Below are 57,671 nucleotides of genomic sequence, written 5' to 3' on the forward strand. Positions count from 1 at the left end.
CGGCGTCCTCGCGCGACACCCGGCTCTTCTGCACGGCTTCGTTCAGCAACGGCACGTAGCGGTCGTACGCGCCGCGGAACGCCGCGAAGCGTTGCCGGTCGTCGTCGCGGAACGTCGTGTTCTGGTAGTCGATCGACAGCGACTCGATCTCCTTCAGCGCGTCGGAAATCTTCGCGAGATCGCGCTGCACGGTTTCGGGCCCGGTGTCGACGAAGGTCGCCTGCTGCAGCAGCATGAACGATTCGTTGACCGAACCGCGCAGCGACGACGCGAGGTAGACGCCGGGCAGCGAGTCTCGCTCGATGCTGATGGCTTCGCTGTTGATCGCGCGCAGTCGCTCGTAGGACACGCCGGCTGTCACCAGCATCAGCACGAACAACACGCCGAAGCTGAGCAGGATGCGATTGCCGAGCGTCAGCCGGGCAGCGCCGATCGTCGGATGCAGGCTTTCATTGGTCGCGCGGGGCGTCACGGTGGCCATGTTCGTTATGGGCTTTCTAAAATCAGCGTTGAAAAATCCGCGCCCGCCTGCGCGCCGGACGGCGCGCCGCGAGCGCATCGGGGTCTGCGGGCAGCGCGGCGCCGGCAGGCCGCGCCGCGACATCACCGCTCCGCTTGCGCCGGCAGCCGAAGCGCGACCATGAAGCCGCGCGCCGTATTGCGCATCAGGATCTGGCCGCGATGCCGCGCCGCCGTCGCGCGGACGAACGCGAGCCCGAGGCCGAAGCCGCCACGCGCCGCGCCATGCGCGGATTCGAGCTGCACGAACGACTCGGTCGCGGCCGTGCGCTGCTCCGGCGCGATCCCGGCGCCGGTATCCTCGACGCCGATCAGCCATGCACCGTCCTCGCTGCTCAGCGTGCAGTGCACGTCCGTGCCGGCCGGGCCGTATTTCAGCCCGTTGTCGATCAGGTTCGCGACCGCGCGCGTCAGCATCAGGCGGTCGCCCATCGTCACGCACTCGGTATCGGGCACGTGCGCGGCGACCCGGCTGCCGAACCCGGCCGCCTTCTCCCACAACTGGTCGACGGCGTCGAGCACGATCTCGTTGAGACTCACGACCTCGTGCGCGCGGCGCTCGGACTGCGCGCGGGTCAGGTGGATGAAGCCGTCGGCAAGCGCGAGCGCGCGCCGCGCATGGCCGGCAATGCGCTCCATGATCGCCGGCATCTCGCCGTGCTCGGCCCGGTAGACCTCGAGCAGTGCGAGGATCGACGTCTGCGGCGATCGCATGTCGTGCGACAGGAAATCGAGCGCTTCGTCGCGTTGCCGCGACATCAGGTACGAATTCGAGTGATAGCGGATACGGGCGGCCAGCTCCATCGCGTCGGGGAGCTTCACCAGATAGTCGTTCGCGCCGGCGATGAACGCCTCGCGCTTGACGATCGGCTCCTCCTTCGCGGAAAGCACGATGATCGGCACGCGCGCCGTGGCGGCGTCTGCGCGCCACGCGCGGACGAGATCGAGGCCGTCGATCTCCGGCATTACGAGATCCTGCAGGATGACCGTCGGCTTCACGTCGCGCGCGACCGCCATCGCCCGGTGCGCGTCAGTGCACACGTGCAGGTCGATGTCGTGTTCGCTGCGCAGCGCGCGGCGGATCACCTCACCGACGAACGGTTGATCGTCGACGAGAAGAACCGATAACCCCGATTCAAGGCAATCCGAGGCATTATCACTGCTCGATTCTTTCATAAATACAGTTTCAAACGCCGATTCTCCAATCGATTCTTTCATAGGAGTTGTTTATCAGATTTGGACGCTATCTCATTTCGGCGGTTGAAAACCCCGCCCAATTCGCCGATTTGGCCTATCGGCACTGCCTCGCAGGGCTCCGGACGCCGATTTCTCCCCGTTGACGGCCGCATTACCTCCGCATCCTTTCTCTCAATAAACATAACCGGCTGATTCTAAATGAAATTAGAACACAGCATCTATCTCCTTCCGGTTTAGTTTTGCCAAATATGCAGAAAGAGACGGAAACAGTTAAATCAGATCATTTCCGGATTCGAAACACGATAACGTTTGCGAGACCGGTGCCATAAGGTTTGCATGCGCTGCAAGGCCGGCTGCCCGCCGCATTTGGGGCCGGATAAAAATCCGCCGAATCGGCAGGCGAACGGAAGAAAAAAGAGCGCGCCGGGCAAGGATCGGCCCGCACGCGCTTCGGGCCGGCTGGCACCGGCCGCTCGATGGCGGTGTGAGAAGGTGTGCGGCCTTACCCGCGCGCGTGCTGCGCGGACACTTCCTGCAGGTCGAGGTCGCGCTCGAGCGCGTGCAGCATCTCGTCGTGGATGCGGCCCGAACGGTGCAGGCGCAACAATTCCGTGCGCCCGGCCTTGATCGCAGCCAGCACGACGTCGTAGTGCGCGGCCCGCACTTCTGCCGGATACGCAGGCTCGTTCTTCGCCCGCTCGGTCAGTTCCGCGCGATACGTGTACTGCTCGAGCAGGCGCGGATGGATCACGGTGCCGTTCTCGTCGCGCACGAGCGGCTGGATCGCCGCGAGCTGCGCAGCCTCGACATACGCCCACGTCTGCGGCTCTGTCAGGTGATGCGCCGCGCGTTCTTCGCGCTGCGGCAGGCGCAGCAGCCGGATCAGCGGCCCGATCGTCGTGCCCTGCAGCAGCACGGTGACGAGGATCACCGCGAACGACGCGACCAGGATCACGTCGCGGCCGGGCATCGCCTCGGGCAGCGACAGCGCGATCGCCAGCGTGACGACGCCGCGCATCCCGGCCCAGCTCATGATCGTCGCGGCCTTCCAGTCGGGCGCCTCGCCGCGCCGCGCGATCCCGCGCACCGGCCACTTCAGCACTTCGACCGCGTAGATCCACACGAAGCGCGACACGATCACGGCCGCCAGCACCGCGAGCACGGGCGGCACCATCGTGGCGAGCACCTGCTCGAAGCCGCCGAGCCGATGCATCGCGCCGCGCAGCGACAACCCGATCAGCACGAACACCATCGCCTCGAGCAGGAACACGATGACCTGCCAGAACGCGGTGCCGCGCGTGCGCACGGCCGCCGAGAACACCTCGTGCTGGTGCCAGCCGACGATCATGCCGGCCGTGACAGTCGCGATCACGCCCGACACCTCGACCATTTCGCCTGCGATGTATGCGATCCAGCCGGCGATCACCGCGACGGTGATCACGAGATAGTCGTCGTCGAGCAGCTTCAGGAACCACACGACGAGCTTGCCGACCGCGAAGCCGATCGCCACGCCGCCGAGCCCGAGCTCCGCGAATCGCACGACCGCATGCTCGAGGCTGAACGCGCCAGTGAGCGCAGCCGCGACCGCGAAACGGAACAGCACGAGGCCGGCCGCGTCGTTCAGCAGGCTCTCGCCTTCGAGCAGCACCATCAGCCGGCGCGGCAGGGCGACGCGTTCGAGCACGGCCTTCGCGGCAACGGCGTCGGGCGGCGACACGATCGCGCCGAGTGCGAAGCACGCGGCCCACGGCAGCGACGGCGCCACCCAGTGCACGGCGAAGCCGACCGCGAACGTCGTGAACACGACCGCGCCGATCGCGAGCAGCAGGATGCCGCCGACGTTACGCTTGAACTCCTCCCACACCGAGAAATACGCACCGTCCATCAGCAGCGGCGGCAGGAACACCAGCAGCACCAGTTCGGGATCGAGATTGATCGGCGGCAGGCCGGGGATGAACGCGATGCCGATGCCGCCGATCAGCAGCGCGGCCGCGGGTGGCAGCCGCAGCCGCTTGGCGATGCATTCGAGCGCGACGATCGCGAGAAATGACAACAAGACCAGCTTGAATGCCGAGACGGGAGACATGAATCGACCTCGTGAAGAATGAATTCGCGCTTTCCGGCGTCGTACCCCGGTCGGCAGTTTCGCGCGATTACATCACGAGGCGAGGCCCGCAGTCGAGCGGGTTCGGCAGCCCGCCGCGCGACGCCCGCATGGCACCCTGCCCGGTACCGGCCCGCTGCGCGCGCCGCCATGAAAAACGGCACGCGGGCCGGCCCGGTCGCCCGCCCGCGTGCCGTCGCGGCACCACGCGCCCGCGCGTTACCGGCGCCGCACGACCATCAGTCGCGGCTCGGTCATGTCCTCGATCGCGTAGCGGATCCCTTCTCGGCCCAGGCCCGAATCCTTCACGCCGCCGTACGGCATGTTGTCGACGCGGAACGACGGCACGTCGTTGATCACGACGCCGCCGACTTCCAGCTCGTCCCACGCACGCTGCGCATGCGTGAGCGAATCGGTGAACACGCCGGCCTGCAGCCCGAAGTCGCTGTCGTTCACGCGCGCAAGCGCATCGTCGAACCGGTCGAACTTCTCGAGGATCGCAACGGGGCCGAATGCCTCCTTCCGGTACAGGTCCTGCTCGTGCCCGACGTTTTCCAGCAGCGTCGCCTCGAACATCGCGCCATCGACCTTGCCGCCCGCAACGATCTTCGCGCCTGCCGCGACGGCTGCGTCCATCCAGCCCGACAGCCGGCGCGATTCGGATTCGGAGATCATCGGGCCGACGAACGTCGACGGATCCTTCGGATCGCCCATCTTCAGCGAACGCGTCTTCGCGATCAGCTTCTCGCGCAGCGCGTCGTACAGATCGGCATGCACGAGGATCCGCTGCACACCGATGCAGCTCTGGCCCGACTGGTAGTACGCGCCGAACGCGAGACGCTCGACCACGTAGTCGAGCCGGTCGCGCTGGTCCGCATCGACGATCGCGGCCGCGTTACCGCCGAGCTCCAGCACGACTTTCTTCTTGCCGGCCTTCTCCTTCAGCGCCCAGCCGACGGCCGGCGACCCCGTGAACGACAGCAGCTTGAACCGCTCGTCGGTCGTGAACAGGTCGGCGCCGTCGCGATGCGCGGGCAGCACCGAGAACGCGCCCTTCGGCAGGTCGGTTTCCGCGAGCACCTCGCCGATGATCAGCGCGCCGATCGGCGTGCGGCTCGCGGGCTTCAGCACGAACGGACAGCCGGCCGCGAGCGCGGGCGCGACCTTGTGCGCGGCGAGGTTCAGCGGAAAGTTGAACGGCGAGATGAACGAACACGGGCCGACCGGCACGCGCTTCGTGTAGCCCGTATAGCCCTGCGCCCGCGCGGAGATCTCGAGGTTGATGATCTCGCCGTCGATGCGCACCGATTCCTCGGACGCCACGCGGAACGTGTCGATCAGCCGCGTCACCTCGCCCTTCGAATCGTTGATCGGCTTGCCGGCCTCGATGCACAGCGCCTCGGCCAGCTCGTCGAAACGCTCGCGAAAACGCGCGACGCAATGGTCGAGCACGGCCTGCCGCTTGTAGGCCGGCAGCTCGCGCATCGGCTTCGCGGCGTCGACTGCCGCGCCGATCGCCGCGTCGATGGCCTTCGCGTCGGCCAGCGCGACGCGCGTCGCGACCTTGCCGCTGAACTTGTCCGTCACGTCCAGATCGGTGTTCGCGTAGACGGCTTCGTTGGCGAGGTAGTACGGATAGGTTTCCTTCAGCATGGAACGCCTCCTTCCTGTGAACGGGACATTCAGAGTTGCGCCGACAGGCGCTTGATCTCGCGGTTCAGCACGCGCTCGTTGTCCGAGTAGTCGATCGGCACGTCGATCACGTGCACGCCCGGCGACGAGAAGCACTCGCGCAGCAGCGGCTCGAGATCGTCGGCCGATTCGACGCGATGCCCGTGCGCGCCGTAGCTTTGCGCATACGCGACGAAATCGGGGTTCTGCAGCGTCATCGCGAAATCGGGGAAGTTCATGTTCTCCTGCTTCCAGCGGATCATCCCGAAGGCGTCGTCGCGCAGGATCATCACGACGAGGTCGAGCTTCAGCCGCACGGCGGTTTCGAGCTCCTGCGAATTCATCATGAAGCCGCCGTCGCCGCACACGGCGATCACCTTGCGCTGCGGATGCACGATCCTGGTCGCGATCGCGGACGGCAGCCCCGCGCCCATCGACGCCAGCGCGTTGTCGAGCAGCAGCGAGTTCGGCTCGTGCGCACGCCAGTAGCGCGCGAACCAGATCTTGTACATCCCGTTGTCGAGACAGACGATGCCGTCGGCCGGCAGCGCGTTGTACAGATCGTTGACGATGCGCACCGGGTACATCGGGAAGCGCGGATCGTGCTGGCCCTTCTCCAGATGGGCATCGAAATGCTCCTTGATCATCGCGAAGCGCGCGAAATCCCAGTGCGGCTGCGGCGCGAGCGCCTCCTTCATCTGCCACACCGCGTTCGCGATGTCGCCGACCACCTCGATCTGCGGGAAGTAGACCGGGTCGACCTGCGCGCCGAGGAAGTTCACGTGGATCACGGTCTTGTCGTCGGTACGCATGAAGAACGGCGGCTTCTCGATCACGTCGTGGCCGACGTTGATGATGCAGTCGGCATGCTCGATCGCGCGGTGCACGAAATCGCCATCGGACAGCGTCGCGTTGCCGAGCCACAGCGGGTGCGTCTCGTCGATCACGCCCTTGCCCATCTGCGTCGTGAAGAACGGGATGCCCGTCTTGTCGACGAATTCGAGCAGCATCTTGCAGGTGGTCTTGCGGTTGCCGCCCGCGCCGATCATCAGCAGCGGATGGCGCGCGGCCTGGATCGCGTCGACCGCATGCGCAACCGCCTTCTCCTCGGCCACCGGCCGCCGGCTGTAGCTGCGCGGGATCGGCTTGCCGTCGCCCTCTTCGTGCGCGATGTCTTCCGGCAGTTCGAGGTGCGCGGCGCCCGGGCGCTCCTCCTCCGCGCGGCGAAACGCCTCGCGCACGGCCGACGGGATGTTGCCGATCGACACGATCTGCCGCGTGAACTTCGTGAGCGGCTGCATCATGTCGACCACGTCGACGATCTGGAAGTGGCCCTGCTTGCTGGACTTGATCGGCTTCTGCCCGGTGATCATCAGCATCGGCATGCCGCCGAGCTGCGCGTACGCGGCGGCCGTCACGAAGTTGGTCGCACCCGGCCCGAGCGTCGCGAGACATACGCCGGTGCGGCCCGTCAGGCGGCCGTAGGTGGCGGCCATGAAGCCGGCCGCCTGCTCGTGCCGGGTCAGCACGAGCTTGATCTTCGATCGCCGCAGCGATTCGAGCAGATCGAGGTTTTCCTCGCCGGGAATGCCGAACACGTACTCGACGCCTTCGGCTTCCAGCGCCTTCACGAACAGATCCGATGCTTTCATGGGGGACTCTCGGTTGATGCCGCCTGCCCGGCTTACGGGCGCGCGACGTTCAGAACGCGCGCCGGCCTACGGCACGCGGACGCTTTACCTACTGGACACAAACCACGACACGGCACGCGCGCGGCAAGCACGCGCGGTCGACAAGGACGTTTTTGATTGTAGACGGATTCGCGCAATCCCGACTTCGACCGAATGGCCAGGGTCGGCCTGACGGCCAATTCGACGTCAAACGGCGCGCGCGGCCCTACTGTAGGGGCAACCGAATTCCATTCATCGAATCTGTGAACCATGGTTGACATACTGCGATCCATGCCATACAGTGCACCTACATTCAGTATCCGGACCACTGACGTCTTCGACGCGTGGTTTGCCGGCCTGCAGGATCGCGTCGCCCGGCGACGCATCCAGGCGCGCATCGACCGTCTGTCGATGGGCAATCCGGGCGACGGGAAATCCGCCGGCTCCCCCGTCGTCGAAATGCGCATCGATCACGGGCCCGGCTATCGCGTCTCCTACGTCAGGCGCGGAACGATATGGGTGATCCTGCTCTGCGGCGGCGACAAGTCAACGCAACAGGCGGACATCCGCGCCGCGCACGCGATGCTCGCGCGGCTCGACCTGGAGTGATCGATGGACAAGATCAAGACCCAGCCGTGGGATTCGGCCGAACACCTGAAAACCGACGACGACATGGCCGACTACTTCGAGGCCTGTCTGCAGGAAGGCGGCGACGACCCGGCCTTCATCGCGCATGCGCTCGGCGTGATCGCCCGTGCGCGCGGCATGTCGCAGGTCGCGCGCGACGCGGGCCTGTCGCGCGAAGGGCTGTACAAGGCGCTGTCGCACGACGGCAATCCGAGCTTCGGCACGATCCTGAAAGTGATCAGGGCGCTCGGCCTGCAACTGCACGGCGCGAAGGCGCAAGCGTGATTCGCCGGCGCGCGCAGGCGCGCCAGGTGCGCGATGGCCGCAATGGCCACGTCAATGCAGCCATCCGCCGGCCCAATGCGGCACCAGCGACACCAGGTACAACCCGAGCCCGATCAGCCCGCCGACCAGCGTGCCGTTGATGCGGATGTACTGCAGGTCCTTGCCGATGTTCAGCTCGATCTGCCGCGACATTTCACGCGCATCCCAGTTGCGCACCGTGTCGCGGATGTGGCGCATCAGGAAATCCGCGAAATCCGGCGCCATTTCGTGCACCGCCTTTTCGACATGCTCGTTCAGCGATGCGCGCAATGCCGGGCTCTCCGCCAGCCGCGCACCGAGCCAGCCGCCGAGCATCGCGGCCTGCCGGTGCAGCGCCGAATCGGGGCGCGCGAGATCGGCCTTCAGCCACACGCGCAACTGGTCCCACAAGTCGCGCACGTACTCATTGAACGCAGCGCCGTCGCGAATATAGCGCTTGATCTCCTCGCCCTTTTCGATGAACGCGGGATCGTGCTTCAACCGCTCGGTCAGCCGCACGACCGTCCGGTCGAAGCGCTGCCGCAGCTCGTGCTCGGGATCGGCCGCCACGCCTTCCAGCACGCGACTCACCGCGCTCGCGAGCATCCGCGCGCCGTTCTCGCCGAACCACTGCGTCGGCATGATCTTCTCGACCTTCGGGTACTGCGTCTTCAGCCATTCGACGATGAAGCCCGCGATCACCTCGCGGTTTTCCTCCTTGTCGAGCACGTCCACCACCTGTTCGATCGCATCGTCGAGCAGCGCCTGGTGGCGGCCGTCCTTCGTCAGCGTATCGAGGATCGCGCCGGCCGATTGCGACAGGTCGACCCGGTCGATCACCGCGCGAAACGCATCGTGGACGAACGACTGGATCCGCGCGTCGTCGGTCATGTCGAGCGCGAAACTCATCAGCTTCGTCACATAGCCGCCGAGCGCATCGGTATTCGCCGGCTCGCCGAGCCACGCGCCGAGTTTCTGCGCGGGATCGTGCTGGCGAATCTGTGCGGCGAGCGCGTCGGGGCCGAGGAACTTCTCGCGCACGAACACCGCGAGGTTGTCGGCGATCTTGTCCTTGTTCTTCGGGATGATCTCGGTATGGCGCGACACGAACGGGATCGGCACGCGGCGGAACAGCGCGACGACCGCGAACCAGTCGGCGAGTGCGCCGACCATCGCGGCTTCGGCCACGGCCTTGAAGCCGTCGACCCACGGGCCGCGCGGCAGCAGGATCGTCGCGACGAACACCGCGACGGCGGCCAGCAGCAGCCACAGCGCGCGGCGCTTGCTGCGTTTCAGTTCGAGGGCTTTGTCTGGCGTCATGGGCAACCGGTCGGGCGAACGATGCCGCTAATATGCACCGGTTGCGGTGCTGCCGACAAACATTGCGGCGCCCATCGCGCGAGCCGCACCCCGCCGGATCCGACCGGCGGATCGCGCACGGCGCCAGCCGGCATCGTCACCGCATGCCGGGCCGGACGACCGTGCCCCAGCTACATCAACGTCTTCAGGTTCACCGCCGGATCGGCGAGCCTCACCGGATCGGGCACCGCCCCCGCCGCGATCAGCCGGCGCGATGCGCCGATGTCGCGCCCCAGGTTCGCCGCGGCCACTGCCGCGATCCTGCCGTCGTCACCCAGCCCGAACACCGTGAACGGCCCGTTCGCCGGATCGCCGCGCACGACGATCGTGCGCTCGCTGCCGAACAGCCCGAGCATCTGCAGGTTGCAGTCGTACTGATCGGACCACAGCCACGGCAGCTCCGCATAAGCCTCGTCGGCGCCGAGCACGTTCGCGGCCGCGACGGCCGGCTGGTTCTCGGCCACCTGCCACGACTCGATCCGCACGTGGCGCCCGAGCAGCGGATTGAAGTGCATCGTCACCTCGCCCGCCGCGAAGATCGCGGGATCGATCGTGCGGCAGCCCGCGTCGGCGCGTATCCCGTTGTCGACCTCGAGCCCCGCCGCCTGCGCGAGTTCGACGTTGGGCACGACGCCGATGCCGACCACGATAATGTCGGCCGGCACGTCGCCACCGTCGGTCTCGACGATCGCGCCGCCACCCGGTGCGCGGCGGATCGCGCGCGGCAGCGTCGCCATCTGAAAAACCACGCCGCGTGCATCGTGCAACCGGCGCGCGTACGTGCCGACCACTTCCGGCAACGCACGCTGCAGCAGGCACGGGGCGGGATCGATCACCGTCACGTCGCAACCGAGCTGGCGCGCGGCGGCCGCGACTTCAAGCCCGATGAAACCGCCGCCGAGCACCGCCACGCGGCGGCCCGGCGAAAGCTGCGCGCGCAACGCACGCGCATCGGCGACCGTGCGGACGTAATGCGGCATGACGCCTTCGTCGATCGTGCCGCCGAACGTGCGCACCCGCGAGCCCGTCGCGAGCACGAGCCGCGCATAAGGCAGCGTCGTGCCGTCGTCGAGCCGCACGCGCTGCGCATCGCGCTCGATCGCGTCGACACGCGTGCCGAGCCGCAGCTCGATGCGCTGCGCGTCATACCACGCGGCATCGCGCACGAACGCACGCTGCTCGCCGCCGTCGCTCAGCAGCGCATCCTTGGACAGCGCGGGCCGGTCGTACGGCAGCTCGCGTTCCGCGCCGATCATCACGATGCGCGCCGCGGCGTCGCGCTCGCGCAGCGCTTCGGCCGTGCGTCGCGCCGCGTGGCCTGCGCCGACGATCACGAACGGATCAGCCGACATTGACTTCCACCTGCCCGTCGACGATCCGGATCGGATAGGTCCGCACCGGCTCCGTGATCGGCGCGCATTTCGGCGCGCCGGTGCGAATGTCGATCAGCCCCTGGTGCAGCGGGCATTCGACGCAGCCGTCTTCCACATAGCCTTCGGACAGCCGCGCGTGGCCGTGCGTGCAGAGGTCGTGCATCGCGAACAGTTCGTCGCCGATCCGGAACACGGCGATCGGCTTCTGGCCGGCGACGCGCGCCGCCGGTTCGTCTTCGGAGAATTCGTCGAAAGCGCCGAGCGGATGCCACTCGGCGAGCGTTGCTTCGGTCATGTCTGTTCCTTGCTTCCGTATCAGATCGGGGTGGCGAGCAGCGTCTGCACGCGCGACGTGTCGTAGATCACCCGCTTGGTCTTGTAGCGCAGCCCGTCCGGCGTGCGCACGACCGTGTCGTAGTACTTGCCGGCCTGGTACACGTTCGACTCGCCGTTGCTGCGCGTCTGCACGACGACGTAGTTGCTCTCGGTGTCGATCTCGCCGTCGCGTTCGGCGACGATCGTCAGGCCCGACGTCATGTGCCGGTACGTGTGTTCTTCGTAGATGTTCGCGTGCCGCAGCGACACCACGCGGTCGCGCAGCATCCGCTGGTTCGTGCAGTGGACGATCCCGACCGGCAGCCCGAGGTCGGCATTTTCCTTCGGCACGATTTCGTACGTGCAGTCCTCGGTAAACATCGTCGGCCATGCTTCGAGCCGGTTGTTGTCGAGGTGCCCGATATAGCGGTTCTGGAGCATGTAAATCTCGAACCACGTCTTCATGTCTTCCGTCAGGTTTTCCATCGTTCCGTGCTCCCGCTTCAATAGCCCATCAGCTTCTGATAACCGACCCAGAACTTGCGGATCAGGCTTTCGGTGATCACCGTGTCCTGCTGGTTCGGATTGCCGCGCGACATCTCGATCACCGACGTCGCGTCGCCGTCGCGCACCGTGCCGCGCTGCACGAGCTCGGTCGCCTCCGTGTCCTCCATCGAGATATAGCCGGCGGGCCCGACGAGGTTCGCCTGCTTGATGCGCAGCGCGCGCAGTTCGGGCGTATCGTCCGCGTAGCCGAAGAAGTGGAAGATCAGTTCGAAGTTATCCGGGCCTTTCGGCAGGATCTGGCGCGCGACCAGCGTGTTGTGGATCTGCTGGATCACGAGCTGCGGGAAGATCGGCTGGATATGGTTCGTGCAATCCTCGTCGTATTCCGACACGAGATCGAGAATCGATTCGTCTTCCAGATGGAAGCCTTCGTCGAACGAACGGATGTTCTGCTGCTTGTATGCGGCCGACGTATCGTCACCCGTCTTCGTCACCGTGATGATGCTGTGCAGCCCGTGATTCGCATCCGGAATCGAGCGCGCCTTCATCCCGACGCGGAAGATATTGAAGGTCGTATGGAACAGGTGCAGCATGCTCGCGTGATACGGGTCCTTCACGTTCTCCATGTACAGCTTCCAGTTCGACTTCGAATACTGGCGCGTGCAGCCGAGATACTCGATCGGCTTGTGGAAGATCCGGTCGATCCACGGGCGCATCTGCTCGCCGAGATAGTCGGGCAGCGGCGCAACCTCGTCGCTGAACGTCGCGAACACGAGCCCGCGATAGCTGTCGACGCGCAGCTTGCGCAGCCCGTGCTGCTTCGGGTCGAAGTCGGCCGGCATCCCGGTCATCCCCTTCTGGCCGCGCCGGAACGGCACGCCGAGCAGGTTGCCCGCGTTGTCGAAGCTCCACTGGTGATAGACGCACGTGTGCGAACTTGCGTTGCCGCGCGACTTGCGGCACACCTGCGCGCCGCGGTGCGCGCAGCGGTTCACCCACGCGGAAAGCGCGCCGTCCTCGGTGCGCGTGACGACCACCGGCGTATCGCCGACGAACGTGCTCTTGAAATCGCCGGCGTTCGGGATCTCCGCTTCCAGTGCGACGAAGTTCCACGTCGGGCCGCGGAAGATGCGCTCCTGCTCGCGATCGTAGACCGCGCGCGAGCTGAACACCTTGTACGGCACGCGCGAGCCGTCTTCGTGCGGAAAGGTCACGTCGGATGCGTCGTCGCGCGCGGCGAAAACGACGGGCGATTCTGTCTGCTCCATGTCGGACTCCTTGTCGATTCGTTTCGTTGAATGCATGGAGCCGATTTTTGAAAAGCTAATATTCCCCGTCTATCCGGAAAGTGCGATTGCGGCGGCGCAATATCCACTTTCGGCGGATTTCTGCGCTAGCATGGCAGCACACACGACCCGGCGCACGATCGCGACCCATTGATCGGATCGAAGCGCAGGCCGTCTACACCAAGGCTGATGCCCATGTCCCCAACGTCGTTCGAGCCGCTCGCGCTGCGCGCGCACCGGCTGTTCGAATCCCGCGATCTCGACGAGACGCGCGAGCGGATCTCGCGCGTGATGCAGCCGCATGCGCTGCTGCCGAACGGCCGCACGCATGGCGCGTCGCACATGGATTTCGTCAGGCTCGGCGGGCTCGGGATCGGCACGATCGCATTCGGCGATGCGATGCGCGTGCAGGTCGACGCGGTCGATGGCTACTACCTGCTGATGTTTTGCCTGTCGGGCCAGGCCGAGGTGCGCGCAATGGGGCGGCAACTCGGCGTCGACGGCCAGACCGGCGTGCTGTGCGCGCCCGGGGAGCCCTTCGACGCGATGCTGTCCGCCGATTGCGAGCAGTTCGTGCTGCGCATCGACGCGGCGACCGTCGGCTCACTGACGGGCGACCCGCGCGCCACGCTCGATCCGGTACTGCACGTCAGCGACGCTGCGCTCGCCGCGTGGCGCCAGCAACTGATGCTCGTCGCACGCTCGCCCGAACTGCTCGAACGCGCAAACGCGAACCCGCGCGTCGCGTCGCAGCTCGAGCACCTGCTGATCGACCTGCTGATCGATGGCCACCCGCCGTCCGTGCTGCAGGCATCGCACCGCGACCCGGCGCCGGGCTTCGTGCGGCGCGCGCAGGAGTTCGTGAACGCGCACTATGCGCTGCCGCTGCAGCTCGCCGATATCGTCCAGGCCGCCAACGTGCCGGAACGGACGCTGCGCGACGCGTTCCTGCAGTTCCGCGGGACGAGCCCGATGCAATACCTGCGCGCGACGCGGCTCGACCATGCGCGTGAGCTGCTGCGCGGTGCGACGTCCGCCCGCCGGATCGCCGATGTGGCACTCGATTGCGGGTTTACGCACCTCGGCCGGTTCGCGATCGCGTACCGGGAAAAGTTCGGCGAATCGCCGTCGGAGACGCTCGACGGGAAGCGCTAACGCAGCGTACGCTTGCGCGCCCGGCGGCTTGCACGGCCGGCCTCCGGTTTGCCCGGAACGCCCTGAGACCGCGATGCCCTCCCCGCATTTGCCTGCATGGGTCGAAACAGACCGTTAGTTGCGATTTGAAGCGGTAATGACGATCGTCACGCCGCCGGCACGATCATCTCCCGCGCAATTGCGCAAAACGCAGCCGTGGCGGCGCTTTCGCCGTGCAGCCGGCGGCTCATGATGATCGGCGACGTCGCGGCCGGCTCCGGCAACCGCCGGTAGACCACCCCCTTCACCCGCACGCCCTCCACGCTTTCCGGCACCAGCGACACCCCCACCTGCGCGGCCACGAGCCCGAGTGCCGTCTGCAGCTCGCGCACCTCGTGGACGGCCGCCGGCACCAGCGCGCCGTCGCGCAGCGCGGACAGCTGCTGATCGGCGAAGCTCGGCCGCGGCGTGCTCGGATAGACGATCAGCGTCTCGTTCGCGATATCCGCGAGCGTCAGCGGCCGGGCCGGATCGGCGAGCGGATGCCCGACCGGCAGCGCCGCGATCAGCTTTTCCTCGATCAGCGCCTCGCGCACCAGTTGGTCATCGTCGAAACGCAGCCGGCCGAAGCCCACGTCGATCCGCCCGCCCTTCAGCGCGCCGAGTTGTTCGAGCGTAAACATTTCGATCAGCGACAGCTCGACGTCCGGCTGCGCCTCGCGAAACGCGCGGATCACGTCCGGCAGCGCACCGTACAGCGTCGACGGCACGAAGCCGATCACGATCCGCTCCGACAGCTGCGCAAGCCGGCGCGTCAGCGGGCCGAGCTCGTCGGCCTGGTCGACGAGGCGCTTCGCCTGCGCATAGAACACGCGCCCCGCATCCGTCAGTTTCAGCGGCCGCGCGCCGCGCTCGAACAGCGGCAGCCCGATCTCGTCCTCGATCGCCTGGAGCTGGCGGCTGAGCGGCGGCTGCGTCATGTGCAACCGCTCGGCCGCCCGCGTGATGTTCATTTCCTCGGCGACGGCGATGAAGTAACGGAGCTGACGCAATTCCATTTCATGCCTCAAAGGTATGGAAGTAGTCGGAAAGAGTGTTGGACGACGCGGGGCGGGAATTCCTACCATGTGCACCAACAGGAGGAATCGCATGATAGCAACTGCCGCCACCATCGAACGCATCGAGACGCTCCTCGTCGACGTGCCGACGATCCGGCCCCACAAATTATCGGTCGCGACGATGAATTGCCAGACCCTCGTGCTAGTTCGTGTTCGATGCACGGACGGTATCGAAGGCGTCGGCGAAGCGACCACCATCGGCGGCCTCGCATACGGCGAGGAGAGCCCCGAAAGTATCAAGGTCAACATCGACACCTACTTCGCGCCGCTGCTTCAGGGCATGGACGCGACACGTCCGGGCGCCGCGATGGCGCGCGCCCGCAAGCTGTTCCAGGGCAACCGTTTCGCGAAATGCGCGGTCGAGACCGCGCTGTTCGACGCGCAGGCACGCCGCCTCGGCGTACCGCTGTCCGAGCTGTTTGGCGGCCGCCGAACCGATGCGGTGGACGTCGCATGGACGCTCGCGAGCGGCGACACGCAGCGCGACATCGCTGAAGCAGAAGCGATGCTCGACGCACGCCGCCATCGTGCGTTCAAGCTGAAGATCGGCTCGAACGCGGTGGCCGACGACGTCGCGCACGTGATCGCGATCAAGCGCGCGCTCGGCGAGCGCGGCGACGTGCGTGTCGACGTGAACCAGGCCTGGAGCGAAACCGACGCGATCTGGGCCGGCGCACGCCTTGCGGAAGCCGGCGTAAGCCTCGTCGAGCAGCCGATCGCCGCGACCAACCGCGCGGGGCTGAAGCGCCTCACGCAACTCGCGCAGGTGCCGATCATGGCCGACGAGGCGCTGCACGGCCCCGTCGATGCGTTCGCGCTCGCGCAGGACCGCGCGGCCGACGTGTTCGCGGTGAAGATCGCGCAATCGGGCGGCCTGCAGGGCGCGGCGAGCGTTGCGTCGATCGCGGCGGCGGCCGGTATCGAACTGTACGGCGGCACGATGCTGGAGGGTGCGGCCGGCACGATGGCGTCCGCGCAACTGTTCAGCACGTTCGACTCGCTGAAATGGGGCACCGAGCTGTTCGGCCCGCTGCTGCTCACCGAGGAAATCCTCGTCGAGCCGCTGCGCTACGAGGATTTCAAGCTGCACCTGCCGGCTGCGCCCGGCCTCGGCATCACCTTCGACTGGGCCCGCATCGAACGGATGCGACGCGACGCCCGCTGATCCCCACACGACTACCGAAACCGGAGACACAGATGAACAAGCAAGCCATCGACGCACTGCTGAAGACCTTCGACGACGCCGCCGAGAAGCCGGGCAACCCGCGCGTGCGCGCGATCGTCAACCGGATCGTGAAGGACATCTGCTACACGATCGAGGACTTCGACGTGCAGCCGAGCGAATTCTGGACGGCGCTCAACTACCTGAACGAAGCCGGCAAGGAACTCGGCCTGATCGCCGCCGGTCTCGGCCTCGAGCACTTCCTCGACGTGCGGATGGACGAAGCCGAAGCGAAGGCCGGCATCCAGGGCGGCACGCCGCGCACGATCGAAGGGCCGCTGTATGTGGCGGGCGCACCGGAATCGCTGGGGCATGCACGACTCGACGATGGCACCGACCCGGGCCAGACGCTCGTCATGCGCGGCCAGGTGCTCGGCCACGACGGTGCGCCGGTCGCGAACGCACTGGTCGAGGTATGGCACGCGAATCATCTCGGCAACTACTCGTACTTCGATCCGTCGCAGCCCGCGTTCAATCTGCGCCGTTCGATCCGCACCGACGCCGAAGGCCGCTACAGCTTCCGCAGCGTGCTGCCGGTCGGCTACAGCGTGCCGCCGGGCGGCAAGACCGAACAACTGCTCGACCAGCTCGGCCGCCACGGCCATCGTCCGGCACACATTCACTTCTTCGTTTCGGCGGACGGTTATCGTAAGCTGACGACGCAGATCAACATCGATGGCGATCCGCATCTGTGGGACGACTTCGCATTCGCGACGCGCGAAGGGCTGATCCCGGCAGTGAAGCAGGCCGAAGGCGCGGAAGGCAAGCCATATGGCGTCGACGGGCAGTTCGCGCTGATCGACTTCGATTTCTCGCTGCTCAAGGAAAAGCAGGACGTGCCGGGAAGCGAAGTCGAGCGAGCCCGCGCGCAGGCGTGAGCGGCCTTCCGATTCGACGAACCGATAACGCAAGGAGTGCAGGATGCTGTTTCATGTGGAAATGACCGTCCGTCTGCCGACCGACATGGATCCGGTCAAGGCGGCCACGCTGAAGGCGGAAGAAAAGGCGATGTGCCAGCGGCTGATGAACGAAGGAACCTGGCGGCATCTGTGGCGGATTGCCGGGCAGTATGCGAACGTCAGTATTTTCGATGTCGAAAGCGTGCAGCAGTTGCATGACCTGCTGAGCCAGCTGCCGTTGTTTCCGTATATGGAGATGGAAGTGCGGGCGCTGTGCCGGCATCCTTCTTCGATCCGCGAAGACGATCGCTAAGCAAGCGGTCAAGCGCTGACAAGACGGGCGGCCTGCGATTGCCTCGCGGGCCGCCCGTTTCATTTTGTCATCCGCCGCAGTGGATCGGGGTGCCGCGCGGCCTACTTCTGCTTCGGCGCATCCATCTTGTCGGCGACTTCGTCGCCATATACCTTCGCGACGCGTCGCGCGACGATCGCCTGCATCAGCGTCTTGTCGAAATCGTCGGCGGTTTTCCAGCCGCTGCCATCCTTGACGAACGTGAAATCGCCCTTCAACTGCAACATCGACGGCGCGCCGATCGCGCCGAGCAGCCGGTCGCGATAATCGATCAGCAACGGACACGACACATGATCGCCGTCGATCTGCTTGCAGTCGGCGGCAGGCATGACGCCGAGCACGCTGCTCGTCAGCGTCGCCGGCTCGTCGTCGCCGTGCATCGGCTTGCCGTAGCTCGGCGAGCGCGCCGACACATCCTTGTCGAGCTGCGCGATGCCCGCCATGAAAGCCGAGCTGATGACTTCGCGGCCGAGCGGTGCGCCGAGCTTCGGATCGAGGCCCTGCGCACTGTAGCGAACCATCACGTATTCGGGCGGAAACATCTGCACGACAAAGGCGCTCTTGTCCTTGTCGTCGTGCCGGACCACATAGCCGATCGTCGCGTGCTCGTCGGCGATACTCACGTCCACCAGGCAGCCGCGCGCGCGATTGGCCTCGTCGTAGCCGACTTCGCGGGGGTTGCTGACGTGCGGAAACGACTTGCTGCCCTGCTCGAGCATCTGCATCGGGTTCTTGCGCATCATGTCCCTGCGCGCGTCGAACAACAGCGAATTCAACGCCTTGACGGTGCTCGAAGCGCCGCACGCGGGCGCCGATGCGGGCCACAACAGGTAGGCGCCCACCGCGAGCGCGGCAGCCAGGCCGCCGAAGCCGATCAGCATCTGCCTCTTCTTTTGCTCGCGCTGCATCGATGCGACCGTTTCGTTCCGACGCTGTTCGAACCGGGGCGGATCGATCTCCTCCAGCACCGTCATCAGAACGATTTTCGCGTTGCCGCTCGCGTAGCGGCCGTCCAGCAGGTCATGCGTGGCTTTCGCCTCGGCTTCCGCTGTCGTGTAGCCCTCGGCGATCAGCCAGTCGAGCATTTTGCGCGCGGAATCGGTATCGGGAAGCTCGGCCGGTGCGTCCCTCAGACGCTGGGTGACGCGCGCCGCCTGCTCCTCCGTCAGATAGCCGCCGGCTTCGAGTTCGATCAGCAGGACGGCGCGGTTGTCATCGATCGGTTCTGCCTGGCCCGGTTGTTCGGAAGTCATCGTTGTTGTTCTCCGTCGAGACCGATTCGCTGCGCAGGCCGTGCTGGCCTATTGTGCAGACGAATCGTGTCGGTCACCGGAAACTACTTCATTTGGCCAAACGTGTCGATATGCTCGTGACCTGCTTGCGCGCGTCCGCGCCGTCAGATTCCTCGTTCGTTGCCCCCATCACGACTACGCTCCACCGGCTATTGACTGGTGCGCTCTCCACCAATCTGGTTCCCCGCCAGCCCGCTCGTCGACAGTTCGAGCCGGAGCGGCTTGTCGGCATTGAGCTTCTTCGCCTCGATGACACGCTTCCAGTCGCCACCGCGATCCGGAACACGATAGAAAGCGACGATCGCAACGTACCGGGTATCGGCGCGCATCGGCTGGGACAAACTTGCCGACGCCCCTGGGCTCACGACGGTCGACATGTCTGCCTGCAGATCCTGAGCGAGCACAGTTCGATCGTTCTTCAACAGATCGTCATACGGTGCTGCATCGAACAACTTGCGATCCTTCAACTGGTAGATGCGAACGGCAACCGATGTAGCCCGCCCCGCGTCGTCCGGGTTCAATGCGGCGCGTGCATTGAGGTCGACATTGAGCACCTTCACTTGCTTGAAAAACACGGCGCGGTAGGCACTAGACGACGCATCCGACACGGACTGCCAGGCACCACACCCCGACAGCAGCAATACGGCGGCTGCGGTGGCCGCACTTACTCGATAGAACATGGAAACTCCGGAATCAGGTTGCGTGCGGCGCGAAATGCGGGTTGGGTTGCGGCGCGGGAAACGCCTCGTACACACCGAGCGCGATATCGATCAGGCGTTCATCGACTGAAGGCAACACTGTCGTCCAGCCGAGACGCGGCGCGGGATCGGCGCGTTCGACGCCGACGGTCGGATGTGGCACGAACCGTGTCGACACTTTCATCCGCACATGCACGTCAGCCTTGATGCCGACATACAGCTGGATAAATGCCATCACCTCTCGATGCAGCCACGCACCCGGTAACAGATCCTGGGCCTGCTTCGCGTCAACTGGCCGCAACGTCAAGCGCACCGCCCGGCTGCGATACGCAAGCCGCCTGCCGAGCACATAACCGCCACCAAGCCCTTTGCGCTGCCCGTTCGACAACACGCCGGCATCCGGCTTCGTCGACGTCAACGGTGTCGGTCGACCAGTACTCGTCGTCACCGCCCAAAACTCGTCGACACGAACATCGGCTCCCGGTGCGGCAAGCGCCACCACACCGGCCAGCCCTTCCGACGTGCGCGTACGCTGAATCAACAGCCCCAGCAACGCAAGCATCCGCGAGTCCGGCAAGCCCGCCCGCGAAGGCTTGTCACCCCACCCGAATCCCGCCAGACACAACAGGCTTTGCGAATATTCGTCGACACCGCCGGCCCGGAAGCGCTCCGGATAACGATACTTTTTCCAAGCGCGATAAAGCAGCGTCGCCATCCGGTGATTGAACGGATCGAGAAAAGCCTCGACCGCCTCATGCCCCTCCTCCCGCAACACGATCTCGTCGATCATGTGCGACGGCATGGCCGCATCGACGCCATAGAGACCCATGAAGGTCGTGCGCACGGTCGGCGACGCATCGAGGTGCGCGTCGTCGAACTCCACTTCGGCCACCTCGCCCGCCGGAAAACCTAACCGGGGACGCGGCCGGAACCGCACCGGCTCATGCTCCGGCGTATCACGTGTACCGAGGCCGGGGCGTTCGGGCGCACATGCCTCCAGCAGACGACAAAACTGCATGAATGTCATCTTCGGCGCCCGCTCGAACAACTTCACTGCCACTGCCGGCCGGCTTTTCGGCTCACCGGCTTCAGCACTCATCCGGTCGATCGAAAGACTCATAGCGGCGCCCGCTGAGCCTTGCTGCGCGGCCACTCCGTCCGCGAGCGGGACGGCAGGCTGACGATCGCCAGCTTCGTGAACAGATTGATCTCCGCATAGGCGCCGAAGAACCGGTGCAACAGTTCGCCGAACAGCATCACGTCGCCCTCACCGGAGAATGCATGTGCATCGAGCGTGACTTCAATGAGCACGCCGCGCTCGACCGCCCCGCCCGACACCTCCTCGATCATTTCCTGCGACACATGCAGGATGCCGGCGAGCCGCCGCCGGTTCAGTTCCTCGTGCGTCCAGTCGTATAGCGCCAACGCACCGCGCAACACCTCCGCGTTCATCATCGACAGGAAATTCGGCGCGAGATGCGACAGCACGCGCCACTGGAAGCGATCTTCTGTCGGCGGATACAGCGGCAACGTCGGCGACACGAGATTGCGCACGCTTGCAACGTTCGGCGTGCTGGCCGCCAGCTCGTCGAGGCTCGCTTCGCGCAGCCCCTTGCGCGGCAGCAACCCGTTCGTGCCCGTCACACGCAGCGACAGGCTTTCCTCAGGCAGCGTATCCATCGTCTCCCACGCATGCCCGCCGAGCACCACCCACATTTCGTGCAGCCCCGATACGCCCGAACGCACGCGTGTGTGGAAATAGCGCTCCGGCGCTTCGTGCCGCAGCATGCCGCCGCGGTGCCGGAACGTCGCGAACGGCACGTATTCGTATCGCTCGGCCGAGTCGTGATCGAACGTCGCGATTGCGTCGACCGAATACGTCTCGACATGCTCGCCCTGATGGCCGGCCGGTACCACGCGATATTCGGTTTCGTGGTGGTCGATTTCGATCGGCTCGGCATCCAGTTCGAACAGGTTGATGACCGGCGAACAGAACAACCGAACGTTCTCCGCGTTGAAACGGTGGTCAGACGGATACGCGTCCTTCAGGAGGATCTCCAGCTCGAAGCGAGTCGATTTTTCGGGAAGCGTCGATATATCGAGCCCGCACAGATCGACGAACAGGAATTTCTCGCGGAACGTGAAGTATTCGAGCAGCAGTTGATATCCCGAGAACGCCGCATCGGCCTTGGGCCAGAGCCGCTCTTCCATCGAAAAACCGGCCGGCTCGATCGTCACGCCGGCGAGCGGCACCGGTTCGCCGTCACGCACTTCCGGAACGCGCCAGTCAATCGCATCGACCTGACGCGTCAGCGCAAGATGCATCGCGAATGCGGTCGGCAGATCCGCGTTCAGATGCAACCGCAGCCGCGACAGGTCCGTTTCGCTGCGCAGCGCCGATCCTTGCAGCAAAAAGCCGAGGCGGATCACCGAGCGACCGTCGTGACGTACGGCAGGCCCTGCATGCGTGATCGACACCGGCTGCAGCGCCACGGCCTGCGTCGTCCGGTACAGACATTGCACCGTGCGCGGCGTCACGCCTTCTGTCCCACCCGGCGACGGCACATTGATGGGCGCGGACCGCACGGGCACCCCGGCCGGCACGACTTCGGTTTTCTGCAGCTTCTCCGCGAACGGCGTCAGCTCGACGATCGACAGCGACGGAATCATCCGCAGATAGTGCGGCCACAGCAGGCTGACGAGCCCTTCGGTCAGCTCGGGCAATTCGTCGTCGAGTTTCTGCCGGAGCCGGCCCGTCAGGAAGGCAAAACCCTCGAAAAGACGTTCGACGTACGGATCGCGATCGCCGACGCGGTCCAGATTGAGCAGGCGCGCCCGGTCGGGGTGTGCCTTCGCGAATTCCTTGCCGGACTCGCGCAGGTAACGCATTTCCGCTTCGTAGTAGCGCAGGATGGGATCGTTGTTGTCCATGGGAATCCGTTACGAAAGGGTCAATGCGCGTGCGGGATCGAGTACCGCGAGTTCCGCATGCAGCTCGCCGATGCGGCGGGCGAGTGCCGGCTTGTCGGCATCCTTGCGGCTGCTCATCGCTTTCAATGCCTTGACCAGTTGATGCTTGACCTCGAACGTCAGCGCCGGCTCCCAGCGCATCAGCGGCAGTGAGCGGGACGTTCCGTCGAGTTCGGCGAGCAGTGCGAACGCCGCATCGTGACGGCCGGCATGATCGGCCAACCGGGCCATCACGAACCGCTGCAAGTAGCGATGTCGATCGGTTTTCATGCCGGGCAGCCCTTCGAGCCACGCGAAAGCCGCCTCGATACCCTCACGGGTAGCCAGTTCGCGAGCCTGGACTTCGATCTCCGGCCAGTCGCCGGTTGAATCGCTTTCGCTATCCGCCGAGACCGGCAATGACGCAATCGTCTCGCCCGCTTCCAGGTCGCGTACGACCGCATGGCGAGCAATCCATTCGAGTGTCGTGTCGTCGGCAAATGGCGTACCGTCGTTGAACGCCAGCCGTTCGATACCCGGCAATCGTTCGAGAAACAGCGCGAAGTCGGCGCGCAGCAATTCCCGCCACGCGCTGTACGGCGTACCGGCGTGATCGAGCGCCACATGCTGGAAGTACTGAAGATCGAACCATAGGTGATTCACGCCTTCCATGAACGCACCTTCCACACGCTCCAGCAACTCGTGCCAATGCTTCTGCAGCACAAGACGTTTCATCTGCTGGCGCAACTCCGCACGTGGCGGTGCCAGACGCGTGTGCGACGCCGTATCTGCGGGCGGAACGTCGTGCAAGGTATCCCACCGGACGCTTCTTACGACGCGCACCGACGGCAAGTAGCCATTTTCCTGATCGCGAAGCCATGCCGACATCGCGCGCGCTTGATCGAGCAGGTCACGTGTGGACGCAATCGAGCCCGCAGACGTTTTGCCCGGCGCAGTCGCTGCCGGCATCGCCATGCCGGAATCGACGCCGCGCGCCGGCGCCTCCTTTTTCTCGAAGCGAGAAACGAGCGGCTGCAAATTTGGACGAGCCGCATCGGGCCACGCGGCCGTATGCATCACGAGCACGTCGAGCGCGGCCAACGTGCGTTCGAGATCGACCGGCACGAAGTCGCCACGACTCTCCAGCGTTTCGAGCACGCGCGCAGTCGCCAGCATTTCAAGCGCGGCCTTCTTGGCTTCGTGACGGACGGGCAAAGCCTCTTCGCCATACCGGTCGACGAGCGCAGCGGCCAGCTCAAGTCCGTCGGCAAACCCGGCCGTGCCGTCCTGCCGCAGGCGTGCGAACGCGTAGTAGCCGGCGAGCCGCAAATCCTTGCCGGTCTCCTTGAGCAGGTGTTCGCATGCGCGAATGATCAACCCGTCATCGATTCCCGACAGCTTGCCGGCTTCGTCCTTCAGTTCGAAGAACGCGTCTTCGTAGCCGGGATCGCGTCCGTATGCATGCTCACCCGGTATCGGTGCAACCCATCTGGCCCAGGTATCCGTCCGTGCCCGCTGGAGCGAATCGATACGGGGACCGCCGACGAGTGTCTTCACAAAATTGGCAAGCGTCATGGCAGATCTCAAAAAACGAATGCGTCGCCCAACAGGCTGAGGGCGTGTCCGAACGGACGGGAGGAGGATTCGGAAAGTCCCGACGTGGTCGCCAAGGGCGAAATTGTGGCCTTCGCTGCGGCCGTTTGTTGCGCCGCTCCACGCTCTGTGGCCTGCGCTTTCGCCTGAGCAAGTTCGAGCGCGGTACGCTGACCGGATGCCTGGTCCGTCGTCGCCTGCACGACCGTGTCCGGCAAGGCGCCTTCGCCCGGAAGCCCCGGTGGCAATGGCACGGCTACATGCTTCGCGGCCTCGATCGCCGACATCGGCAGCGGCGGCGGGCCGCTTGCCGATACCCGAACTCCGGCATTTGCCGATCCCGTCACGAAAATACGTGCCGGCAACACGAAATTCCGCAACTGGAGAACGTCGAGCGGACCGCCGCCGGCTTCGCTGCGCAATTGCACCTTGAGCGAGATACCCTGACTCGTGTCTGGCGTCCAGGTCAGCAAATAGCGTGCGTTGTCCTGCTGTACGACCTTCGCGCGCTCCAGCAACCGAACGAGACCGAAGCGCCCCTGCGAATCGAGTGCGGTGCGCAACCCACCTTGCTCCGTCTGCCATTCAATATGCGACAGGTTCTCGAGCGACTGCCCCGGCCATTCGAACGGTGTCCATTCCTGCTTCTGGTTGAAGTAATGCAGTTCGCGGCCGGACAGCACGAATCTCATATCGGTGACGCCCGGCGTCGGCTCGGCCCGCAGTTCGTAACGCACACGTGCGTCACCCGACGGGAACAGGACCGTCGACGTACGCATGAGCTTGTTCAACCCGTTGAGGAACACCGGATCGATCGTCAATGCGCCGGAATCGGTACCTTGCGAAGCGACCCATCGGTCGCCCTGCCGTTCGACGACACCGGCCAGCTGCGACGTCACGAACTGCGCGATCACGCCGCTATCCGGCCGCATGAAGCGCGCCATCTCGGGCAGCGATGCGTCGTTGTCGGAATCCGCGAACGGATAGCGGCCGCCGAATGTCTTGTTCCAGTCGGCAAGGATCGCGGTACGCCAGATTTCGTTCAAGCTCGACGCGGCCGGCTGCACGATGACTTGCCAGGACTGGTCGAACGGTGCGCGGAACAGTGCTCCGAAGCCGGACCATTGTTCACCGAGACTCGCGGCGACACGGCTCGCGTAATCGCGGCTATCGGCAATATCGGATGTCTTGCCTTGCAGCACGGATTGAGCGGCCAGACGCGCGATTGCGTCCGGATCCGGACTGGAGACGATCTGCGATGTCTTCAGGCGCATGGCCGTGATCCGCTCGAGGTAGCGTGCCAGGCTCAGGTCGCCGGTTGCGGCCGGCGATGTGTTCCCCTTGCCGCCGGGTGGCGCGCCTGAAACGAGATCGCTGCCGGTCAGACGCACGATAGGGCCGAATGTGGCGGCAAGCGGTGCGAGCTGACGTTTTGCCTGCTTCGACGGATCCTTTTCGTCTGCGCCAACCAGTTGCTGCGCCTTGCTGAGCAGCGTGTCGGACAGCGACTGAGCGCTGGCTCCCGTGCCCGCCTGATAGACGATCGCATTCATCAACGCAACGAGCGGCGAGCGCTGCGGATCGCCCAGCAGCGTCAACTGGTCGGCAGTGGCCGACAGCGTCGGTGCAGGCTGCCAGCGCAGGCTGTTGAGGAAGAGCGCCCAAGCGCGCGCGTAGTCGTCGAAATAGCGCTGACGCAGTTCAGCCTTCAATGTCGACGGCGATGCGTTGGCAACCTGGGTGTCGGACAGCACCCAGTCGCCCGCCACATCGCGTTGCTCGCCCGCTTCGTCGATTGCCTTCGAGATCCGCTCGTCCCACGCAGCACGTGTGAATACGCCGGGCACGGTTGCCGTCGTACCGAACAGGCCTCGGCTCGTTGCGCCGCCAGCAGAGGATTGCGACGCCGTGTCGCCAAGTAGCGTCGCGAGCGAGAGCGGCGGGTATTTCGGTGTGGCTTCGTCGATGATCTGCTGGTAGATCGCGTCCCCGGAGTGCTGGATGCCCCGGACACCGATGATCGTCTGGCGGGTCGACGCAATCAGGTTGCCGTCCGGGGCAATCGCAAGTGCGGCTTGAGCGGATGCAGCGCCATCGCCAACGTGGTTGGCGAAGAACGCGATCGCTTGCTGACGCAGGTCCTCCCAACCGCCCTTCGACAGTTGCGAATGGGTCGGGTGTTCAGGGGCAGACGTTGCGACGAGTTGCGGTATCAGGAACGTAGCCACGGCGCGCTCCGGTTTGGCAAGCATCATGTAGGTCTTGAGTGTGTCGTAAGCAGCCTGTACCTGCGCATCGCCGCCACTGGCGATTTCTGCGTCGGACAGCGACGCCAGCTGATGCAGCCTCGCTTCGAGCTTCCGGCGGATCGGGTTGACGAGGATGCGGTTGGCGGCATCGGCGTAGTAAGGCCAAAGGGCGCCGAGCAGCGCGTGGTCGCGGTTCAGGCCGAAACGGGCGCTCCACGGAGCGCCGTCGCGCTGACGGACTTCGAGCGTATCGATCTGGCGGCCGAGGCCGTTCAGGGTTTGCAGGGCCTGCGCGCCGTCCCGCACGGAGGAGAGCTTCACGACCGTGTCTGCCGCGCTCCGGAAAGTCGCGCGATCGGCAAATCCGGACAGCATCGTGCCGACGATCCAGCAGCCGATCAGACCGGCTGTGAGCCAAGCGGCCACCGTCGACAGCGAGAAGCCAACGCGGTAGCCGTGAATCCTGCGGCTGTGCTCAGCGACGGTTTGCCAGATCGTACGGTGTGACGGGCCGACCGGTTGGTCGTCATCGTTCGCGTCGGCGGGCACGGGCGGCGCCAGTTCCCGTTCCGTGAACAACGGCGCGAACAGGAGGCCGTGGACCGCGTGTCGCCACGTACGCGACTGCGAGGTTTGCAGCACCAAGCCTGTTAATGCGTTGCGAAGGTTCGAAATGTGCTGTGACAGCTCTGCAGGATAGCGGTCTCCAGAATCCTTCGCCAGGCGTGCGACGCCAGCATCGGCCAGGTTGGCGGTGAGGTTCCGCAACGACACGTCGATTGCTTCCGTGCTGACGTGCGCGTTGGACCAGGTGAAGCCGCTCGTCTCGTCGGGACTCGACGCGTCGCTGCCGAAATCCGTCACATTGAGCAGATAGGTCGGCGCGGCCCAGCGCAGCGCGCGCGCGTGGCGCGCGAGCCGCTGAGACAGATTGTCGGTGTCAAACGGCGCATTGGACACACTGCGGTTACGCGTTATCGCGACAACCGCGTCGACCGGACGACGGCGGCGCAAGCGGCGAATCTGGTCGAGCCAGTCGGCATCGAGCGCACTGCTCGTTTGCTTCGCGTACAGCAGGACCGTGTCGCCGGTAATCGCAAAACCGGTGTCGACCAGACCCGGCGCCAGACGCTTCACGAGCGGCTCATCTCCGGCAATCAGCACCCATCGTTCGCGATAGCGCCAGCGCCGGCCATGTCGATCCTGTAAGGCATCGCGGAGCACAGCAGCGCGGTCGGTTTGTTCCGGTAGCGGGTCTTTAGCGTTGTGGTCTACAGACGCTGCGCGCCGGCCGGCGTCGTATCGGGCAAGCCAACGGGAAGCTCTCAACGACGCGATCCACAGCAGTACCCCTTCTAAGTACTTGACCAGCAGGACCACCACCAGCATGGCCACACACAGCGAAAGCTCGACGATGATCCGGGTATCTCGAGACCATCCGTAACGAGGGCCTTCCACCCATACCGCGATACCGAGCGCGAGGAACACGATGACGGCGGCAATGCCAATGAAGAGGCCTGCCGGACGCGTCTTGTTGTCGTTCTTGTTGTCGTTCATGTCTGTTTTCTGCACACGAGGGCGATCAGATCCTTACCTTCACCACACAGCACCATTTGCGTCTCACCCGTTGTACAGGCACTTTCTGCGGCAAGGGCGACGGCCAGCCACGGTCCCGCGCCCGAACAATCGCCCACTAACGTTTCGAGTACATTCCAACGCGTCGCTTCCGAAAGTGATGCGACTTGCCGAACTACACCCACACTTTCATCGGTCAGACCGTGTGCCCACACTGTGCTCAAACGGTCGCGCGAAGCACGCCCCCAACGGGCAGCCAGCCCGAGCGTCCGGGCGGCGGCGTCGAACGAGTCTTTGGCAGGACGATGCAACCACAGTGCGGCGGAATTTACCTGTGAAGCAAGTCGTGGTTGCCCCACGAGCAGGGCTACGCCCGCCTCTGCAACACCACCTGACAGGACGGCACTAATGGCGTCACGAAGTTCAACGGCAATGAGCAGGTGAGCCGTATTGGCGTCCGACTTATCAAGCCAGGCGTCCGTTCTAAAGAGCGAGGACGCATGCTCGCCCGGCTTGAGGTTCACCTTTAAAGCCGGCACCCGTTCGGCAATCAATTCCCGTATGCGGGCTTCGACCGCGTCGGATTTCAGCCTGGATTGATGATGGAGTTCGACCTGGAGCTTCGCTCGCTGCGGAAGAGCGCTGAGTTGCGGCAGGACAGCGTCGATCAAGCGTTCAAGCAGCCATGAACATACCGCGTGATGGCGAGCATGCTCCGCTAGTTCGTTGCCGGGGTGAAATGGCTGATCGGGGATGTCGAGCCAACGTGCATGAACTTCACTATCCGCGACTGCGCCGCTCGGCCGTGTCGAAAGCTCAGTGCCGGTCAGAATGCCGTTAAGCGAGTTCTCCGCATCGTCCTCGGCAAAACACCACGCGTGACCCAGTATCGCCAACGGTCTACTTGCTAATGCATGGCACGATTGTTCTGCGTCGTCGCTGACGCGGTTCGTCGCAATCGCCTGATTGCGGCGGACGTAACCGTATCCTAGCCATGCGAACAGCAAGAAAGCCCACACGAGAAAGGGGTAACCCGCGACGCAGAACCAGAACCCTGGCGTGTTCGTTGGACGGACGGTCGGCCAGAGCATGATCGCCAACCCAGCCCCCACGGCCATGACGAGCCCCAGCAGGACCGCCCAGACGATCATCGAGACTTGAGGCGGCGGTGGGACATCGACCCGCGGCGGCACGCGCTTGAAATCAACAGGCATCGCTTACCGAACCCGAGCTCCGCTGAACGAGGCAATGAGTTCAGCCCCGCATCGCGTGTGATCCCCGTCGCGCGACAGCGGCGTGGTGCCATCCTTCATTCTGCCGCTGCCTTCGACGATTTCGTTGTCGCCGTGAATCGGACATGAAACCTTGTCGCCGATACGGGCGGCCCGGCGCCCCTTCACCTTGATGCGATCGGAACCGTTCAGAATCTTGCCGCCGTGGCTCGTTGCGTCACCTTCATATACGAGATTTTTCACCTTGAATACCTAGATAAGAAATTAAAAATCGACGATTCAATTACCTGTGGAGCACGCACTCACATCTTCACAACGAATCCATCTATCGATAATATTTTCTTTATTCCGACGATACATTAACGCCATAAACCCCTGCGACAAGCTAGATTTATTCACCAATACCGAATCACCTTGCACAAGGTAGAATCTGGTAACTGATGATTTATCGGGTTTTCCATAGAGATACGCCTTCTTGGAAATCACTGCATGGACGGCCCAGGCGCCCGACTCAACTGACGCTACGTGGATAGATACGCCACTCCGGTCACTGCAGGATCTCCTTCAGTTTGGCGGCGTTTTCGGTGTCGCCATCCTCCCGCAGTTGGACAAGTAGTTTCGAATAAGCGCTTCTGTTACCTGAATTCGGTGGGTCGCACGCAAGCAGATTGCCAACTGCGGTACCTTCCGCCAGATAGGCTAGGATTGGTGGCTGTGAAACTTGGTATCCACTTTTATATTTCGATGCGTAAACAGCATAGGTGTCGGCTGCATTAGGTGGATTATCGAAGATCGGTTCAATGTTGATGGACCACTGGTGAGGCGGGTGCCACTCTCCACCACAGACGGTATCCCGCGCCACATGCACAACGCAACCGTCCTTCGTACGTAAGAACGCACACAGATACTCGGTATGCACAGACACACCGCTGGAATCGTCGAGATCTCCTTCGGCAGAAAAGCTCACGATCAAGTACTGCCTGTCCGGAGACAGGCTGTTGGCGCCGGGCTTGTAAAATCTCAATCCCTCATCGAAGGGGCTAAACGTCGTGCCATCTGGGCGTTGAAAGCGTAGCGATCGGTAGACGTTGTGCCCACCATTGGCGTACTCTAAAACACTTGATTCACCCAACACACTTTCCTGGGCCTGAACGCAGACAGACAGTACTGCCAAGAGCATCAATATTGACTTATTAATCATTTCTGAGTCCCATCTCAGATCGCGAAGTTAGTTACAACCTTACCGAGCAAATCCGATCCTTTCACATCCACCCTCCCATCAGAAGGGTAATGACTGCCACCGAGACTGTTCGATAAATTTCCATAACTGCTCAGACGGAAAATTCAAAAGAGGCGCTACACTCGACCTCGCCAATCTTTACACCCCGTCAATCATCTACGCCACTGACAGGCGAAGCTGTTCTTAATCCGCGAAATATTCGCTGATTAAGTTGTTGATACATTCCCTGGGAACACATGTGATTCGATACTAGGCGGCCATGCTTTTTCACATACACCCCGCTTGGCGACCCTTGATAAATCACATAATCGTACCCCCCAGTTCTGAATTTTATATGAGTGAAATTTAAATTTCCGGCCGAAATATCGCTTATCGTCATTTCTGTTCCGGGAGGATTCGGACTCTTCGGAAATTGCAACTCAACGCGCCCCGGCAATCCATACCTATACTGCACATATCCATTATTAGGAGAAATATTTCCCGATGCGCACAACGAAACCAGCTTTCCGCCAACCGGACAACTGAAGTAAATTTCCTCATGCGGTTGGCACAATGTAATTTCTTCTGCGCGGGCCATCTTCCCACTCAAAAAAATAAAAACCCCAATAAAACCGAGAAACGCCCGTGGCGATCGATAATTCAATTGAAATCTCCGCGATCGTTTATCTCATCGAAATTTTTAACGCGCTTGCCGTAGCTGTCAGTGTTTTTGTTCACAATAGCGGTAATCGCATTAACCTGATCAGATGTAGCACCTCGGTCAGCAATCTCCGGAAGGCCTCGCGCAACCCAGAAATATGCTGCCGATCTGACGGCATATTTTGACTGCGTCAAGAGATCGGGGTTTTCTTCGAAATTAACATCATCCTCAGGCCACTCAGCTTGGTGTTTTTTGTTCCAGCCATTGAATTCCCGATAATTCGCTCGCCCAGTAACGTGCTTCATGCCCCTCCCTCTATATTTCCATCCATCGCCGCTATCATTATCTCCATTGCCCAATTCAGCGCGCCCACCATATGCTCCATTCGCAATAATCTCAAAATCTTCCTGAGTCATGTGAGACCCGTCAGCCTTAACTCCCTTTTTCTTCTCATACCCGTGCGCTCTAGCTATCTTCGGATTTTTTTTGAAGTATGAAAAATTTTCTATGAGAGCTTCCGCCCTCCAGACAAATCCCTCCTCGAGAGTTAAAGATGCGCCTGTCTCCTGCCTCACCTGAGCGAAGAAGTGCGATCTACGAAGAGGTGAATTCAGTTTATAAACTTCAATATGTGCATTTAATTCATCAACCACGCCCTGAAGAATTTCCGCGTGAGCGCCTGGAAATATTCGCTTCATCATTGCCACGGTGAACTGAAACTTCCCGGCAATAAAATTACTGACAATGCCCAAAGGATGACCGTGGAAAACCTCCGGCCCCGGGAAGCCCGGCACCCCGGCCTTCACTTCATCCCACCACGCAAGCTTATCGATTCGCTTCTGCTCTTCCTCGTGCTGCGGCTTGGGACCCGTCTGCTTCTCCAGTTCAGCAATCAGCTGCTTCCACTTCGACGGATTCGCCCACTCACTTTCGTGCTTGACGATCAGCCGGGACGCCGTGTGCATTAGCCACGGATATCCACCACGCTCGGTCTGCGACAGTGTGCATAGTTCGTCAGCCGCCTGCTTGCCATCACCCTTCGTGAACAGGGCGTCATACACCTTGAGCATCAGCGGGCTGAGATTCGAGCGCGCAGAGACGTCGGCAACATTGGCGCCGCTCACATAATCAACCCACTTCGGGGTTGTCGCAAAGATTGTATGCGCCGGATCATGGGCATCAGCCACACACTCGAAGCCGATCCACTTCTGCGCGAATTCCCGCGTTACCCGGCCACCAGGGTGGTTGAAATCGCACACCCAGCCGTCGATCGATTCACCTTGTGCGTTCACGCCTTCAACGCGCCACCAGTTCACCGGGTAGCCCGGATTGGGGTTTGGCTTCGGCTCAGCGATTCGTCGTTGGGGATCACGAGCCAATTCGGCAAGCGAATACACCTGGACAGTGTCTGTCTTTCTCGACTGCGGGTCAGCGCCAGGGACAAATTTCTTGTCCTGGCGTTGATGTAACACCGTGCCCGGTGCAATCCGAAGAATCGTCGGCTCGGAAGGCAGGCCCAATGCCGACCAGTCCTCCTTGTGCGGGCCGTGTTGATCGACCCACGCTCGACCTTGCTCGAGGAACGACTGAATACTGTCGTCACAGAACACCTCGATGTGCGCCATCCTCGTGCCGGACGTGCATTCGTTCAGCGAATCGTAGCGACCGAGATGACCGATCGGGTCGCCCGCCTTGATCGGAATCCCACCTCTGATTCCTCGCGAGTCTCCCGACTGACCTACTTGTTCGGTCATGACGACCACCCGGTCAAACGTCGAATCCGGGAAGACCTCCTCGACGAGCGGCCCGCCGTTTTCCTTGCCCAGAAAAACCCAGCCGCCGACACCGCTGCTCGGCTCAACATAGCCGCCGGCCTCCGGTGCAAGCAACGACGCGCCATGCAGATCCGTCACTTGCCCCCAGTTCTTCTCCCGTTTGCCGATGCTAACGCTTGCCCCCTGCGGCAGGATGCCAAGGATTTCGCCGCGCGGGTGGCTTTTGCGGACCCGCAACCCTTGCAGTGAGGAATCCGGGACCTGACCGTTGCGGCCCGGCGACGGTTTGTCCTGCGCATACTGAGTAACCCGCCACTGTCGCAACCAATACGCCGGCTTGCTCCGCTTCGGGAAATTGGCGTAGTCCTCCAGCGACATCAGGTGCATGTACAGGCTGTAAAACGTCAGCTTCGCGCCCCGCGGGAACTCCATCGTGTGCTGCACCAGAGCAAAGCCCGTACTGTACGGTGCCTGAACCAGTGATTCGCTTCCCACCTCTCCGACTTCGCTGATCGAATAGGTTTTGTTGGCGCGAAATGCGATCAGCACGCCGTCGGCGATGCAGCGCAAGCCCGCGTCAAGATCCAGAGATTGTCCAGCGCCCGCCTCCGTGACATGAATGCCGCCATGCCACATCCCCTTGCGACTGACGAGATACGTCCCCGACGGCTCACGCTCGGCAAGCAGGCGGTAGATTTCGTGCTCATCCGTGAATTGTGCGGAAGCCTCATTCTTTCCCTTTCCCTTCCGCAGGAACGGAAAGGCGAACGGCAACGGCTTCAGCTTGGCCGGTGCCGGCGCGGGGGATTGCGGCTTCTTCGGTGCGGGTGGGTTTGCCATGGTTGTCCGTTACTCAGAAAATCCGAAGTTCGTTGCACTCCGCACGTCGTTGACGGGCGCCGCGGCCCAAGTCGGGAATTTGAAACTACCGCCGTCAGGAGCGTCGATCGTCAAATTGCCCTTAACCTCGATCTCTCCGGCCGGACTCCCGATAATGATCTTGCCACCCGAGAGCTTGATGTAGGCACCCGATCCATCGCCGAGCGTGACACCTTTGCGGCCGGTGATGATCACTTCGCCATCCGAAGAACTGACCGCCATGTCCTGCATCGACATCAGTTCCATCGCATCGGACTGTGCTTGAACCTGGACCTTGCCCTTCGCGGCGTAGATGCGAATCCCGAGCTTCGCCGCAAAAAGTGAAATTGCCTCGCCTGCCGCCACCGCGATTCGCTTCATCACGCCGATGTCGAGTCCATCGCCTGCGGTCACAAACATCTGCTTGCGTGCAGCAAGTTGCATCTGCTGTCCGCTGGCGAGCCCGACGCCGTCGGGGGCCGTGGCGACGAGGACGGGCTTCTGCAGCCGCTTGAGCTTTTGCTCGATCAGTACGCGCTGTTGATCGATGTCAGCCTGCAGGGCTTTCGCAGCGTTCGCCGAGTCGTTAAGCGCATTCAGGATTTGTTCGGCCTGCTCGAGCGTCGTCTCGGCGTCCTGCATGGCGAGCTGCTGGCCCGCGGCGCCTGGCTGTCCTTCCGCAGTCACCAACACACCCTTCGATCCTCGAATCGCCGCCGGCCCGTCGGTACGCAACTCGGCACCCCGCCCGCGATCCTTGCGATCACCGTCAACCATGTGGCCGAGGTTCAGCTCACTCACCTGGAACGGCGTCGTCAGATGGACGTGTTCGACACCTTCCTTGTCCTCCATTCGCAGCTCGTTTTGAGCTGCGGTGCGGATCAGATTCCGGGTATGGTTCTGGCTGGTGACAAGATCTGGATGCAGGCTGTCATGCATGGCCCCGATGATCACCGGGCGGTCGGGATGACCCTGCGTGAAGACGACCGCCACTTCCGCCCCGTCGATCAGCGGGAAGTGATGCCCGTAGTTGTCGCCGCTATACGGTTTCGCGAACCGCACCGGCCGGCTGGTGCCGCCCGGGCTCCATTCGTCGAGATCGAACGGGAGCTTGATCACGTACCAGCCCTGCTCCGTCAAGTACGCGTATTTGTAATCGCCAGGTGATGTAATCCGGGCCGGCAGGATCCCGTCGATGACTGGTTGCTCGAACGATGCAACCGGCATGCGCCATACGCGGCTTGACGGAATCCCCTCGAAGGTCACCCAGTACGACTGGTCGCGCCCGCCTTGCGACTCCACCGCCGTGACGAAAATCCCGTGCTTCGCGTCGGCCGGATGCGGCGCCAGTCGCATGACTTCGCCCGCTTCGAGCCAGAACGGATTGCCGGTACCCCTGAAGGTGATCTGGTTCGCCAGGTATTCCTCGTGGCGCCGACGGGCGAAGCTCTTGCCCTCTTCCGGCGTCTCGTAGTGCTCGCCCCACTGGTAATCGATGCCGCTCGTCGTCTTGTCGTCGCGCGCGGCATTTTCCTCGACCAGCAGCGACACACCCGCCTCACGGTGGTTGTAATCGTGCAGGCGGACGGCTTCCGGCACGCGCCGGGTCCGCTTCTCGAGCGTCTTGATCGCGTCCATGCCCGAACTCTCGAGCCCCGAATCACGCGGGTATGACACGGTGCGCTGCTTGCGTGCATAGGCGTCCAGATCGTCGCCAAACACGAGCACCGCATAATCCTTCTGCTGCTCCCAGCGAAACCAGAGCCCTTCCTCGGCGCAGATCCGCTGAATGAACGAAAACGTCGTTTCGTGATACTGCGTCACGTACTCACGGCGCTTGTACTGAGCGCGCAACTGGAACTGGAAATCGACCCCGGCCCGGTAGCCATAATGGCGCAGCGTGTCGGTCACGATCTCCTCGATCGACTGCTTCTGGAACAGCCGGCTCGTCACGCCCCGGTTCAGATCGGCGAGCTTTGGCTCCAGTCGGACCCGATAGTGCGTCTGATCGGCCGAGGTGTCGAGCTCGTCGAACTCCGTAATGACGCCGTGGATCTTGTAGGCCGGCGGCATCTTGCTGAATTGCTCTGCGCCCTCGCCAAACATTCTGCGTAGATAGTCCATGTTCGGATCGACCGGCGCGGCGATGAATTTTGCCGGGCGGCCGACCACCTGCTCCATCGGAATACCGGCTACTGGGCTCGTGAATTCGATATCGTAGCGGTACAACTCGCTCACCGCGTCCCGGCCCGCGAAGCGGAGCACGGACGTCGGCGCCGGATGCGGCGACAGCTTCAATTCATAAGCCTGCGTAGGCAAAATCATCGACATCGACTCTCTCGGTTGTGCAAACACACGGCACCGCCGGGGTACCCCTCCACACCCCGGCGGCTCGCAGACAAACGTCGGATCAGTTCTTGGCCTTCGGCATCTGCGACACGAGCGACAGCCCGATATCCATCCCTTCGACCTGGAAGTGCGGGACGATGAACAACTTGATCCGGAAGAAGCCCGGGTTATCCTCGATATCCTCGACCGTGACCTTCGCCTCGCGCAGCGGATGCGACGCCTGCAGCTCGTCACCCGGATCCTTCATCTCGGTCACGAGACCCTTGATCCAGCCGTTCAGCTCGAGTTCGAGCAGGCGGCGATCCTTGGTCGTGCCGATGTTTTCGCGCTGGATCAGCTTCAGGTAGTGCGCGATGCGCGACAGCAGGAAGATGTACGGCAGCCGGGCGTTGATGCGGCTGTTCGCGGTGGCTTCCTTGGTCTCGTACAGCGCCGGCTTCTGCGCCGAGTTCGCGGAGAAGAAACACGCAAAGTCGTGGTTCTTGTAGAACGACAGCGGGATGAAACCGAGATTCGCGAACTCGAATTCACGGGTTTCCGGGATCAGCACTTCGGTCGGGATCTTCGGCTGGTAGCCGGTGCCGAGGTCGTACAGGTGGACCGGCAGATCCTCGACCTTGCCGCCCGCCTGCGGCCCGCGAATCTGCACGCACCAGCCGTTGCTCACGAAGCTGCGCACCATGTTCGCCGCGAACGCGAACGACGCATTCATCCACAGGTACTTGTCGTGATCGGGGCCCTTGACGGCCTCCTCGTAATTGAACGCACGCACCGGCGCCGTGTCCTTGCCGTACGGCAGACGGCCGAGCACGCGCGGCATCGTCAGGCCCACGTAACGCGCATCGTCGGTATCGCGAAAGCTCTTCCACTTGATGTATTCGGCGCGATCGAAGTAGTTGCCGATGTCCTGGATAGCAGCCACTTCCTCCATCGACTGCTTGCCGAAGAATGCCGGCCCGACCGAGCCGATGAACGGCATGTGCGCGGCGGCGGCCACCTTCGAGATGTTGCGCAGCAGCGCGATGTCCATCGGCGAATTCGCGAACTCGAAGTCGCTGATCATCGCGCTGATCGGCTGGCCGCCCGGCGTGTCGTATTCCTCGATGTACGTCAGTCGGTACAAGCCGCTCTGGATCAGTTCCGGCGTATCCTCGAAGTCGCGCTGCAGCGCGTCCTTCGACACGTCCAGCACTTCGATGCGCGCGTTCTTGCGGAAATCGGTGCGGCTCACGAGCATTTTCAGGCCGCGCCAGCGTGCTTCGAGTGCCTGGAATTCCTGCGTATGCATCACGGCATCGAGCTGGCGGCTGATCTGCCGGTCGATCTGGCCGATATGGAAATCGAGCAGCGACTTGTCGAGACGGTCCACCGGCTGGCGCGCGTTCGCGACGAGTTCCAGGAATGCGCCCATCCCGCGCGCGATGCGCTCATCGGCCGACGCCTCGGACAGCATGTCGTTGTCGCGGAATGCCTCGAGCGGGCGCGCTTCGCTGATCGGCTTCAGGTTGATCTTGCTGCACAGCGATGCATAGACGCTGTCGATATCCCCGTGCGGGGCATCCAGCACGACCGTTTCGGTCGCGCCGGTCTGCTGAGTTTCAGTGGATTTCATCTCGGGTCCTGTCTGCGATCGAATCGCTACGATGTTGCGGAATGCGCTGAACGCGCGTTTTGCCCAGCGGCGTTCACGCATGCCCTTCCGGCTGCGTCGCGGCGGTCGCGATCTGTGCGAGTTCGCCGCGCAGCTTTGCGGACAGGCGATCGTCCTTCAGCACCTTCTCGAACTCGCGACGGAACGTGCCGTTGTCGAGCAGGTTGGATTTGAGGTCGCGCAGCAGATTGCGCATCGCGAGGAGCGCCTGGAGCTCGGGAATCTGGCGCGCGACCTGCTCGGGCTCGAAGTCCTTGATCGACCGGAACGACAGGTTGACGGGCAGTTCCGAACCATCGCCGGCCAGCGTGTTGTCCGCGGCGATTTTCAAATCCGGCGCATAGTCGGCCAGGACGGCATCGAAGTTGTTCTTGTCGATGTTCACCTTCTTGCGCTCGGCGAGCGGCGCCTGCTCACGACCGGCACTGAAGTCGCCGGCAACCAGCAGCTTCAGGGGGAGCTCGACCTTTTTCTGCGCACCGCCCGTATGCAGATCGAGGGTGATCGACACCCGGCTCTTCGGGATCTCTCGTTGAAAGCTATCCAATTCGTTCTCCTTATCTCAGGAAGCTTGAAGACTCCGCGACACGCACCCACGACTCACGGGTGCTCCGTCGTCCGCACCGCCCATGCCGAACCCCGCAACGTGCATCGACGAACGACCGAGTCGGATATTCGCGGCCCGATATCCGACTCAGGCGGCAAAAAATATCATGGCCTTTATCGACGAGTAAACCCGGAATGCAAAAAATCCAAAATTAACGACGATACGATTTTTTATAATGAGATTCAGCCTATTTTTGCCCGACCTCCCGACGCAACCCGAAGCGTGCGCACACCATCCGTGACTGCTATCCAATAAAATTTATAGAACCGTATAAGCAATTGATTCTTATAAATAAATTCGAACATACCAAGGGCGAAGAATCTTGATAAAAAACCGCACCACACAACCCGAACGCCGAAAATAAAACCCGCCCGCATAATCTCAAAATAAATACATCATTTATCTCAATTAATCGACACTATTTTCAACAAATTCCAATTACCCGGGGTATACGAAATCGGAAAACGATGTATAGAATCGGCGCCTCATAATTCCTGGATCATTACGACCACACCATGCGGATCGACAAACCGCTCTGGCATGAAGGGCTGATTCTTACGCAGCAGCATTTCCAGCAGCAGGAACGCTGGAACGGGTTCGCTATGCAACAACTGGCATCAGCAATCGCCGTTGCGCCATGGGGAACACTGGGCGTCGACGTCGACGAAGAGGCACTGGCCTCCGGTCGCCTGAAGCTCACCCGGATGCAATTGCGCTTCCCCGACGGCACGCCGATCGACACGACCGTCGCCGATGCGTTGCCGCCTGCGCGCGATCTCGCCGGCGAAATTCCTGCCGATGCCCAGACGATCGACGTGCTCGCCGCGCTCGCGTTGCCCGATGCGAACGGCAGCAACTGCCGCTTCGACGAAACGGCACTGGCCCGCCCGCGTCGCGCGTATCGCGAGTTCGTCAAGGTGACGGATCTGAGCGGCGCAGGAGAGGCCGAAATCGCCGCCGAGCGCCACGCCGTGCGGCTGTTGTTCGGCTTCGAATCGCATGCGGACGACACCGTGTGCGCGATCGCGCGCCTGAATCGCACGACGAGCGGCCGTTTCCAGGTCGATCGCGACTTCGTTCCGCCATGCCTGACGTTGTCCGGCCACGCGCTGCACATCGAACGCACCCGGCGTCTCGCCGATATCCTCGCTGCCAAGAGCGCGCTGCTCGGCGCACGGCGCAGCGAGCGCATCGAGCAGGTGGCCGAATATGGCGTGGCCGACGTCCAGCTGTTCTGGCTCCTGCACTGCCTCCATCAGGCCTGGCCGCAACTGCGCTTCCTCGCGTCGCATCCCGGGCAACCGACCGATCGCCTGTATCAGGTGCTCGCCCAGTTGGCCGGTTCGTTGACCACCTTCTCGACGCGCGTCGCACTGACCGACATTCCGCCCTATGACCATGCACGCGCTCACGATGTTTTCGCGACGCTCGAATCGCTGATTCGCGGCCTGCTCGACACGATCATCCCTTCGCGTGTCGTCTCGATCGGGCTTTCGCATACGACACCGACCACCTGGGTCGGACAGTTCCTCGACGAACGCATCGTCGAGGGCGCGGCTGACTGGTATCTGTCCGTCAACGCAACGCTACCTGCGTTCGAACTCGTCGAACAGTTTCAGCGCCTGTGCAAGATCGGCGCGCCGGACGACGTCGAACACATCGTCAATTCCGCCGTGGCGGGCATCCCGCTCAAGGCGGTACAGCGGGTGCCCGGCGCCATACCGGTCCGGCTGGACAACCACTATTTCGCGCTCGATGCGCATGATGCCGCGCATGCGAGAATGCTCGCCGCTCGCGCGTGCCGGATCTATCTGCCCGCGTCGATTTCCGACGCGTCGATCGAACTCTATGCGGTGCTGCGCTGATGAATGCCATCGTCTCCACGCGTCACGAATCCGCGCTACTCGCGCGGGAGCCTTCGTCCGGTCACTCGCCTCAACCTTCGATGCGTGCATTGCTGCGCGATACGGCGCTACTGGTCTCCCATCTGTCGAATGGCGGCCAGATCGACAACCACGAAAGCCTGCGCCAGCAGTGCATGAGGCTCGTCGCGCAATTCGCGACTGCGCTCGATGCGCAAGGGGTCGCCGCCGACATACGGGACGACGCCGTCATCGCGCAGTGCGGACTGGTCGACGAAGCCGCACTGCGATATCTGTCGGCCTCCGACAAGGCACGCTGGGAGCAGAAGCCGCTGCAGGTCGACCGGTTCGGCATTCACGACGCAGGCACGCGCATTTACGAACGGATCGAACACCGGATGCGAGAACCCGCACCGAACGTCGATCTGCTCGAATGCTACGCGGCCGTTCTCGGCCTGGGATTCCGCGGCTGCTACGCTGCCCGCTCGGGTTCGTCTGCGGATGCCCATGACGGTGAAGCGAAGCGCCAGGCATTGATCGCGGCACTGGCGGCACGGATCGATCAGTTGCGCCCGGCCGCCATGCCGGGATTCGTCACCGATCGCACGAACACGCGCCTGCTCGACCGGTTCAGGCATCTTTCGCCATGGGCGATCGCGGGTACGGCCTGCGTCATCGCGCTACTCGTGTGGTTCGCATGGGATCGCATCCTCGATGCGGAACTCGCACAACTCGCTCAGAAAGCGAAACGACCGTGAAGTCGGATACGGATCTCCCGCCCGCAACGACACGCGCCGATTCCGACGCAGCACGCGCAGCGCTGGCCGGCCTCGGCTATCCGTTACGCACGGTCGTGACGGTTTCGGCCTCACCGGCGCTGGCCATCATCGGATGGGTTCTCCCCGTCGACCGCGGCGTCATGTGGGGACTGGTTACGACGGTCATCGTGTTCGCCATGCTAGTCGTCTGGCTGCATTCGCGCAGCATGGCTCGCACCCGCGAACGAAACGTGCACGCGATCGCACAACTCGGCGCCGCGACCGCCGACCTGCCTGTCGCATTGCGTACGAAAATGCCGCTCTCGCTCGTCGTTGGCGACGGTTTGCCCGCCCTGTTCGATCGCGACATGGCTCAATCGCGTTTCGTCCACGTCGGTGACGGCGCAATCTGGTTGCGAGCCGACCGGCCCCAGGATCTTCCCCGTCTCGCCGTCGCGGTCCGCCAGTGGCGCGACGGCCACGCCCCCGATTGTGTCGTGCTGTCGGTCTCCCCGTCCCTTCACGCGAACGACGGCACGCTGTCGCAGACGCTGCGCGTGATCCGGCAGGCCGTCGCCGATACGTCGCGCATGCTTGGCATGTCGTTGCCAGGTTACGTTGCGATCTATCAACGACTCTCGGACACGAGTCTTGCCGCGATGCCGGCAACCGGCGAATCGTCTTCCCGGTGGTATGGCCTGTCGGCTGGCTCGCCGATCACGAAAATGCACCGCTTCGACACAGCAATCGATGCAGCCGAAACGGATGCCCTCCATGCCGACGGAAGTCCGCAGGCCGCAGCACGCGCCGCCGGGCTTGCGTCGATGATCGGATGGACGCGCCGGATCGTGTTCGACACGCTGACGGACCGCCGCCAGCCTGCGTCACCCTGGCCATTGTTCGGCGCCGGCTGGATCGACCATGGTCCGGCGACTGGACCCGGCAAACCGTGGGAACGTGAAGTTCGCGGCCTGACGGGTATCGCCCCGGCCGCACTATCTGCGTCGCCGCTGCCCTGGCCATTGCCGCAGCCGCTGATCGACGCGATGCCACGCCGATCGTGGCGATCGTCACGCATCACCGCCGTCGCACACGTCATTGCGATCGTTGCCTGCGCGGCAATCGCCGCCATCTGCGGAGCCGCGAAGAACAACGATGTGTTGATGACCCGCATCGGCGAGCACCTCGACCGCTACAACCGTATCCCCGCCACGCAGGACGCCGCGAAGCGCGACGCCCTCCGGTCCCTTGCATCGGACCGCGATCAGCTCGACCGATATGCGCGTGTCGGCGTTCCGCTTCGGCTGTCGTTCGGCACCTATCACGGCGCACCATTGCTGCCGGCTCTCAATGAGGCGATCGCCTCCTACGAACCGCCCCCGCCGCCGCCCGCCGTCGTCACGCTGGACAGCATGTCCCTGTTCGACAGCGGCAAAGCGCGGCTCAAGACGGGCACCACGCGCGCGATGGTCGATGCGCTCGACCTGATCAAAGCCCATCCCGGCAAGCGCGTACTCGTCGCCGGCTATGCGGACGATCAGGGCCGGCCCGACCGCAACCTGAAGCTGTCGATCGAGCGAGCGTCGGCCGTGCGCGACTGGCTCGTCGAGGCATCCGGCATCCCGCCGACACAGTTCGCGATCCAGGGCTACGGTGATACACGGCCGGTCGCGGATAACGCCACGCCGGAAGGACGAGCAAAGAATCGCCGGGTCGAGATCACGCTCGTTCCCGATACACTGGTGCCAGCCGTCCCGACCGGTGCCACGAAATAACACGCGTTTGGGTTCCCGAGGCAGTCGCCTCGGGTTTGTCAACGTCGGAATCCGGTTCCGGCGATTCGCAGTACGAAGAAGAAGGAGTGAACAAATGGCAATTCCGGCCTACATGTGGCTCAAGGACGACGGCGGTGCGGACATCAAGGGTTCGGTGACCGTCCAGGATCGCGAAGGCAGTGTCGAACTGGTTGCATTCGATCATGGCGTGCACATTCCGACCGACGGCAATACGGGCAAGCTGACCGGCACGCGCGTGCACAAGCCGATCACGCTGACGAAGGAGACAGACGCATCGACACCCTATCTGTACAAGGCCGTGACGAGCGGCCAGACGCTGAAGTCGGTCGAAATCAAGTGGTACCGGATCGACGACGCGGGCAAGGAGAAGGAATACTTCAACACGAAGCTCGACAACGTGAAGATCGTCGCGGTGAAGCCGAAGATGCTCGACATCAAGAACCCCGATTACGAGAAGCACAACCATCTCGAAGACGTCGAACTGCGCTACGAGACGATCACGTGGTCGTACAAGGACGGCAACATCATCCACAAGGACACCTGGAACGAACGTTCCTGATGGACTGAACGGCTGGCGGATTCCGTCGCGCTCGCGCGGCGGGAATTTCGCCGCTCCGGGCACCCGCCCTCCTCCCTTCCTGACCCGCTACCGACATGACGCCGCCGCTCCGGGATGCTTCCCATCTCATTCGCCGCCTCAATCCCCACTGCACGCGCGCGCTCGAAGCCGCCGCGAGTCTTTGCCAGACCCGGCTCTCGGACGAAATCGCGGTCGAACACTGGGTGCTGAAGCTGATCGAGGCGGACGACGGCGACATTCCCGCGCTGCTGCGCCACTACGATCTCGACATCGATGCCGTCTGGGACGCACTGATCGACGTGATCGACCGCATGCCACGCACGTTGCGCGGCATGCCGGCGCTGTCGCGGCAGCTCGCCACGGTGATCGAGGATGCGTGGGCGCATGCGATGACCGACGATCGCGACGGCATCATTCGCTCCGGACATCTGCTGCAGGCCATCGTCGATGCGCCGCACGTGCTGCGAACGCAGCGTGCGTGGCCGCTACTGTCGGTCTCCAGCGCGCAAATCCGGCGTGTGCTGCCGCGGCTTGGACGACGGTCGTGCGAAAACGCAGGCGACGACTCCATACCAGCGCGCGAAACCGACTCGACGGGCGATCTGCCCGTCGACGGCACGACGCCGTCGGCCACCTCTCCGCGACACACACCGACGCGCCCGATCGAACCTGACGCGCTCGCCCGCTTCGCACTCGACCTGACCGAAAAAGCACGTCGCGGCGAGATCGATCCCGTCTTCGGCCGCGACCGCGAGATCCGGCAGATGATCGACGTGCTCGCACGGCGCCGCAAAAACAATCCGATCCTCGTCGGCGAACCGGGCGTAGGCAAGACCGCGCTGGTCGAAGGGCTCGCATTGCGCGTGGTCGAAGGTAGCGTGCCGGAGACGATCCGGGATACGCGCATCCTGACGCTCGGTCTCGGCTTGTTGCAAGCGGGTGCGGGCGTGAAAGGCGAATTCGAACAACGGCTGAAGAACGTCATCGACGAAGTGCGGGCTTCGGCCACGCCGATCCTGCTGTTCATCGACGAAGCGCACACGCTGATCGGTGCAGGCAACGCGGCGGGCGGCGCCGACGCGGCCAACCTGCTGAAGCCGGCGCTCGCGCGCGGCGAGTTGCGCACGATCGCGGCCACCACGTGGGCCGAATACAAGGAATACTTCGAACGCGATGCCGCGCTCGAACGACGCTTCCAGGTGGTCAAGGTCGACGAACCGGACGACGATACGGCCTGCCTGATGCTGCGCGGGCTCGCGAACCGATACGCGAAACATCACGATGTCCACATCCGCGACGAAGCGATCGTCGCGGCCGTGCGGCTGTCGCGCCGCTACATTCCAGCCCGGCAACTGCCGGACAAAGCCGTCGACCTGATCGATACGGCCGCCGCGCGCGTGAGGATGGCGCTCGACGTCCCGCCTGCGGAACTGCAGCAGGCGCGCGCCGCACTGGAGGCGCTCGAACTGGAGCGCGCCGCACTCGATGCGGACGCCGGCGCCGGGATCATCAACATCGCCGAACGGCGCACCGCGATCGACAGGGAACACGAAGACATGCGCGGCACCGCCGATGCGCTGCTCGGCCAGTACACGCGGGAACAAGAACTCGTCGGCAACTTGCGCGCCCTCCGTGGCGCAACCGATCAGGCGCCCGACCCGGCAGCCGTTTCCAACGCGCTTGACGCGTTATCGACCGCTCAGGGCAAAGCACCCATGATCTCTGCCGACGTCGATGCGCAATCCATCGCGCGCGTCGTCGCCGAATGGACGGGCGTGCCGGTCGGCAATCTCGTCGAGGACGAATTGCGCAGCCTGCTCGCGCTCGAAGCGATGCTCGCCACACGCGTGGTCGGACAGGATGAGGCGATCGGCGCGTTGGCCGAAAGCCTGCGCACGGCCAAGGCGGGCCTGAAGAGCGAACGTGCGCCGCTCGGCGTCTTCCTGCTGGCCGGGCCATCCGGCGTCGGCAAGACCGAGACCGCGCTGGCGCTCGCCGATCTGCTGTTCGGCGGCGAGGCCGCGCTGACGACCATCAACCTGTCCGAGTATCAGGAAGCGCACACGGTGTCGCAACTCAAGGGCTCGCCGCCCGGCTACGTCGGCTACGGGCGCGGCGGCGTGCTGACTGAAGCAGTGCGCCAGCGCCCGTACAGCGTCGTGCTGCTGGACGAAGTCGAGAAAGCGCATCGCGATGTGCTCGACATCTTCTATCAGGTGTTCGACCGGGGCACGATGCGCGACGGCGAGGGGCGCGAGATCGATTTCCGCAACTGCGTGATCGTGATGACGTCCAATCTCGGCAGTACCCAGATCGACGACGCGACGGCGGAGGAAGCGTCGATCACGCAGGCCACCTTGCGAGAAACCATTCATCCGAAACTGGTCGAGCATTTCCAGCCGGCGTTGCTCGCGCGTTTCCAGACGCTCGTTTATCGGCCGCTCGACGCCGCGGCGCTCGCCTCGATCGTACGGATCAGACTCGACAAGATCGCCGAGCGCCTGCACCGGCAACATGCCGTGACACTGTCGTACGCGGACGATCTGGTCGAATCGATCGCACAACACTGCGTGTCGCGAGAATCGGGTGCACGCAGCGTCGACGCGTTCCTGAACCAGCATGTGCTGCCAGTCATTTCGCGCGAACTGCTTACCCGGATGACGTCGGGTTGCGCGACATCGATGATCTCGCTGACGATCGGGGCAGCAGGTAATTTGACAATCGATTTCGATAACCCAAACACACGACGATCAATAACGGGGCAAGGCTGACACAGCACGGTCGTCCCCAATCTGCACTCAACGAAAAGCTATGGAGCTCATTCTTCTTGTCGCTTGTGCGTGGTTATGCAGTGCGTTCTGGTTGATCCGCATTCCCTGCGTAATCATCCAGATGCGTCGCAATTCCCAGGATATCTGGACTTTCATGTCGCTAGGTCGATTGTTTCTCCTGGCACTCGTCTATATCGTTACTGCTCCGCTCCCGCTGTTAATCGCCTTTGCGATAGCTGGCGCAGGCGTCAGCGGCAGCAAAGCCGGTAGCCTCGAGCCAATTCTGTCTCTGGCATGGGCCGCGCTGTGGATTTTCCTGTCTGCCGCGGCAGTCGCATTGATACTGGCAATCTTTCGGCTGTTCGTCATGCTTGGCTCAGCTCGGATATTCACCAGGCACATGAGGAACTGATCATGTCAGGAGCGATAGCAACACGATGACCGCCGGCCCCTCCCTCTACGACATGTTGCTCGGCCAGATCGGCGGCGAGCCGATCGGCGCGTACGACGACCGTACACTTGAATGCCTGAGCGTTCAGCAGAACGTACGCCGCATCCTCAATACGCGGGCCGGTGCGCTGAAGCACCTGCCCGACTACGGGCTACCCGACCTGACGAACATCTACAAGGCCCTGCCCGCGTCGGCGCACTTGCTCAAGCAGCAGATGGAAGCAACGCTGCTGAAGTACGAGCCGCGCATCCGCTCGATCGACGTCGGGATCGTCGACAATCGCGATCCCGGCATCCTCGTCAGCTTCGAGATGACCTGCCACCTGAAGAACGCGGGGCTCGTGCGCTTCGGCACATACTTCGAGCCGCCCGGTCGCCTGCGCATCGAACGGTACGTCGCCCGCTCATGATCGAGCGCGATCAGCCCTCGTGCGCCAGATGCACCGCAAACCCCACCTTCCCCGGTACGATCTCGTCCTTCAGCGTCAATGCCGGAATCTCGTAATCGCCCGCGTTCTGCCGGCGGAACGGAATCGGCTGCGTCGTCCACAGTTCATCCAGACGCTTGCCGAGCGCAATACGCGTTTCGTCGAAGCGCGCTTCGTTCATCTTGCCTGTCCGGTAGATCACGAACGGCGGCAGCACGTCGAAGCCCGGGTAATACAGCACGCCGTGCTGGATCGGGAACAGCACGTCGTCGATCGGCCCGTTGATGCCGCGCGGGCTATAGTGCGACTCCCACCCGCCCGTCGTGACGACCACCATTGCCCGCTTGCCGGCAAACAAGCCTTCACCGTAGCGATCGCCCCAGTGCGTATCGGAATGCTCGCCGACACCGTACGCAAAGCCGTACGCGTACACGCGCTCGAACCAGCCCTTCATGATCGCCGGCATCGAGAACCACCACAGCGGAAACTGCAGGATCACCGCGTCGGCCCATTTCAGCTTCTCCTGCTCGCGCGCGATGTCTTCGCTCTGCGTGCCGGCCGCGAATGCGCGCTTCGAGTCGAGCGACGGATCGAAACGCGTGTCAGGCGCACGATCGGTCACGTCGTTCGCATCGAACGCCGCCTTCCAGTTCATCGCATACAGGTCGGTCACCTGCACCGTGTGGCCGGCCGCTTCGAGATGCTCGACGGCGAAGTCGCGCAGTGCGCCGTTCAATGAACGCGGTTCGGGATGGGCATACACGATCAGCACATTCATGTTCGTCACTCCGTGGATTGAATGACTGCAGGATGCCGCCATCGACGGTATATTTGAAATGAATTCCTGATATTCCAGGTATAGCCGTGAATAATCTCAGAAGGCTCGATCTGAACCTGCTCGTCACGCTGGACGTGCTGCTCGCCGAACACAACGTCACGCGCGCGGCCGAGAAGCTGAACATGTCGCAGCCATCGGTCAGCGTGCAACTGCAGAAACTGCGCGACGTGTTCGGCGATCCGCTGCTGCTGCCGGGGCCACGCGGAATGCGGCCGACCGCGCGCGCGGAAGCGCTGCGCGAACCGTTGCGCGATGCGCTCGAAGCGGTCGAGCGTGCAGTCATTCCGGCCACGCCGTTCGATCCCGCGACCGCGACGAACACGTGGCGTGTGGCAGCGACCGACTACGGCGAATCGACGATCGTGCTGCCCGCGCTGAACGCGCTGCGTTCGGCCGCGCCCGCCACGCGGCTCGCCGTCGTCGAGCTTGTACCGCCGCGCATCGAGCAGGATGCCGAACGAAACGGCATCGATCTCGCCTTCCATACGACCGAAGAGTCGCCGCCCGGCATGCGGCGCCGGCCGCTGTTCGCCGAGCGTTATGTGCTCATCGGCCGCGCCGGGCACCCGAAGCTGAAGCGGCGCCCGACGCTCGCGCAGTTCGGCACGCTCGAACACGTGATCGTGTCGCCCGACGGCGGCGGCTTCTTCGGCGTAACGGACGAAGCGCTCGCGAAGATGGGCGCCGCGCGGCGCGTCGTGCTGTCGGTGCCGCATTTCCTGTTCGTGATGTCGGCCGTCGCAAGCACCGATCTCGTCGCAATGGTGCCCGAGCGGCTGGTACGCGACGTGCCCGCACTGCGCGTGGTGGAAGCGCCGGTCGAGGTGCCCGGCTATGAAATGTCGATGCTGTGGCACGAGCGCGTGCATCGCGATCCGGCGCATCGGTGGCTGCGGGAGACGATCGCGGCAGCGGTGTAATTCGTTCGCCTGCCCGGTGCGGCCGCCCGCTTCGATCGCATCGCATGAAATCCTTCATCCGGGGCTTGAAACCGCGCCAAACACTGTATATATTTACAGTGCTTTTTGCACCATTTGACCCGAATTCCGTCATCCAGAGACGAACGGACTTTTGTGAGGCGACCATGTTCCAGGCATCCGCATTCGATCCCGAGCAACCCGGCTTCAACCCCATCCACTTCGAGCGCGCCGCGCAGCGGGCGGTCGTCGATCTGCAGCGTGTCGCCGGCGGCCCCGCGCAGCGGGCGCTCGGCCTGCGGCGCCGCACCCATCCTGCGGCCGTCCGCACGATGAGCTGGCAGGCGCTGCTGAACGTCGAAGAGCTGGCATTCTCGAATGCCGGCTTCCTGAACCGCAACGATCCGGCCGTGGTCGACGCGTTCATCCGGTTGCGCGACAGCCGGCTGATCGCCGCGGACATCGAGGAGCCGGTCGACTGGCGTCGCGACGATGACGACCTGCCGGCCATCTACCTGATCGTCAAGGCGATGCTGGAAGCGGAAGAGGAAGAACGGGCCGAAGCCGCCTGAGCCGTGATGGCCGTTCACGGTCACAGTCTGTCGGGGGCGCGCCGCCACGTTGCGTGGTGGCGCGGCCGGCGCTGCGGCTGATTTCAGTCCTGCGTCAGAGAACCGGGGCATCGAACGGTGAGCCCCGAACCGCCGCGCGGCGTACGTCCGGGTGACCGTTGCAGCGACCACCGGTTACAGCCGTGCCGCGAGCCGTGAACCCTGATCGATCGCGCGCTTCGCGTCGAGTTCGGCGGCCAGTTCCGCGCCGCCGATCAGGTGCACCGAACGCCCGGCCGCCTGCAGCGGCGCGAGCAGCGCGCGCTGCGGCTCCTGCCCCGTGCAGAGCACGATCGTGTCGGCCTCGATCAGCTCGTGATCGGTGCGCTGCTCACCGTACGACACGTGCAGGCCGCGCGCATCGATCAGTTCGTAGTTCACGCCGCCGATCATCTTCACCTGCTTCATCTTCAGCGTCGCGCGGTGAATCCAGCCGGTCGTCTTGCCGAGCCCCTTGCCGAGCGGCGCGGCCTTGCGCTGCAGCAGCGTCACTTCGCGTGCGGGCGCCGTTACCTGCGCACGCGTCACACCGCCACGCGTCACGGCCGGGTCGGTCACGCCCCATTCGGCCTTCCACTCTTCCAGATCGAGCGCCGGCGATTCGCCGTCCTGCACCAGGTATTCGGCGACATCGAAGCCGATCCCGCCCGCGCCGAGCACCGCAACGCGGCGGCCGACCGGCTGCCTGCCCGCGAGCACGTCGATGTAGCTGAGCACGTTCGGCCCGTCCTGCCCCGGAATCTTCGGGTCGCGCGGCGCGACGCCCGTCGCAAGCACGATCTCGTCGTAGCCGCCCGCGATCAGTTCGCTCGCGTCCATGCGACGGTTCAGGTGCAGGTTTACGCCGGTCAGCTCGACCTGGCGGCCGAAGTAGCTCAGCGCTTCGTGAAACTCTTCCTTGCCCGGAATCCGCTTTGCCATGTTGAACTGGCCGCCGATCTCGGCTGCGCCATCGAACAGGTCAACCTGGTGGCCGCGCTGCGCAAGCACGGTCGCGCATGCGAGCCCGGCCGGCCCCGCACCGACCACCGCGATGCGCTTCGGCTGCGGCGCGGGCGTGTATTTCAGCTCGGTCTCGTGGCACGCGCGCGGATTCAGCAGGCACGATGCGATCTTGTTCTTGAACGCGTGATCGAGGCACGCCTGGTTGCAGCCGATGCAGGTGTTGATCTCGTCGGCGCGGCCCTGCGCGGCCTTGACCACGAACTCGGCATCCGCGAGCAGCGGGCGCGCCATCGACACCATGTCCGCGCAGCCGTCCGCGAGGATCTGCTCGGCCACTTCGGGACGGTTGATCCGGTTGGTCGTCACGAGCGGAATGCCGACCTCGCCCTTCATCTTCTTCGTCACCCATGCGAACGCGCCGCGCGGCACCGACGTCGCGATCGTCGGCACGCGCGCCTCGTGCCAGCCGATCCCCGTGTTGATGATGGTCGCGCCCGCGCGTTCGACGGCCTTCGCGAGCTGCACGGTTTCGCTCCAGTCGCTACCGTCCGGAATCAGGTCGAGCATCGACAGCCGGTAGATCAGGATGAAATCGCGGCCGACCGCTTCGCGCGTGCGCTCGATGATCTCGATCGGCAGCCGGATGCGGTTCTCGTACGAACCGCCCCACTGGTCGGTGCGCTTGTTCGTATGCATCGAGATGAACTGGTTGATCAGGTAGCCTTCGGAACCCATGATCTCGACGCCGTCGTACCCGGCTTCGCGCGCGAGCGTCGCGCAGCGGACGAACGCGCGGATCTGCCGCTCGATGCCGCGCGCGCTCAGTTCGTGCGGCACGAACGGCGAGATCGGCGACTTGATCTTCGACGGTGCGACCGCGAACGGGTGATAGCCGTAGCGGCCCGTATGCAGGATCTGCAGCGCGATCTTGCCGTCCTCCGCGTGCACGGCTTCCGTGATCTCGCGATGGCGCCGCGCGGCGGCCGACGTCATCAGCGTGCCGCCGAACGGCTTGGTCCAGCCGGCCACGTTCGGCGCAAAGCCGCCCGTCACGATCAGGCCGACGCCGCCGCGTGCGCGTTCGGCGAAATATTCGGCGAGCCGCGGCAGCGTCTTGCGGCTGTCCTCGAGGCCCGTGTGCATCGAGCCCATCAGCACGCGGTTCTTCAGCGTCGTGAAGCCGAGATCGAGCGGTGCGAGCAGGTGGGGAAAGGTCGTGGTCATGATGATCGTGCCAATAAGCGATGCGTGACATCGTAGGCGCGTGCCGCCTTGAGCGTGAGGGGGCAAACAGCCATAATGCTTGTCATTTCCGGCCAAGACGACATGACCTCCCCTCTCGCCAAGGACCGCCTCGGGCTGCGCCGGCCGACGATTCCGGTCGCCTATACGCGCCTGTTGCTGCAGGCGCTGGCCGCACGCGGTGTCGACCTGGCTGCCGTGCGCGCCGGCACCGGCCTGCGTGATGCGGTGCTGGCCGAACCGGACGCGCGCGTCGCACCGTCGCAATGGGGACGGCTCGTGCTCAATGCGATCGAGATCGGCGGCGATCCGGGCATCGGGCTCGCGTTCGGGCTGCTGCTGAAGCCGACCGTGCACGGCTTTCTCGGCTACGCGACGCTGACCGCGCGGGACATCCGGGAGGCGCTATCCGTCACGCAGCGCTACTTCCGGATGCGCAATCGCCAATACCGGCTGACCTATGCGGAAGACGATCGCGGTGCGACGCTCGAACTGCACGGCGTGCAGGCGAGCCCCGTGCTGCAGCATCACGTGATGTTCGAATTCGTGTTGACCGGGCTCGCGCAGAACATCTCGCAATGGGCAGGGCGCGCGTCGCCGCCGATCAAGCTGCAATTCGCGTGGCCGGAGCCGCCCTATTTCGCGCGCTATCGCGACCAGTTGCCGCCGGTCGAATTCGGCTGCGCCGCCAACGCGCTGTGGATCGCGCACGACGTGCTCGACTGGCCGCTGCCGCTCGCCGACGAAGTCGCGCACCGTCAGGCGCTCGTGCAGGTGGAGCGTGAGTACGCACAGGTGCGGCAAGAGGAAGGCGACCTGGTCGAACGCGTGCGCGCAGAGCTGGCACGCGGGGCCGGCGATTACCCGGGGCCGGAAACGCTCGCCGACGCGTTGCTCGTGTCGACACGCACGCTGCGGCGCCGGCTGGAGGAAGCCGGTTCGAGCTACCGGCACTTGCTCGACGAAGCGCGGTTTCGCGACGCGAAGCAGCTGCTCGCCGCGTCGGATCTCGACCTGAAAACGATCGCCGAGCGGCTGCAATTCACCGACCCGGCGAATTTCACGCGCGCGTTCCGGCGCTGGGCCGGGCAGACGCCGAGTGCTTATCGGGAAGCGGCCGCGGGTACCGCGCGCGAGTGATGCCGGGCCGCAGGCGGTACGACGTGCCTGCGCGGGATTTCATCGGTATGATCAATGCCATACCAAAGCGGCGCCCACCGGCGCACTCTCCCGCCTCATGCCCAATCACACCACCCTGATCGAAGCGACGATCGACCGTATCGACACGAACCTCATTCGTGTCGCGTCCGATCTCAAGAAGGTGCCGCTTTATCGCGTGACGATGCAGGGCGTCTGCTACTTCATCGCCGCCGGCGATATCGATGCCGAGGCGTTCAAGCAGATCGATCAGTTGAAGCCCGGGATGGCCGTGCGCGCGTGCATCTTCAACGATCGCGGCCGGCACCAGATCGCGTGGATCAGGAGCCACGATCTGGCGATCGCACCTTACGATGCGTTCAGACAGAAGAACAGCAACCAGTCGCTGCTCATGTGGGCGTCATGCATCTTCATGCTGAGCCTGCTGATCGACGGTGCCGCCTTCAAATCGGGCTGGGCGTTCGTCGGCGCGGTGGCCTTGGTCGTGGGCATCATCAGCCTGCTGGGCTCCCTGCTCGCGATCGCCGGCCTGTCCGAACTGGTCTTCCGGCCCCAGCGGCGCGAAGCCCAGCAAAAGTGGCAATGCGAACCGGCCGGTTTCGCGGTGGAACGGAGCAATGCATGAGCGATCGCACCATGCAGATTGCGTCCGGTTGCGTGACATCGGTCAGCCAGAAGACGATCAGCACGAAGGTCTGGAGCAACAACCTGGGCACGACCACGCAAAGCATCGAGGAGATTGCGCTCCAGCTCGACACCGTCGACGCACCGCTCACGCTCAGGACGGACAGCACGCGGAGCGTGTTCATCGTCGCGGGCGACCGTTTGACCGTTGCATACACGCAAGGTCGGGATCGCCGCGCCATCTACGCTATCCGCAATGCGACCGACGGCTCGGTGTATCTCGTTCGCACCGCGAAAGCCGCGGCTGCCCGCACCGATGTTGTCGTAACGATCGGCATGCTGGTCGCCATGGCCATCACGGTCGGCCTCGTGTCCGCGATGGAACGCAGCACGGACAGCGCGCTCGAGATATCCACATGGTTCGGCGGAGCCGCGATCGCCCTCTTCCTGCTGAGCACGATCCTGCGCACCGTGTTCGGCATAATCATATGGCCCGAGATCCGGCGGCTCAGGCAGCCAGGCGGCAAACGCGAGATGAATGCTGCCCGGAGCGCACTGTCGCTCTCGAACGAAGAAACGCCGCACATCCGCTTCATCTGAACCGATCCGGCGCACGACGCGTCAGCGATCGACGCAAATCCGCGCGCCGCCGTCCCCCTCACCCGCTTCGATCCGCACCTCCCCCGTCGCGGCGGCGATCGCGTCGTACACGTCATCGGTCACGCACACCACCGGCACCGCGATCGCATACAGCTCGGCCGCGACGATCGCGCCGATCGAGATGATCAGGTCGCGCTCCTTCAGCACGATCGCGACCGGCCCCGTGCCGTTGCGCACGGCTTCCGCGAGCACGCTGCTGCTGGAACTCGAGCCCTTCGCGTGCGGCATCACCATCACCTTGCCGGCGAGGCTCGCACCGGCCTGCGGATGCCCGCGATCGACGATCTTTCCCGCGCCGGAGTCGTAGCCGCCCCAGAAGCTGAGCGGCTTGTCGAGCACGAACGGGCGCGCGCATGCGCTGCCCGGCACGAGCGTGTCGCCCGTCAATACCTTGCGCGTGGCCTCAGTCATCGAATCGCACCTTTCCTTCATACGCCGAGCGCACGCATTCGCGCATGCTGCCGTATGCGACCGTCACGCCGATGTTCGCGGGCGCATACGACGCCCATTTCCCCGAATTGGTCATCACGAGCCCCGACAGTTGCTTCATTACCGGCGTGATGTACGTGCAGGTGTCGACGACGATCTGGATGCCGCGTGCAGCGAATTTCTCCGCGAGGCCGGCTTCATCCAGCTCCCACAAGATGAACCGGCTCGTGTTCACGTAGAAATCGCAGGCCGGCTTGCCGTCGAACGCATCGAGCAAGGTATCGAGCGTGCGGAATTCGGCCAGCGAGAAATGCGGCGTGCCGAGCGCCACCGCGACGAGCGCGTCGCCGGCCGCGCCGTGGTTCAGCGTGCGGCGAATCTCGTCGAGATCGGCCATCGTCACGTCGACCGTGCGTTGCACCGCCTGCCCGTGCAGCGCGGCGGCGAGCGTGGGTGCTTCCGGCGTCACGCCGACCGCATGGAACAGCGCGACGGCCCCGCTCGACGCGGCGGCCGCGCCGAGTGCCTTGAGTTCGTCTTCGGTGGTGTCCGCCGGCAGCCCGACGATCGCCGGCACTACCGCGCCCGCGATCCTGCCGATCAGCAACCCGAGCGCGGCGAAATGGATGTCGCGCGACGGCAGGCGGCTGAAGTCCGGTGCGTTGAACACGAGCCGCGCGGCGCGGTTCGCTTCGACATGAAGCCCCGCATACGGCGCACGCCCGGTGATTGCGGCAGCCAGGTCGAGAAAGTCGCCATACCGGCTCGTGCGCGCGCCGAGCACCGAGTTCGCGAACACGATCGCATTGGATTCGGCCCACGCGATCTGCTCGCCTTTCGCGGGACGGTTCTTCAGCTGGTACGGCGCGCACGTGAAGCTCGATTCGCAGCCGAGCTGCAGATGCGCGTCCATCAGGCGCTGCGCGTCGCGCTGGATCGTGCGGTCGCCGTGGTACAGCTCGGGATGGATCAGGTCGAGCGACCCGACGTTCAGCGTGGTCGGCACCGCGACCTTCGCGCCGGTGTCGACGAAATACTCGACGAAGTCGAGGCTGGTCTGGCCGTGGTAAAGGCAGCCGTCGATATGCGCGGACGTGATGTCGATCAGGTGCGGCGCGGACATCACTTGCGCCGTGCGCGCGACGATCCGCATCGCGCGCGCGACGCCGTCGCCGAAATCCCCGCGCAACATGGCGCTGTCGCGGTCACTCAACTGCAGCATCGGTTGCTCCTCTGACGCGTGCCGGCGGCGCCGGCCCGTGAAATCCGTCAGGGGACTCTACAACTGGAAATAAAAACTGTCCAGATTGACATCAATCCGGACAGTTTCAAAAACCAATTCCTACGCTACAGCGCAATCAAAGCAGCCAATGGCTCAAATTCCGCTCCAGTTTATCGCTGGTCCGTCTAGCGTTCCGCGGTAACACTGAACAGTTCGTCGCGCAGCGACTTCGCGCGGTCGCGGCCGAACTGCGTCTCGAATTCGTCCTGCGCGGCCTGCCACGCGACCAACGCCCGCGCGAACGTGCGTTCGCCCAGCTTCGTGAGGCTCAGCGCATGCGCGCGCGCATCGTGCTCGGACGCGGCCGTGGCGACGAAGCCGTCGCGCTGCAGCGGTTTCAGCGCGCGCAGCAACGTCGTGCGATCCATCACGAGCACATCGGCGAGTTCGCTCATCAGGAAGCCGGGCCTGCGTGCCAGGTTCGCCATGATCGAGAACTGGGCGGGCGTGACGCCAACCGGGGCCAGATGGCGTTCGTACAGTTGCGTGACGAAGCGCGCCGCCTGACGCAGCGCGAGGCAGTGGCACGCCTGGGCAATCGAGGTGTCGTTCATGCTTCGCAATTTATATGTGCATATGCATAAAGTCAATGTACACTCCGCCGTAACAAGGCCGGCGGCCGGCCCTCGCGCAAGGAGACGGACATGGACTACATCGACAAGCTGCGGATTTTCCGGTCGGTGGTGGAGATGCGCAGCTTCACGCGCGCCGCCGACATGCACGGCCTTGCACGGCCTGTCGTGTCGCGCGCGGTCGCGGATCTGGAGGCGCGTTTCGGCAGCCGGTTGCTGCACCGGACCACGCGCCAGGTGTCGCTGACCGAAACGGCCGAGCGCATCTACGAGCGCTGCGCGGCCGTGCTCGACGAACTCGACTCGCTCGAAGCGGAAGCGCAGGCGCCGACGCGCGAGCCCGAAGGCCTGCTGCGGCTCGTCGCGCACACGACGGCCGCGCTGAACCAGCTGGTGCCGCTGATCGCCGGCTTCAAGGCCGCACACCCGAAGGTGCGCCTCGACGTCACCCTCACCGAGCGTCCGGTCGATCTCGTCGGCGAAGGCTACGACATCGGCATCGTCGTGCCGTACATGCTGACGAACGAATCGACCGTCGTGCGGCTCATCGAACGGATTCCGCTCGTGATCGTCGCGACGCCCGCGTATCTGCGCGCCCATTCACACCCGGTCACGCCGGCCGACCTCGCCGGCCATCTGTTCGTGCCGATGTCGCCGTCGCTGCGCCGGCCCGCGCTGTCGTTCCGCGTCGACGGCAACACGCTGACCGTGCCGTTCCGCTTCGACATCTCGTCGAACAGCCCCGTCTTCAACCGCGAAATGGTGATGCATGACTTCGGCATCGGCGTCGTGCCGAAAACGCTCGTCGGCGCCCAACTCGCGTCGGGCGCGCTCGTGCAGTTGCTGGCCGACGCCGATCTCGTCGATGCGTTCGTCGAGATCAAGCTCGCGTACGCGAACCGCGCGCTGCTGCCCGCGAAGGTCAAGGCGTTCATCGACTACACGGCCGCCTACTGCGACCGCGAAGGCTGGATTGTTCCGGCAGCGGCCTGATCCGGCGCACGAACGCACCGGCCTGCCGCCGATTGGTACAGCCGTGACAACAATCTGATCGCGCCCCGCCGCTCGCTTCGCGCCGTATTGCCCCCTAACATGTGTACATGCACAAGACGACGCTCACCGATGACGATTGCTTTGCGGTCCGGCAAGCCGCCCGCCGGATCTCGCAGTTCTACGAGCGTTATCTGTCGCGGGCGGGCGTGACGCCGTCGCAATACAGCATTCTCGCGCTGCTGCGCGACCAGCCGGGCCTGACGATGGCGACGCTGTCGAACGTGCTGGTGATCGAACGCACCGCGCTGCTGCGCGCGCTCAAGCCGCTCGTCGGCGCGGCGCTGGTGACAGGCCGGATCGAACCGCCGTGTCGCGGCCAGACGTTCGCGCT

At 63.9% G+C, this 57,671-nt stretch carries 50 protein-coding genes (2 of these 50 only partly in view); 20 read left to right on the forward strand and 30 right to left on the reverse strand.

Features of this window, described 5'->3' with window-relative positions; genetic code table 11:
* The 5 genes from B7G54_RS20175 to B7G54_RS20200 all read right to left on the reverse strand — a co-directional run.
* A protein-coding gene (locus B7G54_RS20175) for a methyl-accepting chemotaxis protein (RefSeq protein ID WP_085040680.1) crosses the window boundary here: on the reverse strand, positions 1-481 show its 5' end (the start). The gene continues 1,196 nt to the left of window position 1, outside the view; the window shows 481 of its 1,677 coding nt (coding positions 1-481); it begins with the start codon at positions 479-481; its stop codon lies off the left edge, out of view.
* Between the two features lie 122 nt (positions 482-603).
* Positions 604-1,737, reverse strand: a complete 1,134-nt coding sequence (locus B7G54_RS20185; RefSeq protein ID WP_085040681.1) for a hybrid sensor histidine kinase/response regulator — start codon at positions 1,735-1,737, stop codon at positions 604-606.
* Between the two features lie 481 nt (positions 1,738-2,218).
* Positions 2,219-3,802 (reverse strand): Na+/H+ antiporter, encoded by a 1,584-nt coding sequence (locus B7G54_RS20190; protein ID WP_085040682.1) that lies wholly within the window; start codon positions 3,800-3,802, stop codon positions 2,219-2,221.
* A gap of 237 nt (positions 3,803-4,039) precedes the next feature.
* A complete protein-coding gene (locus tag B7G54_RS20195) occupies positions 4,040-5,473 on the reverse strand; it encodes an aldehyde dehydrogenase family protein (RefSeq protein ID WP_027790993.1) in 1,434 nt (477 codons plus the stop codon).
* Between the two features lie 29 nt (positions 5,474-5,502).
* Positions 5,503-7,143: an acetolactate synthase large subunit gene (locus B7G54_RS20200; RefSeq protein WP_085040683.1), complete on the reverse strand. Its 1,641-nt coding sequence runs from the start codon at positions 7,141-7,143 to the stop codon at positions 5,503-5,505.
* Positions 7,144-7,452: 309 nt separating this feature from the next.
* Here B7G54_RS20200 and B7G54_RS20205 point away from each other — a divergent pair, with 309 nt between their 5' ends.
* Together B7G54_RS20205 and B7G54_RS20210 are read left to right on the forward strand one after the other, a co-directional pair.
* Positions 7,453-7,770 carry a type II toxin-antitoxin system RelE/ParE family toxin gene (locus tag B7G54_RS20205; RefSeq protein ID WP_106408999.1) on the forward strand — a complete coding sequence of 106 codons (318 nt, stop codon included), beginning with the start codon at positions 7,453-7,455 and terminating at the stop codon, positions 7,768-7,770.
* Between the two features lie 3 nt (positions 7,771-7,773).
* Positions 7,774-8,073, forward strand: coding sequence for an addiction module antidote protein (locus B7G54_RS20210; protein ID WP_085040685.1), 300 nt, complete (start codon positions 7,774-7,776; stop codon positions 8,071-8,073).
* A gap of 51 nt (positions 8,074-8,124) precedes the next feature.
* On the opposite strand, the gene B7G54_RS20215 is transcribed toward B7G54_RS20210, so the two are convergent.
* From B7G54_RS20215 to andAc, 5 genes are all read right to left on the reverse strand, one after another.
* The gene (locus B7G54_RS20215; RefSeq protein WP_085040686.1) at positions 8,125-9,411 is read right to left on the reverse strand and encodes a DUF445 domain-containing protein; all 1,287 of its coding nucleotides are present in this window, start codon (positions 9,409-9,411) and stop codon (positions 8,125-8,127) included.
* Positions 9,412-9,581: 170 nt separating this feature from the next.
* On the reverse strand, positions 9,582-10,802 hold the full coding sequence (gene andAa, locus B7G54_RS20220) for an anthranilate 1,2-dioxygenase system ferredoxin--NAD(+) reductase (protein ID WP_085040687.1): 1,221 nt from the start codon (positions 10,800-10,802) through the stop codon (positions 9,582-9,584).
* Positions 10,792-11,118 (reverse strand): anthranilate 1,2-dioxygenase ferredoxin subunit AndAb, encoded by a 327-nt coding sequence (gene andAb / locus B7G54_RS20225; RefSeq protein ID WP_006479527.1) that lies wholly within the window; start codon positions 11,116-11,118, stop codon positions 10,792-10,794. The genes andAa and andAb overlap by 11 nt, the downstream gene beginning before the upstream one ends.
* Before the next feature lie 20 nt (positions 11,119-11,138).
* A complete protein-coding gene (gene andAd, locus B7G54_RS20230) occupies positions 11,139-11,624 on the reverse strand; it encodes an anthranilate 1,2-dioxygenase small subunit AndAd (protein WP_059521536.1) in 486 nt (161 codons plus the stop codon).
* Between the two features lie 17 nt (positions 11,625-11,641).
* Positions 11,642-12,913, reverse strand: coding sequence for an anthranilate 1,2-dioxygenase large subunit AndAc (andAc, locus tag B7G54_RS20235; protein ID WP_085040688.1), 1,272 nt, complete (start codon positions 12,911-12,913; stop codon positions 11,642-11,644).
* 213 nt (positions 12,914-13,126) lie between these two features.
* Between andAc and andR the strand changes: the two genes are divergently transcribed.
* Complete coding sequence (gene andR, locus B7G54_RS20240; RefSeq protein ID WP_085040689.1) at positions 13,127-14,086, forward strand: anthranilate 1,2-dioxygenase regulatory protein AndR; 960 nt, start codon at positions 13,127-13,129, stop codon at positions 14,084-14,086.
* A gap of 146 nt (positions 14,087-14,232) precedes the next feature.
* On the opposite strand, the gene B7G54_RS20245 is transcribed toward andR, so the two are convergent.
* A complete protein-coding gene (locus B7G54_RS20245; RefSeq protein WP_071332981.1) occupies positions 14,233-15,123 on the reverse strand; it encodes a LysR family transcriptional regulator in 891 nt (296 codons plus the stop codon).
* A 91-nt stretch (positions 15,124-15,214) separates the two neighbouring features.
* On the opposite strand from B7G54_RS20245, the gene B7G54_RS20250 reads away from it, so the two are divergent.
* The 3 genes from B7G54_RS20250 to catC are packed head-to-tail and all read left to right on the forward strand — an operon-like array spanning position 15,215 to position 17,617.
* Positions 15,215-16,348 carry a muconate/chloromuconate family cycloisomerase gene (locus B7G54_RS20250; RefSeq protein ID WP_085040690.1) on the forward strand — a complete coding sequence of 378 codons (1,134 nt, stop codon included), beginning with the start codon at positions 15,215-15,217 and terminating at the stop codon, positions 16,346-16,348.
* 32 nt (positions 16,349-16,380) lie between these two features.
* A complete protein-coding gene (catA, locus tag B7G54_RS20255) occupies positions 16,381-17,283 on the forward strand; it encodes a catechol 1,2-dioxygenase (RefSeq protein ID WP_085040691.1) in 903 nt (300 codons plus the stop codon).
* Positions 17,284-17,326: 43 nt separating this feature from the next.
* Positions 17,327-17,617, forward strand: a complete 291-nt coding sequence (gene catC / locus B7G54_RS20260; RefSeq protein WP_085040692.1) for a muconolactone Delta-isomerase — start codon at positions 17,327-17,329, stop codon at positions 17,615-17,617.
* 101 nt (positions 17,618-17,718) lie between these two features.
* On the opposite strand, the gene B7G54_RS20265 is transcribed toward catC, so the two are convergent.
* The 14 genes from B7G54_RS20265 to tssB form a co-directional block, all read right to left on the reverse strand.
* On the reverse strand, positions 17,719-18,909 hold the full coding sequence (locus B7G54_RS20265; RefSeq protein WP_085040693.1) for a hypothetical protein: 1,191 nt from the start codon (positions 18,907-18,909) through the stop codon (positions 17,719-17,721).
* A gap of 188 nt (positions 18,910-19,097) precedes the next feature.
* A complete protein-coding gene (tssJ, locus tag B7G54_RS20270) occupies positions 19,098-19,628 on the reverse strand; it encodes a type VI secretion system lipoprotein TssJ (RefSeq protein WP_085040694.1) in 531 nt (176 codons plus the stop codon).
* Between the two features lie 13 nt (positions 19,629-19,641).
* The gene (gene tssG, locus B7G54_RS20275; protein WP_425266508.1) at positions 19,642-20,766 is read right to left on the reverse strand and encodes a type VI secretion system baseplate subunit TssG; all 1,125 of its coding nucleotides are present in this window, start codon (positions 20,764-20,766) and stop codon (positions 19,642-19,644) included.
* Positions 20,763-22,577 (reverse strand): type VI secretion system baseplate subunit TssF, encoded by a 1,815-nt coding sequence (gene tssF, locus B7G54_RS20280; protein WP_085040696.1) that lies wholly within the window; start codon positions 22,575-22,577, stop codon positions 20,763-20,765. Before tssF ends, tssG begins: the two co-directional genes overlap by 4 nt.
* A gap of 9 nt (positions 22,578-22,586) precedes the next feature.
* The gene (tssA, locus tag B7G54_RS20285; protein ID WP_085040697.1) at positions 22,587-24,170 is read right to left on the reverse strand and encodes a type VI secretion system protein TssA; all 1,584 of its coding nucleotides are present in this window, start codon (positions 24,168-24,170) and stop codon (positions 22,587-22,589) included.
* Between the two features lie 8 nt (positions 24,171-24,178).
* Entirely contained in the window at positions 24,179-27,994 is a 3,816-nt protein-coding gene (locus tag B7G54_RS20290) for an ImcF-related family protein (RefSeq protein WP_085040698.1), read from the reverse strand.
* Positions 27,991-29,226, reverse strand: a complete 1,236-nt coding sequence (locus tag B7G54_RS20295) for a hypothetical protein (RefSeq protein ID WP_085040699.1) — start codon at positions 29,224-29,226, stop codon at positions 27,991-27,993. The genes B7G54_RS20290 and B7G54_RS20295 overlap by 4 nt, the downstream gene beginning before the upstream one ends.
* A 3-nt stretch (positions 29,227-29,229) precedes the next feature.
* Positions 29,230-29,487, reverse strand: a complete 258-nt coding sequence (locus B7G54_RS20300) for a PAAR domain-containing protein (protein WP_085040700.1) — start codon at positions 29,485-29,487, stop codon at positions 29,230-29,232.
* Positions 29,488-29,791: 304 nt separating this feature from the next.
* Positions 29,792-30,445, reverse strand: coding sequence for a hypothetical protein (locus B7G54_RS38700; RefSeq protein ID WP_133059195.1), 654 nt, complete (start codon positions 30,443-30,445; stop codon positions 29,792-29,794).
* Positions 30,446-30,632: 187 nt separating this feature from the next.
* On the reverse strand, positions 30,633-31,127 hold the full coding sequence (locus tag B7G54_RS38705) for a hypothetical protein (RefSeq protein ID WP_133059196.1): 495 nt from the start codon (positions 31,125-31,127) through the stop codon (positions 30,633-30,635).
* Complete coding sequence (locus tag B7G54_RS20305; protein ID WP_085040701.1) at positions 31,124-33,739, reverse strand: glycoside hydrolase family 19 protein; 2,616 nt, start codon at positions 33,737-33,739, stop codon at positions 31,124-31,126. Before B7G54_RS20305 ends, B7G54_RS38705 begins: the two co-directional genes overlap by 4 nt.
* A gap of 9 nt (positions 33,740-33,748) precedes the next feature.
* Positions 33,749-36,088 carry a type VI secretion system Vgr family protein gene (locus B7G54_RS20310; RefSeq protein ID WP_085040702.1) on the reverse strand — a complete coding sequence of 780 codons (2,340 nt, stop codon included), beginning with the start codon at positions 36,086-36,088 and terminating at the stop codon, positions 33,749-33,751.
* 79 nt (positions 36,089-36,167) lie between these two features.
* Entirely contained in the window at positions 36,168-37,718 is a 1,551-nt protein-coding gene (gene tssC, locus B7G54_RS20315) for a type VI secretion system contractile sheath large subunit (protein ID WP_085040703.1), read from the reverse strand.
* Positions 37,719-37,791: 73 nt separating this feature from the next.
* A complete protein-coding gene (gene tssB / locus B7G54_RS20320) occupies positions 37,792-38,304 on the reverse strand; it encodes a type VI secretion system contractile sheath small subunit (RefSeq protein ID WP_034185094.1) in 513 nt (170 codons plus the stop codon).
* 575 nt (positions 38,305-38,879) lie between these two features.
* Here tssB and tssK point away from each other — a divergent pair.
* From tssK to tssE, 7 genes are all read left to right on the forward strand, one after another.
* On the forward strand, positions 38,880-40,229 hold the full coding sequence (gene tssK, locus B7G54_RS20325) for a type VI secretion system baseplate subunit TssK (protein WP_085040704.1): 1,350 nt from the start codon (positions 38,880-38,882) through the stop codon (positions 40,227-40,229).
* Positions 40,230-40,309: 80 nt separating this feature from the next.
* Positions 40,310-40,984 (forward strand): DotU family type IV/VI secretion system protein, encoded by a 675-nt coding sequence (locus B7G54_RS20330; protein ID WP_085040705.1) that lies wholly within the window; start codon positions 40,310-40,312, stop codon positions 40,982-40,984.
* Positions 40,981-42,759: an OmpA family protein gene (locus B7G54_RS20335; RefSeq protein ID WP_244289388.1), complete on the forward strand. Its 1,779-nt coding sequence runs from the start codon at positions 40,981-40,983 to the stop codon at positions 42,757-42,759. Before B7G54_RS20330 ends, B7G54_RS20335 begins: the two co-directional genes overlap by 4 nt.
* 94 nt (positions 42,760-42,853) lie before the next feature.
* Positions 42,854-43,339, forward strand: coding sequence for an Hcp family type VI secretion system effector (locus B7G54_RS20340; RefSeq protein ID WP_006750272.1), 486 nt, complete (start codon positions 42,854-42,856; stop codon positions 43,337-43,339).
* Between the two features lie 95 nt (positions 43,340-43,434).
* Complete coding sequence (gene tssH / locus B7G54_RS20345) at positions 43,435-46,131, forward strand: type VI secretion system ATPase TssH (protein WP_085040707.1); 2,697 nt, start codon at positions 43,435-43,437, stop codon at positions 46,129-46,131.
* A 40-nt stretch (positions 46,132-46,171) separates the two neighbouring features.
* Positions 46,172-46,543 carry a hypothetical protein gene (locus B7G54_RS20350; RefSeq protein ID WP_085040708.1) on the forward strand — a complete coding sequence of 124 codons (372 nt, stop codon included), beginning with the start codon at positions 46,172-46,174 and terminating at the stop codon, positions 46,541-46,543.
* Positions 46,544-46,568: 25 nt separating this feature from the next.
* Complete coding sequence (gene tssE, locus B7G54_RS20355) at positions 46,569-46,991, forward strand: type VI secretion system baseplate subunit TssE (protein WP_085040709.1); 423 nt, start codon at positions 46,569-46,571, stop codon at positions 46,989-46,991.
* 10 nt (positions 46,992-47,001) lie between these two features.
* Here the strand turns inward: tssE and B7G54_RS20360 are convergent, their stop codons facing one another.
* Entirely contained in the window at positions 47,002-47,787 is a 786-nt protein-coding gene (locus B7G54_RS20360) for an NAD(P)H-dependent oxidoreductase (protein ID WP_085040710.1), read from the reverse strand.
* An 86-nt stretch (positions 47,788-47,873) separates the two neighbouring features.
* Between B7G54_RS20360 and B7G54_RS20365 the strand changes: the two genes are divergently transcribed.
* Entirely contained in the window at positions 47,874-48,767 is an 894-nt protein-coding gene (locus B7G54_RS20365) for a LysR family transcriptional regulator (RefSeq protein WP_085040711.1), read from the forward strand.
* A 164-nt stretch (positions 48,768-48,931) separates the two neighbouring features.
* Complete coding sequence (locus B7G54_RS20370) at positions 48,932-49,336, forward strand: DUF2471 family protein (protein ID WP_085040712.1); 405 nt, start codon at positions 48,932-48,934, stop codon at positions 49,334-49,336.
* A 174-nt stretch (positions 49,337-49,510) separates the two neighbouring features.
* Here B7G54_RS20370 and B7G54_RS20375 read toward each other — a convergent pair whose 3' ends face one another.
* Positions 49,511-51,544, reverse strand: a complete 2,034-nt coding sequence (locus B7G54_RS20375) for an NADPH-dependent 2,4-dienoyl-CoA reductase (RefSeq protein ID WP_085040713.1) — start codon at positions 51,542-51,544, stop codon at positions 49,511-49,513.
* A gap of 75 nt (positions 51,545-51,619) precedes the next feature.
* On the opposite strand from B7G54_RS20375, the gene B7G54_RS20380 reads away from it, so the two are divergent.
* The 3 genes from B7G54_RS20380 to B7G54_RS20390 are packed head-to-tail and all read left to right on the forward strand — an operon-like array spanning position 51,620 to position 53,944.
* A complete protein-coding gene (locus B7G54_RS20380; protein ID WP_085040714.1) occupies positions 51,620-52,702 on the forward strand; it encodes an AraC family transcriptional regulator in 1,083 nt (360 codons plus the stop codon).
* On the forward strand, positions 52,662-53,345 hold the full coding sequence (locus B7G54_RS20385; RefSeq protein WP_244289389.1) for a hypothetical protein: 684 nt from the start codon (positions 52,662-52,664) through the stop codon (positions 53,343-53,345). Before B7G54_RS20380 ends, B7G54_RS20385 begins: the two co-directional genes overlap by 41 nt.
* Positions 53,342-53,944 (forward strand): hypothetical protein, encoded by a 603-nt coding sequence (locus tag B7G54_RS20390; RefSeq protein WP_085040716.1) that lies wholly within the window; start codon positions 53,342-53,344, stop codon positions 53,942-53,944. Before B7G54_RS20385 ends, B7G54_RS20390 begins: the two co-directional genes overlap by 4 nt.
* A 21-nt stretch (positions 53,945-53,965) precedes the next feature.
* Here B7G54_RS20390 and B7G54_RS20395 read toward each other — a convergent pair whose 3' ends face one another.
* The 3 genes from B7G54_RS20395 to B7G54_RS20405 all read right to left on the reverse strand — a co-directional run bounded on the left by B7G54_RS20395 (position 53,966) and on the right by B7G54_RS20405 (position 56,269).
* A complete protein-coding gene (locus B7G54_RS20395; RefSeq protein ID WP_085040717.1) occupies positions 53,966-54,415 on the reverse strand; it encodes an aconitase X swivel domain-containing protein in 450 nt (149 codons plus the stop codon).
* On the reverse strand, positions 54,408-55,655 hold the full coding sequence (locus B7G54_RS20400; protein ID WP_085040718.1) for an aconitase X: 1,248 nt from the start codon (positions 55,653-55,655) through the stop codon (positions 54,408-54,410). The genes B7G54_RS20395 and B7G54_RS20400 overlap by 8 nt, the downstream gene beginning before the upstream one ends.
* Before the next feature lie 185 nt (positions 55,656-55,840).
* A complete protein-coding gene (locus B7G54_RS20405) occupies positions 55,841-56,269 on the reverse strand; it encodes a MarR family winged helix-turn-helix transcriptional regulator (RefSeq protein ID WP_085040719.1) in 429 nt (142 codons plus the stop codon).
* A 90-nt stretch (positions 56,270-56,359) separates the two neighbouring features.
* Here B7G54_RS20405 and B7G54_RS20410 point away from each other — a divergent pair, with 90 nt between their 5' ends.
* The gene (locus B7G54_RS20410) at positions 56,360-57,280 is read left to right on the forward strand and encodes a LysR family transcriptional regulator (RefSeq protein WP_085040720.1); all 921 of its coding nucleotides are present in this window, start codon (positions 56,360-56,362) and stop codon (positions 57,278-57,280) included.
* A 107-nt stretch (positions 57,281-57,387) separates the two neighbouring features.
* Positions 57,388-57,671 carry the 5' portion of a MarR family winged helix-turn-helix transcriptional regulator gene (locus B7G54_RS20415; RefSeq protein ID WP_085040721.1) on the forward strand. The gene runs 148 nt beyond the window's last position, so 284 of the gene's 432 nt are visible here — the first part of the coding sequence; it begins with the start codon at positions 57,388-57,390; its stop codon lies off the right edge, out of view.

It is taken from the genome of Burkholderia puraquae, assembly GCF_002099195.1.
Taxonomy (GTDB): Bacteria; Pseudomonadota; Gammaproteobacteria; order Burkholderiales; family Burkholderiaceae; genus Burkholderia; species Burkholderia puraquae.

What these genes read in the sequence shown, in the direction of transcription:
- B7G54_RS20185 (WP_085040681.1), bottom strand. Translation starts at nt 1,737, where the DNA reads ATGAAAGAATCGATTGGAGAATCGGCGTTTGAAACTGTATTTATGAAA.
- B7G54_RS20190 (WP_085040682.1), bottom strand. Translation starts at nt 3,802, where the DNA reads ATGTCTCCCGTCTCGGCATTCAAGCTGGTCTTGTTGTCATTTCTCGCG.
- B7G54_RS20195 (WP_027790993.1), bottom strand. Translation starts at nt 5,473, where the DNA reads ATGCTGAAGGAAACCTATCCGTACTACCTCGCCAACGAAGCCGTCTAC.
- B7G54_RS20200 (WP_085040683.1), bottom strand. Translation starts at nt 7,143, where the DNA reads ATGAAAGCATCGGATCTGTTCGTGAAGGCGCTGGAAGCCGAAGGCGTC.
- B7G54_RS20205 (WP_106408999.1), top strand. Translation starts at nt 7,453, where the DNA reads ATGCCATACAGTGCACCTACATTCAGTATCCGGACCACTGACGTCTTC.
- B7G54_RS20210 (WP_085040685.1), top strand. Translation starts at nt 7,774, where the DNA reads ATGGACAAGATCAAGACCCAGCCGTGGGATTCGGCCGAACACCTGAAA.
- B7G54_RS20215 (WP_085040686.1), bottom strand. Translation starts at nt 9,411, where the DNA reads ATGACGCCAGACAAAGCCCTCGAACTGAAACGCAGCAAGCGCCGCGCG.
- andAa (WP_085040687.1), bottom strand. Translation starts at nt 10,802, where the DNA reads ATGTCGGCTGATCCGTTCGTGATCGTCGGCGCAGGCCACGCGGCGCGA.
- andAb (WP_006479527.1), bottom strand. Translation starts at nt 11,118, where the DNA reads ATGACCGAAGCAACGCTCGCCGAGTGGCATCCGCTCGGCGCTTTCGAC.
- andAd (WP_059521536.1), bottom strand. Translation starts at nt 11,624, where the DNA reads ATGGAAAACCTGACGGAAGACATGAAGACGTGGTTCGAGATTTACATG.
- andAc (WP_085040688.1), bottom strand. Translation starts at nt 12,913, where the DNA reads ATGGAGCAGACAGAATCGCCCGTCGTTTTCGCCGCGCGCGACGACGCA.
- andR (WP_085040689.1), top strand. Translation starts at nt 13,127, where the DNA reads ATGTCCCCAACGTCGTTCGAGCCGCTCGCGCTGCGCGCGCACCGGCTG.
- B7G54_RS20245 (WP_071332981.1), bottom strand. Translation starts at nt 15,123, where the DNA reads ATGGAATTGCGTCAGCTCCGTTACTTCATCGCCGTCGCCGAGGAAATG.
- B7G54_RS20250 (WP_085040690.1), top strand. Translation starts at nt 15,215, where the DNA reads ATGATAGCAACTGCCGCCACCATCGAACGCATCGAGACGCTCCTCGTC.
- catA (WP_085040691.1), top strand. Translation starts at nt 16,381, where the DNA reads ATGAACAAGCAAGCCATCGACGCACTGCTGAAGACCTTCGACGACGCC.
- catC (WP_085040692.1), top strand. Translation starts at nt 17,327, where the DNA reads ATGCTGTTTCATGTGGAAATGACCGTCCGTCTGCCGACCGACATGGAT.
- B7G54_RS20265 (WP_085040693.1), bottom strand. Translation starts at nt 18,909, where the DNA reads ATGACTTCCGAACAACCGGGCCAGGCAGAACCGATCGATGACAACCGC.
- tssJ (WP_085040694.1), bottom strand. Translation starts at nt 19,628, where the DNA reads ATGTTCTATCGAGTAAGTGCGGCCACCGCAGCCGCCGTATTGCTGCTG.
- tssG (WP_425266508.1), bottom strand. Translation starts at nt 20,766, where the DNA reads ATGAGTCTTTCGATCGACCGGATGAGTGCTGAAGCCGGTGAGCCGAAA.
- tssF (WP_085040696.1), bottom strand. Translation starts at nt 22,577, where the DNA reads ATGGACAACAACGATCCCATCCTGCGCTACTACGAAGCGGAAATGCGT.
- tssA (WP_085040697.1), bottom strand. Translation starts at nt 24,170, where the DNA reads ATGACGCTTGCCAATTTTGTGAAGACACTCGTCGGCGGTCCCCGTATC.
- B7G54_RS20290 (WP_085040698.1), bottom strand. Translation starts at nt 27,994, where the DNA reads ATGAACGACAACAAGAACGACAACAAGACGCGTCCGGCAGGCCTCTTC.
- B7G54_RS20295 (WP_085040699.1), bottom strand. Translation starts at nt 29,226, where the DNA reads ATGCCTGTTGATTTCAAGCGCGTGCCGCCGCGGGTCGATGTCCCACCG.
- B7G54_RS38700 (WP_133059195.1), bottom strand. Translation starts at nt 30,445, where the DNA reads ATGATTAATAAGTCAATATTGATGCTCTTGGCAGTACTGTCTGTCTGC.
- B7G54_RS20305 (WP_085040701.1), bottom strand. Translation starts at nt 33,739, where the DNA reads ATGGCAAACCCACCCGCACCGAAGAAGCCGCAATCCCCCGCGCCGGCA.
- B7G54_RS20310 (WP_085040702.1), bottom strand. Translation starts at nt 36,088, where the DNA reads ATGTCGATGATTTTGCCTACGCAGGCTTATGAATTGAAGCTGTCGCCG.
- tssC (WP_085040703.1), bottom strand. Translation starts at nt 37,718, where the DNA reads ATGAAATCCACTGAAACTCAGCAGACCGGCGCGACCGAAACGGTCGTG.
- tssK (WP_085040704.1), top strand. Translation starts at nt 38,880, where the DNA reads ATGCGGATCGACAAACCGCTCTGGCATGAAGGGCTGATTCTTACGCAG.
- B7G54_RS20330 (WP_085040705.1), top strand. Translation starts at nt 40,310, where the DNA reads ATGCGTGCATTGCTGCGCGATACGGCGCTACTGGTCTCCCATCTGTCG.
- B7G54_RS20340 (WP_006750272.1), top strand. Translation starts at nt 42,854, where the DNA reads ATGGCAATTCCGGCCTACATGTGGCTCAAGGACGACGGCGGTGCGGAC.
- tssH (WP_085040707.1), top strand. Translation starts at nt 43,435, where the DNA reads ATGACGCCGCCGCTCCGGGATGCTTCCCATCTCATTCGCCGCCTCAAT.
- B7G54_RS20350 (WP_085040708.1), top strand. Translation starts at nt 46,172, where the DNA reads ATGGAGCTCATTCTTCTTGTCGCTTGTGCGTGGTTATGCAGTGCGTTC.
- tssE (WP_085040709.1), top strand. Translation starts at nt 46,569, where the DNA reads ATGACCGCCGGCCCCTCCCTCTACGACATGTTGCTCGGCCAGATCGGC.
- B7G54_RS20360 (WP_085040710.1), bottom strand. Translation starts at nt 47,787, where the DNA reads ATGAATGTGCTGATCGTGTATGCCCATCCCGAACCGCGTTCATTGAAC.
- B7G54_RS20370 (WP_085040712.1), top strand. Translation starts at nt 48,932, where the DNA reads ATGTTCCAGGCATCCGCATTCGATCCCGAGCAACCCGGCTTCAACCCC.
- B7G54_RS20375 (WP_085040713.1), bottom strand. Translation starts at nt 51,544, where the DNA reads ATGACCACGACCTTTCCCCACCTGCTCGCACCGCTCGATCTCGGCTTC.
- B7G54_RS20380 (WP_085040714.1), top strand. Translation starts at nt 51,620, where the DNA reads ATGCTTGTCATTTCCGGCCAAGACGACATGACCTCCCCTCTCGCCAAG.
- B7G54_RS20390 (WP_085040716.1), top strand. Translation starts at nt 53,342, where the DNA reads ATGAGCGATCGCACCATGCAGATTGCGTCCGGTTGCGTGACATCGGTC.
- B7G54_RS20395 (WP_085040717.1), bottom strand. Translation starts at nt 54,415, where the DNA reads ATGACTGAGGCCACGCGCAAGGTATTGACGGGCGACACGCTCGTGCCG.
- B7G54_RS20400 (WP_085040718.1), bottom strand. Translation starts at nt 55,655, where the DNA reads ATGCTGCAGTTGAGTGACCGCGACAGCGCCATGTTGCGCGGGGATTTC.
- B7G54_RS20405 (WP_085040719.1), bottom strand. Translation starts at nt 56,269, where the DNA reads ATGAACGACACCTCGATTGCCCAGGCGTGCCACTGCCTCGCGCTGCGT.
- B7G54_RS20410 (WP_085040720.1), top strand. Translation starts at nt 56,360, where the DNA reads ATGGACTACATCGACAAGCTGCGGATTTTCCGGTCGGTGGTGGAGATG.